Source organism: Methylomarinum vadi (genome assembly GCF_000733935.1).
GTDB lineage: Bacteria > Pseudomonadota > Gammaproteobacteria > Methylococcales > Methylomonadaceae > Methylomarinum > Methylomarinum vadi.
In genome coordinates this window covers 1-57235 of sequence record NZ_JPON01000001.1, presented here as the reverse complement: position 1 = coordinate 57235, position 57235 = coordinate 1, and the positions used below count along the sequence as shown (strand labels likewise).

Below are 57235 nucleotides of genomic sequence, written 5' to 3'. Positions count from 1 at the left end.
CTTAACAACTCGTTTCGTGGTGGCGCTATGAACCACCGTACTGGAAAGTTTGACGACGGAAGCGATCCCGCAGGTTGGTACGAGCGCGATTAGCGGCGAGTTCCTTTCGACAGCAGTGTTTTGCCGATTGAGCCCCCTTGGCGACCCGCATCCTGGGCAGGACTGCGAAGTGGGCTGGTAGCCGCTTCAATCGATCGTCCTACATGTACGCCTGCCCATGCCATCATCCCACTCCATACCAGCGGAAGCCCCAGATAAAGGCTTGTCGTGATCATATTGAGCAGCATGCGTTTGATATCGTGCTCGCCGGGGTTTGCGAACATCTGCAGGAAGACATTCACATCCGGGTACATGGACAGAATGAGGTTCTGATCCACCCACAGCGCCAGGTACCAGAGCACGCTCCAGAACTTGACGGTGAAGATTGCCATGGCGCCGATGACCATCATGGAGATGGAATATCGCGACAGTACCACGATCATGGGCAGTAAGGCATAGATGCCAAGCAGGAGCACGGCCTGCACCATCGGGAGCGCCTGAAGGACTGCGGTCATGGTGACCGAGAACAACGCCGATGCAGCCACCACGCCACCCGATGCCAGGCCACCCTTGGCGACATTCTCTACCGTACTAAGTAACCCGGTACTACCGGAATTGTGGGCCACGAGGTCGTTGTTCGACCACGTTGGTGGCGCATTCGCCAGAACGGTCTTGGCCACGGCATCATTCTGCTGTTCGCTGGCCAGGGCCGGTGCGATGGCAACCACGAGGCCTGAAAGACCGGCCGATGTGGCATCGGCCTCGTTAATCAACTTATCACGCAGGCCATTTGATGCGTCCTCCCACCACTGCTTGCAGTAAGGCCTGCCCCAGGTTGGCGGAGCGGCGGGATCATATTCGGTATCGCGTGTAGCATTGTAGGCCCAGCCGCTGACCTGCGTGGTGGCACGCAGGGTGTCATAGTAGCCCGGCGTATTACGATAGACTTGCGATCCCATCCAGTCCGGATCTTCGGGGCCATACGTTGTCAGCAGGGCATTCACCGCGGCGGTGGCCGGTCGTTCTGACTGGTACATCGATCGGGCCGGAATGTAGCACTGGCTGAAGAAATCGCTCACTTCCTGGCGGAGGCGCGGGTCGGCAATAGTCGCGAGCCGCGCTTGTTGTTCGTAGGTACGCATATCTGCAGCACTTGGAAGGCCTTCGACCACCGCGTGATTGAATCCCGAGGCCATCGAGAGTACAGCATACCACCACACCGGAATATTCACCGTGGCCGGCGATCCGGTGAAGCCGGTAGAACCGTAGGTGCTCTGGGGTGCGACTACAGTCGCCGTGGGCGGTGTGGGATCGATCAGCGTTGGTGGTGGCGTGTAGTTGAGTGAAGCGGCGTTCAGTGGCGTCAAGGTGGCCGGTTGGCCTGATAAAACAACCACCAATAGCGCGATAAAGAGCTCCAACTCCATGCGCCGCAGCGACAATCCGGTAACAGTACCAAACTCACCACCTTGCGCCGGTTCCCGCCAGTTGTCGATCAGGATGCCAAGGAACGGCAGGAACACGATACCGGTGCCGACCAGCACATCCCACAAAATGCCGTAGAAGGTCCAGCCGAACAGTGTCGTAAAGAGTTCGAGATAGCTGTCGACGGTCATGCCCTGCTCCCCTGCAATACGGCCAGCACCTGACCGAGCAGGTTCTGCCCCAACACCAGTTCGATCACGACGAGCCAGGTCACGATACGCCAGCGTACTGCGAGCATGTTCGTGGCCTGTGTCTCATCCAGACGTCCCCAACGTTCAAGGGTGTTCACGATCCATGGCCAGCCCATCGCCAACAGGGCAATCAGCGCGACCCGGATGCCAGTCAGGAGCGGCTTCAAGGCATCGATCCGTATCTGCACTGTAACTACGGAGGTTGTCTGGACTGAATGCCAGAGGATGCCACCTGCCCCCAGCGCCAGACCGAACGCCAGCAGGGTCAACAAAAAGAACCAGCGGCGGCGCATGGCAATTCCGTTATTGGACACGGCCATTGCTCAGCGGACGTGGGTCGATGGTCGGTACTTCTGGCGTTTTCAGGGACGACTGCCGACGGGCCGCGGCGCGTTGCAGCAAGGTCGCAATCGTGTCGGAAACCACCTCCTTGCGCACCCGGGTCTCGAACAAGAGGTTCTCGATCTCCTTGTCCAGCTCGGTGATGGATTTGTCCGCGTGCTCGCGGGCCACCTCGGTGGCATAGACCTCGGGCACCTGGCGGCCGGAAAGCAGCAAACGGCGGGCGTACAGCGCCTTCTCCACCGTGCGGGCCGTGCTGATCTCTGATACCAGCCGGCCCATGATGAGGCTCTGCTCGGAGGCCGGCATCTCCCGAATCGCCTCGATGACCTGCCGTGTAATGGCCACACCCGGGGCAGTAATATTGTCCAGGTTGGCCAGAGTCGGGGGCGTTGCGCCACTGACCAGGTTCTGGATTTCCGTCGTTACGGTAGTCGCCTCCTGATTGAGCTTTGGCAGCAGCCCGGTACCGGGAATACTGTCTTTACGGCAGGTATCACAGGTCGTGACGATGTTTTCGCCGACCACATCGACGACCCAGTTCCGCGCCTCGGTTGGTGTAGTCCAGATCTCCGTCAGGCGGGTGGCCGATGCAGGAGGCACCGGGCCTGCCGTCGTGATCGGACGATTCATATTGATGTTGTACCCGGCCTTGACGATGTCGCCGGTAAATTCCAGCACCGGCTGTCCGGAGCCTCCGGCCTGCCCACCGATCCAGGGCACGCCATTGTCTCCGTTAGAGGTCTCGACTGCATCCTTGGCGGTTACCGCATCATTACCGCCTACGCCCATCTGGAGCTTCCAGTCATTGCCTTTGGACAGCGTGATGAGATCGGCATAGGGGTTCTTGCCCTGGGCGATCTCGGCCTCCATCTGCTCGCAGGACTTGGTCGCCAGTTGCATGGTTTCCTCTGCCTGCAGCAGGGCGTTCTGGAACATGTCGTAGAGGCCTGGATTGGCGCGCTGCAGAATCAGCGCGGGGAGTGCGGCAATCGCGGCACTGGCCGCGGCCGTCATCGCGTTCATCATGTTGTCGATGCCGGCGCCGATGTCGTTCAGCGTATTAGTCACCGCGGCCACGGGGTCGAATTTGCCGCAGCTGTAGCCGAGTCCCAATTGCGCCGAGCCGCCCAGGGTAACGGATACGACAGAAGGGTTGGCAGGCGCCGATACCGGCTCTGCCCCACCGATTTCGTAATACCAGAAGCTGTCTTCCGTCGGCCCCTTGGTAATGGCATGCGCGCTATTCAAACTGAGGAGTCCAATCAGCAGCCAGCTGATCGCGTGTCGATGAGGGAATGGGTGTTTAGCGTTCGTTTTCATCAGGGGTAAGCAATCCAGTCAATATCAAACAGAAACCATTGGCCCCGGCGCTCACAGCACTTGTAGGGCCGCCATAGATTCCAGACATAGTCGCCCTCGCTATCGACGCGGCCACCACCCCAGCCGGCCAGGCTGGCAAGATCATTGGTGCCAAAGACGTTGCAGCTCGACTCAGCTAGCGGCAATAACATCTGCCAGGTGCCGGTGCTGCGGTCCTTCTCCATCAACGGACCCGGCGACCAAACCTTCATGGAACCCGATGAGCTGGTCACCGGCACATAGACGTGCGGTTGCCACGTACGCGTGACGATGTCACCGGCTCGCTGGGCATTGAGAGCAGCGGCCTTGGGTTCTTCGGCCTGTGTCGTCCAGCCGGTACGCGGATAGACACCACCCCAGGTCTGGAGGGGCCAGGTACCCACCTCGCGCAGACCGGGAATCAGGCTGGCGGGATAGAAAATCTCCGGGATCTCTTGCCGCCACGACAAGGCATCGAGGCCGGACTGGAAATAGGGAAAGAAAGAAGTGGTCTCCGACGGACACAACAAACCGGTACCAGCAACGATACCCGTCAGCGAACTCAGCGGATGGCCAATGGCGTCAGTTTCCCGGTAGACCAGATTCTTGTGGTCACGCTCCGAGGTTCCTTCTGTTCGGTTGCCAGCGCTGTCGATCGGCACCGGCAGCAAGGCGCCCAACAGACCCGTAGCCGCCGTCTTCTGTGCCAAACCCAGGGTCGCGCGGATCTCGGTCCACGGATTCCCGCCCAGCTCGTTGTAGGTACTGACCACCAGGTCCGGGTTGTAATGCCCCACCTTGATCGAGGTGCGTACGCTGCAGCCGGTCCAGGAACAGCGCAACCAGAAACACATCCCAATAGGCATCCAGCGCATGCAGGAAAATGCCGCCGTTGTCGTCTGGGCCACGATCTGTGGTGTGGTCGTCGTACCGGAGAACCCGGTGACCGGCATCCATAGCGCAATAACAAGGCAGAACGATAGAAAGCTCTGGCGGATCATCGCTTACCTTCCCGCCGCCATACGCGGTAATGCGCAAGTGCGCTCTGCACATCGGTTACGCCGTATACGACTGCCTGGCCATCGAACACAATAGCTGGATAGCGATCCACGCCATACTGCATCGCCTTCGCCAACCCTTGCGCCGCCATTTGCATTTTTGTTTTTGACTGATCATCCATGTGCTGGATGCGATCCAGCGCGATCCGCTTCGACTGCGCAGGATCGGCTGGCATGTCAATAGAGAGGTCTAGCCCGGATATTTCATCAGTCCCTTGAAACCCTATCGAAACCCTCGTTTGTTTTAAAACATGCGATCGTAAGGAGAAATTGAGCGGTCAAAAAGGGAATTAAGCATTGATTTCCGTTTTTCAGGCGCAACTTCCCCTTACCCCATTGTTTATCAGCGTGCCGGGCACAGCACTTTGTTTGTACTAATCAGGGCACAGGCGCTGACAAACGGATTTAAACAAGGATTGAAACGGATACTGACTGCTGAACAGCAGTCGAATACGACGGGTGTTACGAATGATGACGGCACCGATTTTAAACAATTTCAGGCGAATGGTGGCGCAAGTGGCTGTTGCTAGTTCGGTGTTGTTGAGGGCGATTCGGCGAATCGCCTGGATCAGGGTATAGGCCAAGGTGGATAACAGCAAACGAAACTGATTCGGCCACCACAGGCTGCAACTGGTGCGGTCGGCAAACAGATCCAATTGTTGCTCTTTAATCCGGTTTTCCATGTCGCCTCGCGCACAGTAAACGGTTTCATAGAGTGTTTGTACATCGCCGCCCAGATTGGTTACGACATAGCGGGGATTACTCCCTTGGCTCATGTGTTCGGCCTTAAGAATGACACGGCGTCGGCGTTTCCAGGTGCCGGCTTTATAGTGGAAATCGGTAAAGAGACGCTGTTTCTGCTGTTCGCTTTGGAACTGTTGCCGGGCTTGTTCAATCCAGGGTTGGCTTAAGCGCGTTAAGCGTTTATTTTTGGCCAACCCGACAATATAGTGAACGCGATGCCGCTCGCACCAACTCAGCATCTTATGGCGACAAAAACCGCCATCGCCGCGAAACGTGATGTCAACGTCCGGCCAAGCCTGACGCAAGCGCCGAACCAGCAAAGCCAGAATCGCCCAGCTGTGCTTGGCGCCATCAATATTGCTGGGACGTAGATAACTGACCAAGCAGTGATGGCCGCAAAAGACATACAACGGCAGGAAACAATAGTGCCGATAGTAGCCATGAAAAAAACGTCCGTCCTGTTCGCCATGAACCGGATCGTCGGTGGCGTCGAAATCCAGGATCAACGATTTCGGCGGTGTCTCATACGAAGCGATAAACTGTGCCAGCAACTCCTCATGAACTCGCCACATCAAGGCGCGATCCGCCTGCTGCTCAAACCGGCACAAGGTGGATCGGCTGCCCAATGTCTGATCCTTTTCCACCGCCGTCTGAAAGGCGATATCATTTCTGAGCGTGTCATGATCATTCAAATCCTCATACCCACACGCCAAGCCATAAACCCGTTGACGGAGCAGGTTGATCACAGAGTGTTGCACGCGGTCAGGGGCTCTGGCGTCAGGAATCTGCGCCGCTATCCGTTCGGTTAACCCTAACTGCTGGTCAACCGCTCGTAACAACAGCACACCGCCATCACTGGTGATCGCTCCACCACTGAATTGGGCGTCTATTTTACGGCGTTTTAAGGGAGGAAATTCTATTTGAGCTGGAGTACAATTTGTCATGGGCAAGTTGTTGGTTAAATTCAATCTAAGTAACTGAATTTTATCAAATATCAACAAACTTGCCCGCCTCTATCATGAAATATTCGGGATAGGCAATCCACAGGAAGCCCAGCACAGCGATCGCTAGACCCAGGACCAGACCACCATCCTTGATGTAACCCGAAATGAGCCCAATCCAGTCACCGGCTGCGGGTGCGGTACTGGGTGCCACCGGGGTCGGCAACGCTGCCAATACTGGCTGGCCTGCCGTAACTGCGAGCAACCCAGCTGCGGTTACCACCTTTTTTACTGCTTTCTTCATCATTACTTTCTCTCCGAGGTAACGGGGTTGCCCCCTGTTAAAAATACGGGGAACTCCCCGAACCCCTGCGGCAATGGCCAATGGCCGCTACCGCAGATAAAAACCCAACACCATGAGCACGATGCTGGCGCGCAGTGCCGACCAGACCACATCGAACAAAACGACCTGCCCGTTCTGCCAGGCACGGAAGGTGCCCAGCGAGACCCAAATAACCCAGACGAAGGCCAGCACCAGCACGACCGATGCAATGCCGGTCAGCAACGTGGCCGGTGTAAAACCGGAGCCTGCTTGAAATGCCGTGTTCTGTGCTGCCGTCATGACCCGATATCATCGACGGTAATCGCCACGCAGCGGCGGGAAAGTCCGGGGTTCCGAACGTGGTGCATCGATGTGTTCCTGGATCCCGAGTCGAATCCGATCAAGATCCTGGCGCAGCCACTCATACTGAAAACGAACGCGGGCATCAGGATTGGCTTGAGAAGCCGCTTCCGTGATCAGCGGGTCGATGGCCTGAAGTTCGTGGATGATCCGGGCAAGTGCTGCCCGTTCGCCATCTGCGTCAGCAATGGCGAACTGAACCGGCAATACAGCCGCCAACAGTCCTGAGACCAGCAGTTTGGTAATTTGCATGGATGTCCTCCCCGTGTTGCGCATGACGCGCATGGTGGGGGATCCGGGGAGGACTAGATATAGAAAATCAATTCCGTAGGCGGCGGGGTTTTCTGTGTCATTACTCCTGTGTGAACCGTTGAGCCCCGGGCTTCGAATGCAAGCAAAATCAGCCCTTGACTCCGTACTTAGGTACGGTGTTTATACTTTTGGTCAAGGTTAAATAATTGAGGGGTAATCCCATGGCGGAACACACGTTGAGCAAGAACCGCTCCCTGATCCTAGCGGCGTTGGCGGCCATTGCAGCGTCTCTGTGCTGTGTCGGCCCTTTCGTCCTGCTGTTGCTCGGTATCGGCGGCGCCTGGATCGGCAACCTCAGCGCGCTGGAACCGTACCGGCCCATATTCATCGGCGTGACACTGCTTTTCCTGGGGTTGGCATTCCGAAAACTATATCTCGTGCCCGAGGCTTGCGAGGCCGGTAAGCCTTGCGCCAACCCGATCACACGTCGCAACCAGCGCATTATTTTCTGGGTGGTGACGGTGATCCTGGCCGCGCTCGTCGCCTTCCCCTGGTACGGACCGGCCTTGTTGGGCTGATTGATTTTCCACTTATTTATTAGGAGACGCATCCATGATTCGAACCCTCTTACTCACTGCGTTGCTAGGCCTTTCCGGTTTCACCCTGGCGCTGTCCACCGCCACGGCTTCAGCCGCCGAACAGGCGCAGACGAAGACCATCACCCTCGACGTGGAGAACATGACCTGCAACATGTGCCCGATCACCGTGCGTAAGGCCCTGGAGAAGGTGCCGGGCGTGGTCAAGGCCGAAGCCAAGTACGAAGGTGACGGCGTGGGTTGGGCAAAAGTCACTTTCGAGCCGGCCAAGACCGACATCGACACGCTCACTAATGCCACCTTCGAGGCGGGTTATCCCTCCTCCCTAAAGCAACAGTAACCAGGTTCCACCAACGGATCGTAGACCATGACCACCGTCACCTTGAGCATTACCGGTATGACCTGTGACCATTGTGCCCGCAGCGCACAGGATGCCCTCAACACCCTGCCCGGCGTGCGCGCAGAGGTGTCGTTCGCCGAGGGACGGGCGCGGGTCGAAATGGACGGCAAAGTGGAAACGGCACGACTGCTCGATGCGGTGGCCTCAAAGGGCTATCACGCCACCTTGCTGGAAGGCGACGAACCAGTCGCCAGCGGAAACGCCGGCGGGTTGCATGTGGCCATCATTGGCACCGGTTCGGGCGCCTTTGCCGCCGCGATCAAGGCCGCCGAACAGGGCGCGCGGGTGACGATCATCGAGGGCGCCAAGATCATCGGCGGCACCTGTGTCAACGTCGGCTGTGTGCCATCCAAGATACTGATCCGCGGCGCACACATCGCACACCTGCAAGCCCGGCATGCCTTCGATGGTATTGCGCTGAACGAACCCCGGATAGACCGCGCCGCCATGGTTCGCCAGCAGCAGGCGCGGGTCGAGGAACTGCGCCACGCCAAGTACGAAAGTATTCTGGAAACCAACCCCTCGATCAATCTGATGCGCGGCTGGGCACGGTTCGATGCCCCCCATACGCTGATCGTGACACAGGACGACGGATCCGAAAAAACCGTCACTGCCGACCGTATCCTGATCGCCAGCGGCGCCCGGCCCGCCATCCCCGACATTTCCGGTCTAAAGAACACGCCCTACTGGACTTCCACCGAGGCGTTGGTTGCAAAAGAGATCCCAGCGCACCTTGTTGTCATTGGTGGCTCAGTGGTTGCGCTGGAACTGGCTCAGGCCTTTTTAAGACTGGGCAGCCAGGTAACGGTTATGGCACGCAGTACATTACTGTCGAAGGAAGACCCCGCCATCGGCGAGGGTCTGGTCAAGGTGTTCCAGCAAGAGGGGGCACGGGTATTACTGCATACCCTACCGGACTCAGTAGCGCACGACGGGACCCAGTTTATCCTGCCGTCAAGCGCCGGTCAGATTCGTGCCGACCAGCTGCTGGTTGCCACCGGTCGCACACCCAATACCGATCAACTGGAACTTGACAAGGCCGGGATCGAAACCGGACGTAATGGTGAAATTGTAATCGACGATCACATGCGGACCTCGGTCGACCACATCTATGCGGCCGGCGACTGCACCAACCAGCCGCAATACGTTTATGTTGCAGCGGCAGCCGGCACGCGCGCGGCAATCAATATGACCGGTGGCAATGCCGCGCTGGAACTGACCGCCATGCCCGCGGTGGTGTTCACCGAACCCACAGTGGGTACGGTCGGCATGAGCGAAAAACAGGCGAATGATCGCGGTATCGATACAGATTCGCGCACACTAGATTTGGAAAATATCCCCCGCGCCCTGGCCAATTTCGACACCCACGGCTTCATCAAGCTGGTGGCCGAGAAGGAAACGGGCCGATTGCTCGGCTGCCAGCTACTGGCCTCAGAGGGTGGCGAAATCATACAGGCCGCAGCACTGGCCATCCGCAACCACATGACGGTGCATGACATTGCGGACCAGCTGTTCCCGTACCTCACCATGGTGGAGGGATTAAAGCTCTGTGCCCAGACCTTCACAAAGGATGTCAAACAGTTGTCCTGTTGTGCGGGATGATGCGTCTTCGTGGATTCACAAAATCCTCAATCCAGAATAGGATGAAGACATCACCCTGTTTTCTAAACGCGACGATCCTAATGAGAGAATGACATCTTGAGCGTAAACAGAGCAACCGCCCAGACTGACTCGGGACTGACCATCGGCCAGCTCGCGAAGGCTGCTGGCGTCAATGTCGAAACCATCCGCTACTATCAACGCATCGAACTGATCTCTGAGCCGGTGAAACCGGCACAGGGTTATCGTCGTTACCCAACCTCAACGGTAGAGCGTATTCGATTCATCAAACGCGCCCAGGAACTTGGCTTTTCCCTTGATGAGATCACCGACCTTCTATCCCTGAATGACCGGGATTGCAACGAAGCGCGTACCATCGCAGAACACAAACAGGACATTATTCAACAACGCATAGACGACCTGAGCGCCATGCAACATGAATTGAACAAGTTGATAAAAGCCTGCAAGAAAAACGTATCGGGTCAAGAGCGCTGCGCCATCATTGCCACACTGACTAGAGACCGTCGGTGATACAACGTATCCATGCTTAAGAATGATATTCGATCAAATACGACCCTCTGACAGTTCACCCTAAACACCACTCTCATCCCTCACAGATATTTCTTGAAGGTACTCGCTGTGACCGCCACCGTCAGCGCGAACAAGGTTGCAAACGGCAAGATGACGAGGGTCGGATGCAGACTGAACGGCAAGGCGAGATAGGTCACCCAGGTCAGGACAACCAAAGGTAGTGCCGCCTTCTTCGCATAGTGATAGACAAAGGAACTCTCTCGACCTCCACCCCATCGACGCAGATCACGTTGTACCAATCCATCGACGAGCGCGACCAGGCTAAACAGTAAAAATATCGGCATCGCCAGGGTCAAAATGGCAAGGCGCACTGAGAACACCTGGGTCACCTGCATCATGGCCAGGACGTACTCTACCAGGGGTTTATAAACCTTATGCAGCGTCGCCCTGACGCCCTGCTCATACTTCCGCGGAGGCAGTGACACCCATTGGATGAAATCCACAAACCGCGTCACCTCGAAAAGGTAGTGGTAGGAATTATCGGCGAACCGTTTGGCGAATCGTGCCGGATCGGAGGTCACAACGCTGCGACGAAAATCATTGTCGAGATAGCTGATCTCCGTGACCAGCATGGTACGGCTGTGATCGACCCCTTCATCCGGCCACCAAAGCACCATGCCTGCCCACTCCACGATGATCGAGAACAACAGCGAAAACAATAACCACAGGATGACCTTCGCGACTGCCGATAAGGTCTTCGAAAACAGTCCTTGCTGAACCACACGGCGACGAGGATCTGCTACGGCCTCAGCCATCGGAGGCCTCCGGTTCTACCTCGGACTCGCTGACGTCCGGCGCGGCTCCCCACCACGGTTCCTGCACGCGGTACCAGTGATCGTTGGTGATGTAGGTGCGCTCCATCTCATTGGTTATCTCGGTGAGCGTTTCAGGCATATCCGAGTCCGTTGCGGGCAACGGCATGCGAATCTTCCAGAGTTGGCCACCTTCCAGGAGGGCAAAGGCCTGTCCCTTGGGTAGGGTTATCAACTCGGCCGGCGTCAGCAACGGGACTTCTGAAACACTAATTCGATCCTCGTTGCGGGAGCTGAAATCGATCCCGGAACCCGGCTCCGAGGAATCATTGACACCCGAGACACTCATCAGGGTGAACACCTCAACCTTGGGTAGCTGGTCGGTGAGCATCTCGGCTGTAGCCAGCTCTTTCACCCTTAACATAATCATCGTGTTGAAGTTACCGGCTACCTGCCCTGCTTTTGCACGATTGCCGATGCGCGCTTCGACATCCGACCAGGTCTGGGTGTAGGCCGTGACCTGAAAGCCGGCGCCACCGGCCTTGTTCAGTAATGGGACGAACTCGTCACCGATCAGTTCGTTGAACTCATCGGCGTGCATGGAAATTGTCGGTGGCGTATCGATGGATTCTCCGTCCACGCCATGCTTGTAAATGTGTCCGGCGACCGACACCAGATCAGCGAACATGGAATTGCCCACCGCACTGGCCACTGTGGTATCAGTCAGGGCGTCCAGCCCGACATAGACGATCCCCTTGCGTCGGATGACTTCCATCCATTCGAAGATCGGACGCGTATCGTTCTTATCCAGATAATCCGGCGAGATCAGTTCGGCGATATTGCCCGTGGTCAGCTTCTCCATCAGCGGACCGACGGAGCTGACGATCTTGTCGAAGTAGGTCTTGTCGTACTTGAAGGCAGACACCAGCCCATCGAGGACTGGATCGTAGAGGTCCTGGGTCTGCAGATGTCGCATCAGCGCAATAGCTTCTTTACTGCGCCCCCTTAGAGCTGCCGGCAGGTTTCGTTCCGAGATCTTGCTCGACAGTTCCTCGACCTGTTCCTTCCAGTCTTCCGCGCCGTGTGTCTCCAGATGCGCCTCGGCATACTCCGTGAACAGAGGTTCAATATCGTTGATGTAGCGTCGGACCTGCTGATAGTCCGGACGGCGGTTTAGCGCCACCAGTGCACGGGCAATGATGTTAACGAATCGCCAGGCGAACTCCTTAAATGCCGCCGAATTTCCTTCACTGGGCAACTGGTTGGCGATGCGGGTAGCAACCTCGGTGATGCGCGAGAAGTTGCCGATGGCATTGTAGCGAGCCGAAACCTGGGGAAATCCCAGATGGAACATATAGAAATCTTTGGTCCGTCCGGCCCGTTTGGCCTCGGCATACACACGCCGCAACAAACCCGCATCCCCCTTGGGATCGAAGACGATCACCACGTCACCGCGGCGGATGTCCTGGGTGATAAGGATCTCGGCGAGCCGGGTCTTACCGACGCGAGTGGTCCCCAACACCAGGGTATGCCCCACCCGCTCGCCGATGTCCATCCACACATCCTGCTCGTCAGGCTCGACAGCGTGTAGGGCCGGTTTGCCACCGACGGCCGGCAGCGGCGACAGCGGGTTCCACCAGGCCCGGACCCGAAACAGCCGCGCCAACAAACTTAAGATAGGGACCGATTCCCAGGCTACCTCCTTGCGGCGCGCCCATTGATACAGTCTACCCGGCTGGACGTAACGCTGGACCTCTGGCCGGATGGTATCGCGCAATCGCTGAGTGTGTTTCTGGGTCCAGCGAAAGCCCCGTCCTAAAAAGAGCTTGCGGCGGCTGAGGGGGATCTTGCGGGATCGCACCTTATAGATGGGCAGCCGGCGCATGTTGCGCTGGTAACGCAGCACCCGCCAGGCTTGTCGACCCCGGATCAAACCGATCAGTCCGAGTACGGCGCCGGCGCCATAGGCAACACCCGGCGGCATCATCAGCGCCCAGGGAGCCAGAATGGCTATCCCTGCCGTCGCAAAGGCCACCAATGTCGACCACAGCTCGACCGGGGGCCGCAGCAGGGCCTCGATGGGATGCGCGCTCACTGCTCGATGCCGTACGCCGAGATCAGTACCGGATAATGCGAAACGCTCAGTGCCTTCGCGATGTCGCTGCCCGAGGCTGGTAGGATCGATAGGCCGTCAGCCAATCTGGCAATCGTTCGCAAATCATCCATCGTCTCGGCCTGCACCAGCATCCCAACCGCACCGATCTCCTTGAGCCGATCGCGGTGTGTCTGCAGCCACTGTCGGGAGTGGCTGTCTGACCCGATCAAGAAAAATGGCCGCGTGAACGGCCGGTCATGCGCACGGGCCTGCACCGGCCCCGGTGTCAGGCCGGGTGATTGAATCGGCAACCAGGCTTTAGGGTCAGCAGCGCCGAGCTGGGGTCTTGTTGGAACCTGACTTTGCTGTGGTAAACCATCTTGAGTTTGAAAAACCTCCAGAAAAGGCGCGATGGGTTGTGTATTGCCAGTGTCGTGGATCACGGTCAGATCAGCCTGAGCCATGGCGGGTACGAGCAAGCAACTCATGACCAAGACCTTGCGGCAATAAAGATTGAATCGACCCATTGATTTATCCTTCCTGTACGATGCGCTGCCAGTGGGAGACAACACGGCGACGGTACCGATCTGCACGATGGGAATCCTTCGGCGAGTGATAACAGCCAACGCTACCCCACCAGTCCTGCCGCGTGGCGTAACAATCCTGCAGAATCCCGGCGCCCACGCGTATGTTGTGATACGGATCGAGTGCCTGCCACGGGGTCCCGAGCCGATCCTGGTGATAACGCCAGTTGACCTGCATCAGGCCAATATCGATGGAACGCTTCCCCTCCTCCAGATACGCCATCAATGCCTGCCAGGCCGCTTGTCGGGAATCGAAGAAGTAACCCCGTCCGGCCACGTTCAATGTCCATGGCCAGGGCCGGAGGGTACCCGTCTGTCCCGTCTGCTTACCGCTTTCAGTGAGTGCCACAGCAAACAAAACGCTCTGGGGTATTCCATGCTCTGCCGCAATCATGCGATAACCCGTTGGCACGGATTCATTCGCCCTCCCCATGGAAGGAAGCGTCAGGACGGCAAATACCATCGGCCAGCCAAAAACTCGCATCAACGCCACCATGGGCTAGAGCTCCGAAACCGGTAGTCTTGAAACGTCCTCGCCTCGACGGCGCAAAATGGACGGCACTTCACCTTGCCCTTGGGTCAGTTTGTCGAGGGCACCGCCATCATGATTGAGGGTAATCCGCCGGCTGCGTACCCAGTCGGGATCGATCTGGTGATTGGATGCCCACTCCCTGACGGTGCGATCATCTCCCTTGTCCACATGGGTGAGATAGATATCGACACCGTTGACTTCGTCGATCCGCTTTAACGAATAAGGTTAGATTGTAATCGCGGAGCGAGCCACAATCTGAACCGTTTGTTGGACAAGCCCGGTATTCGGAGGGAGCGTTATATAAGAAAATAGCTTTTCGAAGGATTGGGGGATGTGTTGGCCCATTTCAAGCGTTGACGTCGATAAACGGGCTGAAATGGGCGTGATGCTGATCATCACACCCGGAATTTCGGATTTTAGCGGCATTTTGCCCTGAATTCAGACCGAACGAAAGCCTCGGTGCTAAAATGCCCGATGATCGGTTTGGGTCAGTGAGAAATGCCGCTTACATAACCGGTTTTGCCTCTACGCTTTGGTCGAATTCAATGCCATGACAGCCGAAGAACCGAGAATGCGCGTTTTGATAATCTGCAGGGTTCCACCACAACATGGGCATTGGAGTTTCGGGCGGGGCCTGAGCCAAGCGATAGCACGATTGGGATTGACGCCGAGCAAGACTTGCAGCAGACGAATCAGCCGTTTGCTGTTGGGGTGCAAAAAGCCGAAGTTGCGAGTCCGCCTAAAGCCTTTGGGCAGAACATGGCGGAGCATCAGCCACAGAAACTTCACGCCGGGTAGTGTTCGAGTCTGCCACTTTTTGGTTTTGCTGTCCTGGTAACGGAAGGTTACTTGGCCATCTCGGCAGGCAATAATGTCCTTTTCCTGGATAACGCCCTTATAGAGATAACGTCCCAGATAAACCAAGGCTTTATCGCCGCGTCCGACCGACTTGACGTCAACGACCCATTGTTGCGGATAGTAGTCAGGCAATGTCAAACCGGCCTGCGAGATCGCTTCAAGCAATTTGGCCCGAAACACTTTGGCCACTGCCTTGTGATTGAACAAATAGCCTTTCCGGCCCTTTTTACCCTGTTTGGTGCGCCACAGTCGTTTATCAGGATCGATGGCGGCCGCCGGCATCACCAAGTGTACATGCGGATGGTAATCCAATCGGCGGGAATGGGTATGCAACACAGCAATAGCACCGGCATTGCCCTGAAGCTGTTGATCGTTGCGGGTGAAGGTGTTGACGGTATCCCAACTACAGCGGATCAGCAGATCATACAACGTACGTTGCTGTTGCCAGGCCAACGGCCTGAGTTCTTTGGGCAAAGTAAACGTCAGCAAAAAATATTCGGCCGGCACCTGCTTCTGCAACTGCCTTTCCAGCCATTGTTGCGATTCGTGCGACTGGCAATGCGGGCAGCTGCGATGGCCGCAGGAATGCGGCACCAAGCGTTGCCGATCGCAATCATCGCATTGCGCCAACATCACAGGGCCTTGCGACGTGCGGCAGTGTTTCATCGCGGCCAGCGCCTGACGCTGACTGGGTGACAAGCGACCCTGGTAAGCGACCAGAAACTCGGCTTCGAAGGTTTGGATGATGGCGGAAAGCAAGATCATTTGACCGCCCCCCAGTCGATGTCGAAGCCATTCATTAAGGCATTAATCAACTGGCCGGTATTTTGATTCGTGCCGTCGGTCAGGTGAGTATAGCGGGCAGTGGTGAGGATACTGTGGTGACCGAGGATTTTCTGCACTTCCAGTAGATCGACGCCCGCTTCAATCAAATGTGTGGCATAGCTATGCCGCAGACAGTGCGGGGTAATCTTTTTTTTAAACCGCAGTCTTGCGCGACTTGGCGCAGAGCCTTTTGCACGCCACCGCGATCCAAAGGGCTCTGCGCGCGCTGCGCGCCCTTCAAACCGCCATGGCGATTGGGAAACAACATGACCGGATGCCGGTGAACTTGCCAGAAGCGGCGTAGCAAATCCAGGGTGGCAGCCGGCAACGGCACCAGTCTATCCTTATTGCCCTTGGCATCTCGGATATGCACGCGTTGGCGACCGGCATCGATATCCCCAACCTCAAGACGCAATCCCTCGCCGAGGCGCAAACCTAGACTGTAGAGCGTGAAAAAGAACACCCGGTAACTGAGAATACGCGTGGACTGGAAGATACACCGCGCCTCGTCGACAGTGACGATATCCGGCAAACGTTGCGCCTTCGGCGGCTTGACCAACTGCGGCGCGACCCAAGGCTTGCGCAGTACATGGGTGTAATAAAACTTGAGACCGTACAGGTCCAACTTGACCGCACTCCAAGAATGCGACTCCAGCAAATCGGTGAAATAATCGGTCAGTTGCTGTTCGGTCAACGCATTGATGTCTTCGTTGAAATACTGGCCGATACGTCGAATCGCACGGGCATAGGCCTCGATCGTCTTGGGCTGCAACCCTTTAAGTTTGAGGTGTTTCAGATGGCTTTGATAGTTTTGCTTGAAATGGGATTCGAATGATGTTGTCATTGTCGCGTAACCTCATGATTCGTCATGGAATAATCCCTCTTAAAAGAGGGCGTGAGATTACATTTTATAAATTACCGGCTACTGCCGCTTTTCTCCGCGTTAGCGGCTTCGTCCAACAGCTTATTCAGCACCAGATCGCAGGCCGGACAATCCGGGCGAGTAAAGAACAACAGGCGGTCTGTGGACTGAAAGGGATTTTTCACCTCGGTCTTACCCGGCAACCGGCTGATGTCAATCAGCGACATATTTGGATACAGGCGCTTGGTTGCTGCATCGTAGGCGCGCTGGAACGCAAGGATACGGCCTGCGTCTTCATACATGGCGTGCGCCCACACCTCGGCATATCGCTGCCGCTCCGCATCATCACGCGCATGAATACCGAGTACTTCGATGGGCGATATCGTCGCCGGGCTGATGCTCCCGCGAATGCCCTGCATCAACTGTTTGTAACGGCGCCACTCCGTCTCCGACAAACCCCACAGACGGGCATGCGCAAAATCCGTGGCTGATAAGACATTCGTGCCTTTTTGCGAACTATCCTGCCGGGTATCTTCTATCTGGGTATGTGATAATTCGACAGCCATCGCGGTAGTCGACGCGATAAGAGCGCCCAGAAAAACCATAGATCTCCATCGTCTACTCATCGGTACATTCCCCTTCACACGTGTCGGCCTTTGGTGCTGCCTGGTCTCTCTGGACGATATAGGGCACCGTCAGATCCCGGTACATTCCGGACTTGTCAGACAAACACCCGCGCATCTCCTGTGTAGCGGGAACTGAATCTGCCGTAGTTTGGATACGAGATGCACTATTGCTGGATGGTTCAGCACCATCATTTTTCTCTGCTGTCGCTGATCCCAGCGCAAAACTGCCGAAGAGCAATAACACGGCTAATACGATTTCCATCGGCTCTACCTCTGCAATGAAATGGAATGGTTCTGGCCATGCGGCCCCTTGAATTCGACCCTGCCCTTGAGGCGGTCGATGCCAGCCACCGTCCAGCCTGATTGCTGCTCTCCGGACTTCAAGAATGCAACGCGGCCTGCCTGGGAGATGGCCACGTAGGTCATGTCATCCCAAACGTCGATGGCATCGACGTGAAACGGTGGAGTTTTGGCGGGTGAAGGTTTCGGTCTGGCCGCCGGTTTTTGCTGGGCGACCTTGCGCTTCTGAGTCTCCTTGATAAGGGTATTCAGCCGTGCAATGGAATCGTCAATACGTTGGCGAAGGGCATGGTTACTTTCCGCAAGATCGGCAACGGCCACTTTGATCGCGCGAACACCTTCAGCCACTGAAGCCAGGCTTTTCTTCACATCCGCACTCAGGGCCACTTGCACTTCGAAACCGCGGTCGATCCGACCAGACAATGATGTCAGCCTCTGTTCGATCTGCTCGACTTTGTCCTCGTCCGCACCTACCTCCAGTTCCGGTGTTTTGATCACCGCCCGGGTTGGGGTACTGGAGTCCTGTATCTGGAGTTCATCCAACGGTCTGTCTTGCCGCTGGATCTTGGAAAGCGACAGCGCACTGATGACAACGATCCCGACCACAACGGCTGTCAGTACGGACTTGTAAGCCAGCCGCCGGGCTCTTGGCTGCCTCTCTGCCTTATCCTGCTTGCTCTCCTTTTCTGACGGATTGATCTGCTCCGCTTGCTGCTCAGTCGTCATCCTGCGCTACCTCCACATTAGCCATGTTCATGGTCCCGTGGGCAGCAACCTGCTTCACTGCACACTGCTCGAATGTGATCAGTCGGTGAACAGGATCCTGGACTAAATGGAAGGCCGGACCCGCGAGCGTCTCCAGCGCCTCGCGCAATGTAATCGGCCCAAGATGGCGATGGACAGCCGGCAACGGTAACGCAAACAACGCAAGCGTTTCTGGTGCGGTGAATTCAGTAGCAGCCAGCCGGTAACCACTGCGCTGCAGAAGATATCGCACCGTCTCTCCGATGGTCTGGATCCGATCCGGCAACTGAACGGTAACGGTCGCTTCCAACAGTTCCGACTGCGCCTGGGTCGGAGCCGCGGAAACCATTGAATACCGGCCTGTCTGGATATCGCTTGCATGAAGGTTCGCACTGGTGACAGTACACAGACCGGCGATGCATATCGCCGTCACTGCACCAGGGTTCGCAGGATTAAAGAGTGATCGTTTCATAATGGATTCAGCCTCAGTGGTTTGATACAACCTGGCCGGCATCATGAAGGTGCGCTCGGGTACTGAAAATGGATAATCCATTCTCACCGGCGCAGTGTTTTCGTGGCTGTATTCACGTCCCGCAATACACAGCCACAATCTGTGGTCTCTCGTGCCCAAGCTCGAGACTGATCGTCAGGCGGGCTTGCTGGTCAATCCGTTTTTGTTCCGGCGTGAGCGTTTTGACTGCAGGACCGCCCGCCGCGGGTGAACACCATCCGGTCAGTTCCTCATAACGGTTCTGGGCATAGGCATGGCGAAGACCATGCATCCTGGATAAGCCTGCCCTGGCGGTCTCGGCTTCGTACAATCGCAATTGCTGTCGATAGTTCTTTGCGCTGGGAATCAAAGAACCTTTACCGGCCAGCTGTCGCGCACGATCGAGAACGGTACGTTGGGCCTCAGTCCGTATCGGGATGGTTCGCGCCTTGCCGCCCTTGGTCCAGCTTTCCTTGAGGACGATATGGTCGCGGCGATCTGCGTAGTCCGGTATGAACTTGATCGCTTCTTCTCGGCGCAAGCCAAAGGCCTGCTGTAGTTCCAGGCTCATCCGAACTCGGGCATCTCGAATCTTGCCAAGTTCTTCCGCCCCCACACTACGGGCCTTGGATTCGTTGGTCACAAACTGCCGGTTAGGAACACCATAGTGGTCGTTCGATCGTGCAACGACGTTCTGACGATTGACCTTCTGGGCCCACCAGCGAATGACTGCCAGCCGGTTCTTCATCGCCCCGGCCGACAGCTCTTTTTCTTGCCAGTTTTTGACCAAAGCCTCGATGTGCTTGGGCTTGAGCGACTGTGCGCTCATATGACGGTAACCCAGATCATGGAGCTGGTCGGCGATCTGCGTCAGCAGCCGCTCCCGGTCTCGCTGGGTTGTAAAACTGCCGTCCCGGTTTCGACGGCAAATCTGCTTGAGTTGGTAGTTCAGATCTCTCAAAAGTGTTCTCGCATATCGGTAAGTGTTTCTGACCCAACCGGTGGCCATAGCCATTCGGTCCCGCGCACGCGGTACGGTCATGGGACACTACGCCCATTGCGACCTAAAGCTGCCTGGTCTAGGCAACGCCGGTTCTCCCCGGAGGGAATGGTCTGGCGTGGACCAACGTGCGCCGTCATAGGCGCGATTTAAGTGTGGTTACACATCACCTCCTTTCAGATAGGCGGAACACTTCCGCAGTTAATGAAGAATGAGCATCGACGGCACCACCAGGGGTGGGCGTCTCGGCTCGACGAGTCAGGCTGGTGCCTGCGAGAAAGAACCGATCCCGTGGTCGGCTCGGATTGGAGAATGAACCCACGGCTTTCGCCGCAGCGCATCAAAGGGTTCGGGCGCGCTCTGTTGCTACTGTATCCGCAGTAGCCACGGTTAAAATCGATCGAGGGCGGCAGTATCGGCCTTCATCACTGGCCCTGCACTGAATAATCCTGCCGAAAACCCGCGCCGTTTCCGGGAATGCCGCCCTCGTCACTACCCCGCTTCGCTTGCCAGTGACGAGGGCGCCTTCGGTTCAGGCACGCCGTGTGCCAGGCATCCACCTGTCACGCGGCCTGCTACTAATAGGCTGGTGCAATCCTTCGGAGCATTTCTACCTGCCCACTGGGGCCCACAGGCGCCGCTGAGTGCGGCCCCGCCCTTGGCACGCGAGTTAGAGGCTCGCGTTGCCGTGGCGGGCAAGGCATGTGGACTCAGTGGACAGCCATAAAGCGTTGGTACTGGACGTAGTCTGCCAGTAGCTGACTCACTCGTACGTCCGTCGGGTCGGTCTACGTGATGGAATGGAGCGGAGAAAGGAGCCCCGCATAAAGCGGGGCGTTGGTGGGGATGGGGGTGACTATTCGGATTCCTGGAATACTTCATCCAGATTGATACCAGCCGGCTCGACAAAATGCTCAATGACAAGCGCAAGCGACTGGCTACCATCCGATTGCGTAATAGGACGCAGCTCGTTGGGCTCATAGCCGTCTGTATCGTAATCGACGACGGCAATATCCGGTGCTGTATCTGGCTGATTGGCAATCACTGCCTGCACGATGCCGCCTTCCATAACGACAACCAGCCTTTCGCAGGCCGGACTGGGGTTGATTCCATCCGAACTCGACCCGGTTCCCCGAAGCGCCGCCTGATAAGCATCATCAAGATCACTCCAGTCGATGCTGCCGCCTCGGGCCTCACCACGCCGGTAGGCCTCGACCAGCAACCTCGCCGCCTGGAAGGCCGCATCCCTGCGACGAAGCGTTACCACACTTGCGTCCGGTGTTGGCCACGGTTCATCATCGCGCAACGTCTGTTCGACCGTGAACAGCAACGAGCTATCGCCCTTCTCTTCATAGTCATCGAGCAATAACGGCACCTTTTCGGTGTCCTGCCAGATGTCGCCTTGGTCGAACAGAGTCTCGGCCTTCCTGACCGCTTCGTTCGAATTGTCGGCCTCGATGCCGACCATGACACGGTGCTCATAGGGCAAGGTGTATTGAATAACATATTTCATAATGATCTCCTTCTGATTGGTTACAGGGGGAGACCATCACCCACCGGGGAGATGACCTCCCCGATGGGTATGGCGAAGAACTCAAGTCGTTGACTTGATCGGTTGATCGAACAGCATGGGTACTACGCTTCAGTCCTCATGCGGCTGCAGGATAGTGATAACCGGTTCACCGGCATCACCTGGTCCGACAATGAGCTTCAGTGTGACCAGCACCGCTTCGGTCGAGTGACCGTCACGGGCTACCCGATACAGCTGGAACAGCAGCCGGTCACCCGAATCTTTGGCGGTGCGTATGGCGTGGGACGCCATATACAGGACGTCCCAAAGCCTACCCGACTGATCCTGGTGCACCTGCTGTTCACTGTCATCCTCGGTCCAGGCCACACAATCGGCCCAGACTGCAGATGTCAGCGCAACAGGCCATTTGAAACCAGCCTCACTGGCCATGGAACCCGCATCGATCAGTACACCGTCATCGATGGCCTGCGCACGGGTATAGGTTGAAATTACTTCACCGAAAAATGCTTCGGCGGACTGTTCATTGGAAATGTTACTCATGGGTATTCTCCTGTGATGGATAGACACCAGGTCACACCTCCTCCCCTGCCGGAGAAGATGATGCTTCCCCGGCAGGGTTTGTAGAAAAGTGTTGGGCTTCAGAGCAGTCCTCGTTCTGCAAAAGAGACGCTTTCGCCAGCCGAGACCACAAAGTGGTCAAGCACCCGCACATCAACCAGTGCAAGTGCGTCTTTCAGACGGCGGGTAATCGCCTCATCCGCATGACTGGGCTCAGCAACGCCCGACGGATGATTGTGGAAAAAGACCATAGCGGCGGCATTCACCTCCATGGCCTGCTGCACCACGACCCGCGGATAAACCGAGGCGCCATCGATGGTGCCCTGGAACAGCTCACGTACAGCGATGATCCGGTGACGGTTATCAAGAAACAGACATCCGAAGACTTCATTACGGTAGTCTGCCAGGCGCAGACGCAGGAAATCCCGCGTCTCGTCCGGTTTACTCAAAACCCTGCCGGCTCGATGTTTGATAGACAACACCTTCATCGCCAGTGTGATCACTGATTGCTTTTCCACATCGTTCAAGTCTGCTGGTTTCAGACCGGACAAACGGTCTTCTACCAGCGCCTCTACGGACGCATCCGTTTTCTTCATGACTGATCTCCTCAGGAAAAAGGGAGACCAGTCCCTCGGAGGAATGATCCCCCGATGGGTGGAAAATGGCCGGGTAACATGGTGTTACCCGGCCAAACGTTGAGTTACGCCGCGTCTTCTTGTGCGGTGTAGAACGGTTGCCCGTCGACCTTGGCCCACGCAATACGCAGTAGCCGTGCCTTCAGACTGATACCGGTCTCGCCGGCCTTGTCCCCGTTCTTGAAGGTGAAGGACTCGGCAAAGAGATCACTGAGTGTGAAGCCGATCAGTACCTTCAGATTGCCCTCGACGGCCGGCTTGAGCTGGCGCACGATTTCCTGCGCCTGCTTGCCGGACACGCGACACTCGAAATGCGTGTACTGGGCGTTGTCGACACTGCCACGAAGGGCAGCGATGGTGATACTCAGGAAGGGCTCTCCTTCCTTGGGTGTCACCTCCCGGACGCGATTGAGATAACCGATGCCGGTGGTGTGAAGATCGAAATACTGCTTGGTTTCGTTGGTTGACATAGCACTTGCTCCTTAGAGGTTAAAAACTCCCGGAACAAGCGCACCCCTGACGGGGATGCTTGCCCGGCAGGGTGAATGAAATGGAATCAGGTTCCACTCCCTTGAGAAAGGACCGACGACAGCAAACTGTCGCTGTGCACCGATTGCACGGCCCGACGGTGCCTCGACTGTCACTGAACCGCAGTGACGACGGATAAAACCAGTAAAACGAATACAATCAGGCCGCATCAGAGGCCTCACAGACATAGCGCAGGTACTTGAGCATGCCACGGGCGTTGGCAAACGCCGGATGCTCGGCAATCGCCTGATGCGGGAACCAGTTGGCAATGTGGTCTGCCAACGCCACGGTTCCGCCGCCGACGAACAGCACACGATCCAGCTCAATGCCCAAGCCCAATTGGCGGCGGGTCTCATCATGGATTTGCTCGACGACCTCGCGCTTGGCGGCCTCGACCAGCGCAGCAACATCATGATTCTTGCCTTGCAAGCGAACGGCCTTGTTCTCGATCGCATGGGAAACGAGCTGTTCGCTCAGTGTCTCCAGATCGAATCGTTCCTGGATACCATCGGTCACGCACTGTTTCACGTTCAACATTCCGCACTGCAGCGAGCCGGACGAGGCATGCAATATGCCCTGGTCCTTTACCACGACGTAGTCTGTCGTGCGCCCACCGATGTCGACGATGGCAACCGGAACGGAGACACGATCCGCATCGAGTGTGACGCCGTCCTCCAGTTCGACAATCACATAGTCGTACCAGGCGGCCAACGCCTCAGGTATAACCTCATGAAACGCTATGCCTGCTGGCAGCGCACCAGAAAGTGGGTGAACTGTCTGCTTGAGGCTATCGCGCTTCCTGGCGATGGTTTCCTGCCGATGCTCACCGCTCTTGCGGTAGAAGGAACTGACAGGCAAACCGGACACTGCATGCACACTCTTTCCAGCAAGTCCGGCCTGCTGCAGGGCGTGCTGAACAACTGCTCGGTTCAGACCAGACCATGGGTAGCCCTCAAAATGCGTGGGCGCACCGTCCAGGGCTCCAACCGAATACACGGTATCCTCTGTCTCGTACTCAGAGATTCGTTGTTCGGCCTCATGGATCCAGGTCACACCGGACTGGCCCACGCGAGCACGTGAAGGAATCGCGAGTAACCGGCCGTCCGGAAGTGCGATCTTGGTGAATGCATAGCCATCGTCGAGGCCAACCGGGATGGGATTTATTGAGCTTGCGTCAGCCATATATTTTTAATCCTCTGATTCGTTATCGAGTATGTTTGTTGGTTGCCTGCCCTAGCCCATCACCTTGCCTAGCGCCGCAAAGGGTTTAGCACCCTCCGTGGCCGACATTGGCTCAGCGTTCACAACCGCAGGCACCGATTCAGGAAGTCCGGCAGTCCTTCGCGGCGACCGGGGCATCGACTTCGTAAATGCCGTGGTCGAATCGCGTTTCTTATCGTCAGATGTACTGCGTAGCGATTCGATCTCGGATCTAAATCCCTGAACCAGCAACCCACGCAACCATTCCTGCCGGCGGTTAGCCGGCACTTGTCTGTGTCGATTCAGCAGGACGGATTCCAGCGCCACACGAGGATCAAGCTGTATGGTGACTCGGGTTCCAGGTTGTGCTTTTGCCATAACAAGACGGCCCCACTGACTTCAAACAAGCTCAGGATTATGGAGACACGTACCTGGCACACCAGAGGAAACCCGACACATCACGTGTCGTCGTTTTCGTCAGAGGAAGGAGCTGTGGTCGGTGTGGAGGGTGCGGAATGCAGTCCGAGATTCCTGGAGAATCCTGATGACAAATGACGTTGAATCGGCGCCATCGGTGCACGACGTTTGCCACTCAATACATCATCGGGAACCACTCCCATGAACTGTACAGCCTGTGTATTTTTGTCGTTGTCTTTCTGGATATCGGATCGCTCGATGCGCAGAAAGCGATAACCTTGGGGAATCATGAACAGACCGCGGATCTTGCGTGCGCCCAACTCTATGACGTGGTCGCGTGATGCACGGTCCAGCACACCGATGTGGCCGGCGGTTAGCGCGGCACAAACCAGGGTATCGTATGTCGATAGAAGGCGTGCAGCCTGATAAGCATAGGGGTTCGCGAACTGTAGTGGCATCCGGTAGGGTCGTTCAGACTCGGCGACCGCGACCTCTATCGAACCCATCTGTGTCAACCGCTCATCCAGATCCCGCTGGAGACGCAGGAATAGCGCCTCCCGCTCCTCAATGGCTTCATGTACTTTGATTAGCCACCAGTCTGCGTATGGATCACCGTTGCGCGACGCCTGCCAGATCAGTCGCAGCCGCTCAGCGAAGAGCCCCAGGCCAATGATCGGCGATTGTTCTTTCGTGCCGTTTCGACCACGAATGAGCCGACGCGCCTGGTTCGTCTGCAGCGTCAGCCAGACCTGGCCACGCAGTGGACCCAGTTTGTCGGCATCGGCCGGTTTGGGGATCGGGTTTTCCGTGGTCATGGGTTGTCGGGTTCCCCCCTCTGTCGATAGAGTTGCATGAGTTTGCGCGTATAAACGCATGCGCACTCGTTATGAACAAGGGAAAACCCCGTCGACAAATGGGAGGGTTCTGTAATGAGTTGGAATTTCGGCAGGTGATTCCACTGGAATCACCTAGGGGAGACTTTATGTCTCGTTAGGTTTGGACGATGGCCCCTTATCTATTGGCATTCCCAACGCCTTCCGCATTTCATCCATCCGTACTTTTGCCAGCGCCATGCGCTTCTGGCGTTGTTCCTCAGTCTCCTTCGGTTCCGTGGCTGTGTCTTGGCGTGCTACCTGTTGACGCTGAATCTCCCGCGCGTGCCGGGCATCCCGTACCTTGATGCCGAGATTGGGCACAAACTCGCCGGATTTCATCCGTTCACAGAGACGGAACAGGAAGCTGATCTCGTCATAGACCGGTTTCATACCCTTTTGCTCGGCCTGGAACCGTCCCTCCAGCTCATCAAGAATCGGCTGGCGATCCGCTGGGGCGAGTTTGGAAAGATAGCGGTTTACGATGTCTCGCTGGTTTTCGCCCAGACGCCGCGGATATACCAGCGGCTCACCATGCTCACCGGCATGCATAAATTTCGACGCACCTTCACCAGAAGTAGTAGTTGTTGTTTTTTTATTATTACTACTACTACAACCTGAGTTCGATTTATGTGCATTCGATTTTTGAACTCGGGTCTCAACCGAGTTCGAATTTTGGTCACGGTGATCCCGCGCCTGCATGTTGCCCATAGAATCTTGACGAATCTGCTGGATAGCATCGCGGGTAAACGAGAAGAACCGGCGTAGTCCTTCGTTACCTGTGCTCACCGCTGACTGCAACCGCCGTTCAATTGGATGCTCCAGGGCGCATACGTCACGCCCGCCCCTGACATCCTCATCAATGGATGCCAACACGCCCTTGGCCACGGTACGCACCCGGGCATGACCATGGCTCACGGCCTTGTTCAGAAAGGCCATGTAGTTGCCATCCAGGTGAATCACATCGGCCAGTGGCAGGGGCTCATCATGCAGTGCATAGACGTTACCGCGAAACCGTCCGCTCGCTTTACGCATACGCCCACAGAGGGTCAACCAGCGCGAGGCACGCAGGATGGCAATCGCACGGGCTATCGTAGAACGCGATGAAACATTGGCCAGGCGGGAAATGGTTTCATAACTCGGAAAAGCGGCATTAGCCCCTGTCTCCTGAACCGCCAACATGATGACCATCCACACCAGTTTGTCGACTGGCTCGAGTACCGGATCGCGGATTACCGCAGTGGGAAAAGACTGGTGCCGGTTTCCGAGGAAAAGGACCGTGTCGGCAGCACCGCCATCGCGTGATGCCTCCACACGAGCGATGGTGGCCTTGATCAGTTTGTCTAGGGCGAGTGTTTCCGGACGAATGACGCCTGTCTGCTCATCCATCATCACCTACCTGAGCGGCACCATCGTCATTCTGGCCGGTCAGGTTTCCGTACTGGGCCCATCGCTGGGTCAGGTTCCAGATGGCGCGCATCGGCACCCCGGTCTCCCGGTGGAGTTCCAGGTAATCCTTGGGCGCGAGTAATCCAGTTGTCTCCCCATCGACCCGGCTCGACCAGGCCTGCCAGAGTCGGTGGGAGCTTTCCTCATCGGCTTCGGGGGGACGCCCGACCGAAGGGCTCACAGACAGAGTACGCCTTAGCCGACCGTAATCACGGGCATTCAATCCGAACAGGATCAACAGCATCTCATGCGGCGCATCGGCTGCGATCAGCGACTGCAGGGTTTCTTCCGATTCGCGCTGCACCTGCAGGTGATCAATCATCGGCCAGTAGACCTGCCGATTCAGGGCGATATCCAGACAGTGGGCACGAAGCGATTCAACACGGTACAGGTCCGAGACGTTCATCTCCCGCAGAGCCTCGATCTCCCGTGGACCGAATTTCATGTTTTGCAGGGCCACGTGGTCCCCTTCTGCCAGGCAGCGAATGGCATACATCAGTACAGCGGTGACCAGATCGGATTCCTTCGTGCTTTCCATCGCCTCTACTCCCAGACCGATACACCGGTCTCCGCGGCGATACGGCGGATGCGTCGATAGGTATCCATCAAGCCCAGCAAATCACGCCAATCCCGATCATCGAGCGGCCGCCAGAGCCGATATCCGGTGTGACCTGGATCCAGTGTCCAGATACTGCTGAATAACAGATCGGCATCTTCGGTCTCGAGTGCACGGCGAAGGATGGACTCGTCTGGCAGGAGCGGCAGCATGGCCTCGAGCGGTGCAAAGGTCATCTCCGCACAAGCCGCCAACTGCCACCACAGCATGGTGAGCTGACTCAAACTATCCTCGTCGAGCTGATCCGCCAGGGTTGGATCTGGAACATCGCGTAGTACGAATCCCAAGCCTTTGCCGGACACCGCTTCAACGAGGTCCGCCATACCGTTACGCTGGGCCAGTCGTGTCGCAAGCGTCCAGGCTCGGCCACGCAAAGACTTCAGATCGTTCGGACTGGTATCGTTGGTTAGATACGGTAGCTCGGTGTCAGGCTCAGAAGTCTCTTTGACATCGTCATCCAGAAGACCAGTATCCGGCGCACTACCGGGATTCGCCTGATCCGGTAGTTCCGGTGGTAACTCATCAGTGGATGTTCGATCCGAACTGGATACACGCGAAACTCCATCATCCTGGTCAGGATCGAACGATTCGTCTGTAGGGCGCTCAAGTTCTGACGATTCCTCATTCGGATCCGGTTCCACTTCGGCCTCTGGAATCACCAGTTCCCTGCCGGCCATCTCGGCATCGAGCATCACGCGTACGGTATGAATGCTGACATCCAATGCAGCGGCAATTTCAGATTCCAATGCGCTGCGGAGTACATCTGTGTCCCAGTCGGGGCTATCGTACCGTTTGCATAGTGTCGTGAAGACCTCTTCGAAATCCTCTGCCGACTCGGAACACCGATCCTGCCAAATCTTGTGAGCGGCACGCTCCAATCTGCGAATGCGTTCGACATGCGGCCTGCCGAGCCCGCCTTCGAGTGCAATGGGGATGACGGGCAATAGACGATGGACGGTGTACACCATCTGGGAAATACGCGCCTGGGTGATGCGATATCCGGCATGGCGGAGTTCTGTTTCCAGACGCCTTTGAGAGATCACATCGAGACCGAGTTCTTCGGCAAGCAATTTTTGCGCTTCGCAAACAGCGCGCGCCTTATCGATAAAGGTAAGGCCTCCCCGCAGGTCGTTTTCCCGAAGATGCGCCAGCAGGACATCAGATTCGCAGCACCAGGCTTTGAGTAGGCAAGGTACTGCGGCAAAACGTGGATCACCGGTCTCAGCGAATAACTCCTTCAGGATGATCAGCCGTGTATTACCACCGGCATGGACGATAAAGTCAGTCGCATCCGGGCGCTGCGTGACCACCAAAGGTTGGTCCAGACCGGTATTGCGAATCGAGTCTCTAATCCGGTCATATTCGGGATTGCGGCCGTGACGCGGATTGTGCTCGTATGGCTGAATTCGGGAGATGTCGATCATCTGTGGCGCCGGGCTAGTGGTTGCTTCTGCCGGTTGTGAGATCGACAAATTCTCAGACGGTGTTGTGGGTTTGCCAGCCATTGGTCATTCCCATCCCTGCAGGCCGACGAATATCTCCGGGTAACGGACCAGGCTTTCCCGCGGCACCGGCTCAAGCCGCCCTCCTGATCGGTCCGCCACCCGCTGGCTGATCTGCTCAATTCGCGTCGCCATCTGCGGGCTCGCATGCCGGTGCTTACCAGCCAACTGATACAAATAAGCAACTGAATCGTTGCAAACGGTAGCCAACTCTGCGCGTTCCCGCTTGGTGGCATATTTCAAAAATGTCCTTAGCTTCATGATGCCGGACATTAGCACCATGCATATCTATCAGCAAGCTAACTCGCCAACTAAATGTTTATCTTTGTGCTAAATTTCTGCTATATTGCCTGCATGATGCGCATACCAGAAAAAATTCGGTTGAAGAATCTCGAGCTTCTGATTGCCGAAGCCGGCTCTGCTGCGAAACTGGCCGAACGCGTCGGCACCAACAGTTCCTATATCAGCCAGGTCCGGCGTCAGATGCGCACGAAGAAAGGTACTCCGCGGGGCATCGGTGACGATCTGGCGGAAAAGCTGGAACGCGGAATGGACAAGCAGGAGGGCTGGATGGACGCACCACACAGGGATGAATGGGAGCAATCGGACATTGCCGGCACGGAGATCAATGCCCACCTCGGCCCGGACATACGCAGCCTATGTCCAGTGATCTCCTGGGTGCAGGCCGGAGAATGGATGGAAATCGCCGAGGGTTACCAGCCGCAATACGGTCAGGAGTTGCTACCGTGTCCGGTTAGTTGCAGCAACGATTCCTATGTCCTGCGCGTACGTGGCGTCAGCATGGAACCCAAGTTTCATGATGGCGATTTGATCTTCGTGGATCCTCATGCCGACGCGATCCATGGAAAATATGTGGTCGTGATGATTGAAGACACCGCTGAGGCCACCTTCAAACAACTTATCGTCGAGGAAGGCCGTCAGTACCTTAAGGCGCTGAATCCGGAGTGGCCAAACCGGATCATCGAGGTCAACCAGCATGCCCGGATCTGTGGGGTTGTGGTGTTTAAGGGAGAGATGGTTTAAGAACAATCTCCTGAAAAAAACTGCAAGGAAAATTTGTTTTCCTGATTAATCATCGCTGCCTGGAAACAACAGTGTACCCCGGATAGAACCCCTCCTCAGCTCGTCTCGGTTAGCTTATTTATCCGCCTGCTAAACATTTTCTCTTTGCCCATTAAATTGGCACCGTGCTAAAGTTTTGGCATGGACATTATCATCACCCGAAATAGCACGTGGCTGCCCGCTTCTCCGCGTTTTCTCGCACGATCCGCCGTTAGTATGAACTCCGTATCAAAGCACGGTGGAACATGTGAACTCATGAGGCAAGCAACAATCGCACAGTACCCCCCACTTTGGGTATTCATCGCGCATGCCTGAGGCTCACCCAATCCGAATCGAAAGAAAGCCAGCGGTGTTAAATCGAACCGGGATGAGTCACGCGACCCTATATCGTCGAATCAGTGAAGGCTTGTTCCCTCCCGGGGTTTCCCTTGGTAATCGTTCTGTCGGATGGCTGGCCCATGAAGTGGACACGATGTTAAATGCATTTGCCTCGGGAAAAACGACAGAGGAACTTCAAGCCGTAGTAAAACTTCTCGTAGAAAAGAGGCAGACTCTGGCCAATTGATTGAGTGACAGTCAGTCACGAATAAGCGCGTCCAGATGATCCGCCCATTTCTGTAGCCACTGCCTACACTCCGCCTCGTACCGGTGCAAATCGTAGGTTCCTTCAATCCCCTTACGTGAATGCCCCAATACCGCTTCGGCCACTTCGTTGGTGCATTGCAGGCGTGACAAGCCGGTCCTGACGCTTCTGCGCAGATCATGAGGTGTCCAGGCAGGAAGATCTACCATCTTGTTGTTTACTCTCATTCGCCAGGCCTGCTCGGTTAGCTGCTTTTGCTGGATAGGCAGCCGCGTTTTCTGGGATGGGAACGGGTAGTCTCCAGTGGTCAGGCGAAGTGTTTTCAAGAACTCCACCGCTTGGCGGGGCAATTGCACATAGCGCTCGACCTCCGTCTTGCTCTCCCTTATGTGGAATGTCCGTTTCTTCAAATCGATGTCCTTCCAGGCCGCATTGCAGACCTCCCCAGTACGACACCCTGTCCAGAGGGTAAACCGAAGAACATTCTTCTGTGTTGCGGTGTAATCGGAGCCAGGCAACCATTTCAGCAATGTCGCCAACTCGGCATCAGAGAGGACTCTTTTTCCTCGTTGATGGGTGAGCTTCACCTTGGCCTGTCTGAGGCTTGCTTTGGCGAGAATTGCCGGGTTTGCAAACTCGTCTGAAAAATAGCCCAGACCAATCGCAAACTCGTAGGCGGCGGAAAGCTCTCTCAGTACATTTCCTGCTTGAACATTTGCCCCACGTTGCACGATAGCCATGATCATATCCACCACGGCCTTCCGCGTGACAGAATTTGCTGGCATCTCCCCTAACTTGGGAATCACATCGCCATAGAGGGTTCTGCGCGTCTCTGACTGACCCTTCGGCTTCCGCGCACCGGCAATGATCTTTCCGCTTGGGGATTTCCGGTCTTCTATATATTGGGTCAGATAGAGTTCGACCATGTCCTTTACGGTAAACAACTTCTCAACCGGCTCCACCCTCGCCCTTTCCTGTTCCTTTTCCTGTTTTTGCTGCTCCTTTGCCTCGGTTCTCGGGCAACGCCCCTGGCGGCGGATTTGCTTTAGTTCCTGAAGTTTCAGCCTCGCTTCGGCCAGGGATGTTTCCGGGAAGCTCCCGATTTTCACCTGAACGAGCTTTGAGGTGACTGGACTGGTATAGCGATAGAAAAACGTTTTCACCCCAGTGGCCCCACACCTCACACGCAACCCGATGTTCTCTCCCGTATCGGCCTTAATTTTATCTCCCGGTTTCATCACTTCCACTGTCCTGGAAGATAGAGGTTTGGTAATCTGTACGGTTGTCATGGGCATCCTATTGAATTGGTTTCAGTTTGATTTACTCAACTGATAAAAGTGTAACTTTTGGATTTCAAGAAAAAGTTACACCAACACAAGTTACACTTCAAGTTACACTTTCTCCTGAGATTGGATGATATTTCTTGAGACTCGATGAGACCACAAGAGACGACGTAAAAAATATAATTATATGGGAATCAATAAGTAAAGCAGCGTAACGGCATGAGCTCACTAGAAAAAAAAGAACAACATACACCAATGATGCAGCAATATCTGCGCATCAAGTCCCAACACCCCGATACGCTTCTGTTTTACCGCATGGGGGATTTTTACGAGCTGTTTTTCGACGACGCCAAGAAGGCCGCGCAGATTCTCGATATCACATTGACCAGCCGTGGCCAGTCTGCCGGCCAGCCGATCCCGATGGCCGGCATTCCCTATCATGCCGCCGAAGGCTACCTGGCCCGCTTGCTTAAAAACGGCATCTCGGTCGCGATCTGCGAACAAATTGGCGATCCGGCCAAGAGCAAGGGTCCGGTGGAACGCAAGGTGGTGCGCATCGTTACGCCGGGCACGGTCACCGACGAAGCCTTGCTGGAAGACCGCAAGGACAATCTGCTGGTGGCGATCAGCCAGTTAGACAAACATTTCGGCATCGCCTGCCTGGATTTGACCAGCGGTAAATTCGTGTTGCAACAAGTCGCTAGCGAGGAACAACTGGTCAGCGAAATCGAGCGCCTCAATCCCGCCGAATTGCTGTACAGCGAAGAGACTAAACTGCCGGCGCGCCTGAACGAACGTCGCGGTTTGTGCCAGAGACCGCCGTGGCATTTCGATCTAGCCAGCGCCACCGATCTGGTATTGAAGCAATTCAACATTCACGATTTAAAGGGCTTCGGCTGCGAGCATCTGCCTGCCGCCATCAGCACGGCCGGCTGCCTGCTGCAATATGTCAAGGATACCCAGCAAGGCGCCCTCCCTCATGTCCAAGGCATTGCCATCGAAAACGACGACGATAGCATCGCCCTGGACGCCTCCAGCCGCAAGAACCTGGAGCTTGACAGCCATCCCAGCGGCGACGTGCGCTACACGCTGTTCGGCGTGTTGGACAAGACCGCGACGGCGATGGGCAGTCGCTGTCTGCGCCGCTGGATCAACCGGCCGTTGCGCAACCAGCAAATACTGAACGGCCGCTACGCCTGCATCGACACGTTGTTGCAACAGCAACGCTATGAAGAAATTCAAAATTGCCTGCGTCAGGTCGGCGACATCGAACGCATCAGCTCGCGCATCGCATTGAAATCGGCACGACCTCGTGACCTCGTAGTGTTGCGCACTACCCTGGCGGCCTTGCCGGAACTACAACAACAATTGGCCGACAGCGACAATGCGCATATCGAGGAGCTGCGCCGCCAAATCGGCGAATTCCCCGAATTACTAACCTTGTTGCAACAGGCCATCGTCGACAATCCGCCGGTATTGATCCGCGACGGCGGCGTGCTGGCCGAGGGCTACCATCAGGAGCTCGACGAGCTGCGCAACCTGAGCCAGAACGCCGACCAATTCCTGTTGGACATGGAAGCCCGGGAACGGGAAGCGACCGGCATCAACAACCTGAAAGTCAATTACAACCGGGTGCACGGATATTACATCGAGGTTTCCCGCCTGCAGGCGGACAAGGTGCCGGAGCACTATTCCCGCAAGCAGACGCTGAAAAGCGCCGAGCGTTATATCACGGCGGAATTGAAGGCCTTCGAGGACAAGGTGCTAAGCGCCCGGGAAAAATCGTTGGCGTTCGAAAAGTCCTTGTACGACGATTTGCTTGACAAGATCGCCCAATCCCTGAGCGCGCTGCAACAATGCGCGACGGCGCTGGCCGAGCTCGACGTGCTGGTCAATTTCGCCGAACGGGCCGATACGTTGAACCTGACCAGACCGTCTTTGACGGAAAAACCCGGCATCGACATCGAAGGCGGCCGCCATCTGGTGGTCGAACAAGTTTCCGACATCCCGTTCATCGCCAACGACTTGTCATTTTCCAATCAGCGCCGCATGCTGATCATCACCGGCCCCAACATGGGCGGTAAATCGACCTATATGCGGCAATCGGCTCTGATTGTATTGATGATGCATATCGGTTGTTACGTACCGGCCAAATCGGCCAGTTGCGGCCCGATCGACAAGATCTTTACCCGTATCGGCGCCTCGGACGACCTCGCCGGCGGCCGTTCCACCTTCATGGTGGAGATGTCGGAAACCGCCAATATCCTGCACAACGCCACCGCCAATAGCCTGATCCTGATGGACGAGATCGGCCGCGGCACCAGCACCTTCGACGGCCTGTCGTTGGCCTGGGCCTGCGCCGACTATCTGGCCAAGCAGACCAAGGCCTTCACGCTGTTCGCGACCCATTATTTCGAACTGACCACCCTGGCCGACGAACAAAAAAACATCCACAACATTCATCTCGATGCGATGGAGCACGGCGACAAGATCATTTTTCTGCATGCAGTCAAGGACGGTCCGGCCAATCAGAGTTACGGCCTGCAAGTCGCCTCGCTGGCCGGCGTGCCGAAATCGGTCATCGCCAATGCCAAAAGCAAACTGCAGCAATTGGAAGACAACGCTTATTTGCAACAGCAAGCGGAAACCGGCAACAATCAACTGGACCTGTTTTCCTCCAAGGAGTGCCACCCCCTGGTCTGCCTGGTCGAGGAAATCAGCCCCGACAACCTAAGCCCACGCCAGGCGCTGGATTTGTTGTACCGGATGAAGGAGATGGTGGAAAAATGAGCCAAGCAAATTCTTTATACATTGAGTAATGTTGGCGGATCGCCTGGCGGCATCCGCCCTACATGCCGTAAGGCGGAACGCAAAGCGGTTCCGCCGTTTCGCGCATCAAATCCTTCTTCTATCCCATTTGGGGGGGGCGCCTGGATAGGTACCGGTACAACGCCCATTTTGCCCCCGGTGCGAAGGGTTGGCGGATCGCCTGGCGGCATCCGCCCTACATCTTTTAATGAGTTAACGAACCAATTGGCGAACGAAACTGAATTCGCCTATCATGGTCTAATAATTAATCAGTGATTTTGACGGGGGGCGGCCATGAAAGTGATTGTCATCGGTTCCGGCATAGCCGGCGTAACCTTCGCCGAGCATTATCGCAAACAGTCCAGCGACGCCAAAATCACCCTGTTGACGCGGGAAGGCGACGGTTACTATTCCAGGCCGCTGCTTTCGAGAGGCTTCAGCGAACAGGACATCGAACAAATCATCATTCTGAAAACCTTCGATGCGTTGCGCCAGAAAAATATTTGCGTGATCAGCAACGTCGAGGTAACCGCGGTCAATCCGCGCGAGCAATTCGTCGGCGTCAAAGGCATCGATGAAATCGAACGGCTGGACTACGATAAGCTGGTCATCGCCACCGGTTCGGCCGCCTTTATTCCTTCCCCATTCCTGCCTTACCGCAAAAATTTCTTTCTGTTGAACAGCCTGCAAGACCTCATCGCGTTGCGGCGTTTCCGTCAAGCCATTCTCGAAAAACAAGGCCGACCTTCCTGGGGCATTATCGGCGGCGGTCTGATCGGCTGCGAAGTGGCGTCGGACCTAGCCGTTTGCGGGGATCGTGTCACGCTATTCCACGCCATGGACAGACTGATGGAACGGCAATTGCTGGCGGAGGATTCGGAAACCCTTTTCACGGTGCTTCAAGAATTGGGCATCGAAATCAAATTGAACCAGGCCATCCACAGCATCGAAAAGCAAGCCGGCGCGACTTTGATCTGCAGCAACGAACATTACCAGAAATTCGATGCGGCCATCGTCTCCTGCGGCTTCAAACCCAGAGTCGACCTGGCCGAAAAAGCCGGCTTGAAAACCGGACGCGGCATTCTGGTCGATCAGTACTTACAGACCAGTCACGATAACATACATGCCGTCGGCGATGTCGCCCAGCTGCCCAACGGCAAACTCTACGCCTACATCATTCCGATCAGGCACCAAGCCAGATGGTTGGCGGAATATCTAAGCGGGCAACAGGCTCAGGCGTGGGAGCCGCCGGCCTTCAGTCCGGAAGCGAAAGTACATGGCTTCGAGGCGTCCTATCCCTATCAATTCTGAATCATGCTCTTCACTTATTCATGTCCAACTTTGCATTACCATGAAAGTCGCGAAGCGTGCCCTAATCTCCCTCGCCCTCTGGAGGGCGTCGTAAAACCCCAATTTCTTTGATTTACCACTGGAAACCGGCCGTATTTTCCACGGTCGGCGAAGTTGGCAAGTCAGTAGTGTAACTCAGCCAAATGTCGACCATTCGGTCAAACGAGCTCATAAACCGGCTAAGCCAATGATATAAAGCACGAAAAAGAGCTGCCACTAAGGCGCGGCTCAGATTGTAAGCCATGGCGTGCAAGGCGAACTCTACTTTGACACCCGCCAAACCTTTACGGCGAAAGCGATTCAAACCTTGGCGACCGCGTAGCTGACTGAAGACGGGCTCCACCATGGCCTGCCGCTGTCGATAGCGTTGCCGAGGTTCGGGCTGGTCCATTTTCAGGCGCAGGGCTTCTTTTTGGGTATCGCTGTCATAGCGTTTGAGGGTGCGACCACTCTCGCTACGCGTGCATTGGGATTTCAGCGGGCAGTCTGAACAGACATCGCAGGCGTAGACGGTATAAGCGCGGCCACTTTTACCGCCTTTGCAGGTGTGACGGCGAGTCAAGCGTTGTTGCCCCGGACAGCGATAGGTGTCGTCGTCGGCCTGATAAATAAAGCGGCTTTTGGGGATTTGTTTGTTGGATTGTTTGTTCCAATCGTCTCCTTCACTTTGGCCTTCCGGACAAAGCAATTCGATGTTGTGTTGCTCAGCAGTATCCAAGACGCCATTGCTGAAATAGCCAGCATCGAACAGAGCTGTTTCGACGCCTCCCATGGCTTGGGCGCGATCCAGTAAGCCCGGCACCACCTCGGTTTCGCTGGAAGGATGAACGTCGCAAGCCACGATCACTCGATTGTCGTTCGCCAATACCGACGGTTTATAACTGCCGCGAAAGTCTTTGGAGTTCTTTTGCGGCTGTAATACCGCCTCCGGCTCGTTGCTTTGTACTTGGGTCTTGGCCGGATCTTTGCCTTTGGCGGCTTGTTTTTGCTGGCGAGACTTTAGCTCGGCTTGGGCTTGTTCCAATAGGTTCAACCGCTTGCTTGCCGCTGCATCGTCGGGTTTGGCTTGCGCGGCTTCCTGCGCTTGCGCCAAGGCTTGCTTGAGCGCTTCTTCCTTCATCAATTGAAACCGGGAGGACATGGCTTCGATCACGGTACCGTCGCCCGCCAACGTCGTCGTGCCTGAGCCTGTGACTTTCAAAGTACGACGCGCCAGTTGATCGAAAAATTCGGTCGTCAATGATTCGGCATGCTGATGGACGAAACGGCCAATGACTGAGTGATCCGGCATGATACCGCCACTTAGCCACCAACACCCCACATCGGCTCGAGCTAAACGCTCCAAGTCGCGCAGGCTGCTGATGCCTTGTAACAGGCCGTAGAGAATAATCCCCACCATCGCACGTGGCGCATACGGCGGACGCCCGCCGGGCCGATAACGGGCTTCGAACTCGGCGAAGGATAGCGATTGCAGGAAGGGGCGCAATTTCAACGGGATGGTTAAGCCGGCGTGCTCCAGATGTTCGCCGAGCGGTTTACCGTTGATCGATAAGCCGCGCGGGTCGGGCGCTTCAAAACGGGCCATCGGTTCGCTCGAGATCGATTGAGCGATCAACTCAGGTAACGGTTCAACCTCGCATTCATCGAATAGCGAATATTGCTTGGCGCTATACAATGTCCTGACGGGTCTAATGTTCACTTCGGCTGCCATTGATCTATTTCTAATAGGTTTGGATAGGGTTATTTTACCGTATGTAGCTGGTTGGGGGGCTTTTACGACAGCCTCCTCTGGGAGAGGGTCGGGGAGAGGGAACGATCAGGCGCTTGACACTTTCATTGGCTGGGATGGCGAACGCGGCCAAGCAACTCGATCGTATTAAACGAACGCTTTGCGGGTTATGGCTGGGCATTTTATTCAGCCTTTCCGGCTGTTCCACGTATGGCGACCGCGTCGCACCGGTGCCGCTGCCAACCGCGTTTTCGCAACATGTCAACGTGGCTGGGGCACTGATTGCGGCGACGCCTTATGTCGACGCCGACAAAGCGGAGGCCGTCTTCGGTTTCGATATCAGATCGGCCGGATTGTTGCCCGTTCGCTTGGTCATCGATAATCAAAGCGATACGGCGGTAGTCATTCAAGCCCAACAAACTTTTCTAATCGACAAACAAGAACAAGCTTGGCCGCTGTTGACCCAGCGACAGGCTTACCGCCGGGTCGAGGAAAAAGTGGAAATCGGCGAAACGCTGCTGGGCGCGGCGAAACCCTCCCTGATGCTGGGCGCGGCGGGCGCCGTCGCCGGCTTCGCCATCGGCGTTTTGACGGGCGAAAATCTGGGGGAAACGATCGCCAAGGGCGCGGCCGTCGGAGCCGGGGCCGGCGCATTGTATGGCGGCGCGGCCAGGCATCAGGAATACGACGACGAAATCCGCCAGGACCTTCTCCACAATTCCCTGCGTAACGAACGGGTCAAACCCGGCGAGTTGGCTTATGGCTACCTATTCTTCCCCGGCAAGGACGAAGCGGAATCGGCAACCGCCCTGCGCCTGGGCTTAGCGGTGGGCGACAGACAGCATATCGTGACAATACCGTTGTTCGAGCGTTAAACCGGCCTTATGCAAGCAATGCCTCGAACTGTTTAATCGGTAGGGGTTTAGCGAACAAATAACCTTGGAATCGCCGACAGTCATGCCTGACTAAAAAGGCTTTTTGTTGTTCCGTCTCGACACCCTCGGCAATCACTTCCATGTCCAAATGCTTGGCCATGGCAATGATGGTCTGGACGATCGTGGCGTCATCGGAATCCGTTGTGATATTGCGAACAAAACTTTGGTCGATCTTAAGCTGATCGAGCGGCAGCCTTTTCAAACTGGACAGTGACGAATAGCCGGTGCCGAAATCATCCATGGAAAATTGCACGCCGCTTTGTTTAAGCAATTTCATCTTAGCGATAGTTTCTTCGATATTTTCTTGCACCAGGCTTTCGGTCAGTTCCAACTTGAGCCGAGAATTCTCTACGCCGGTTTTCCCGAGTAAATCGATAAGCTGTTGTGTAAAATCCGCTTGCCGGAATTGACGGGCGCTGACATTAACCGCTAATTGCAGCGTTTTTTTATTCGGATCCAGAGACCATGTTTTCAATTGCTGGCAAGCGTGCTCTAATACCCACAAACCGATCGGCACGATCAACCCCGTGTCTTCCGCCAACGGAATAAATTCCGCCGGAGAGATCACACCCTGTTCGGGATGCGTCCATCGTAGCAATATCTCGGCCCCGACTACCCTGCCCGCATCGTCTACCTGTGCTTGATAGTAAAGCTTCAGTTGATTTTCGGGCAACGCTTTCCGCAAGCCATTCTCGAGCCGCATACGCGCTTCCACCGCCGCCTGCATATCGGGGTCAAAAAAGCGGAAGGTATTACACCCGGCCTGCTTCGCCTGATACATGGCGATGTCGGCCCGTTTCATCATATCCTCGACGGACTGTTGATTATTGGCAAAAAGAGCGATGCCTATGCTCGCCGTGTTTAAGTATTCGATACCGGCAAGTCGATAGGGCTGGTTAAGCGCCGCAAGAATTTTTTGGCAGGCCATTTCCGCCTGAAATGGCGCATCCTTTGGATTTTCGCTCAAGTCTTTCAGTAGAACGACAAATTCATCGCCGCCCAGCCGGGCAACCGTGTCTACTTTTCTGACGCAATTCTGCAAGCGTTGCGCCACCTGCTGGAGCAATTGGTCGCCTTTATCGTGGCCCAGCGTGTCGTTGAGCGTTTTGAAGTTATCAAGATCGAAAAACAGGATGGCGCCATGAAGATGAGTTCTATGGCTATCATTCATCGCTTGCTGCAACCGTTCGCTCAACAAGCGACGATTAGGCAGCTGAGTAAGAGGGTCGTAATAGGCCAGATTCTGTATTCTCGCCTCGTTTCTCTTCCTTTCCGTCAGATCGATATCCATGCAAAACATTTCCGGCTCGCGCCCGGGCACGTGAACGTAGGCGTGCGAGGAAAAAACGTCGACCCGCCCGCCGCCTTTGCGCATCAGCGTCAATTCCGACGCCGGAATCGGCCGACCGGTCGCGAACATTTTCCGAATAGCTTGTTCGACCTCACCACGCATCTCGGGCGGAACAATCAAATCAGTCAGTTTTTTACCCAAGGCTTCCTCCGCCGTATAGCCATAAAGATATTCGGAAGCCTGGTTCCAATAATTGGTCGTGCCGTCGGCGGAATAGCCTTGCACCGAAATCAGTGGAATTTTTTCTAGCAAATTGCGAAAGCGGATCTCGCTATCGTACATCGCCGTTTCCGCCTTCTTGCGTTCGGTAATATCGAAAAGCGATCCGATATAACCGACAAATACGCCTTGACCGTCGTAACGTGGCACGCCATGATCCATGACCCAACGATAAACGCCATCGTAGCGGCGCAGGCGGTATTCCAAGTTGAATTCCCGGCGGGCGAAAAATGCCGCCATATAGCTGTCCAGGCAATGCTGCAAATCCTCCTGATGAACTCCTTTCGTCCACCCATTACCTAACTCTTGCTCTAACCTGCGTCCAGTAAAATCCAGCCAAACCTTGTTGAAATAGGTACATAACCCGTCCGTCCCGGACATCCATACCAGGACTGACGCGTTATTAGCCAACGTGCGAAACTGATTTTCGCTTTCCCGTAAGGCTAATACGGCAAGGTTTTTTTCACTGATATGCGTCGCCAATAGCATGCCCACCACGGACATGATCAACATAAACCAGGAAAAATTGATCAAATGGGTAGCGGCGAGGTCGGCGCCGAAATAACCAATCTGCCGGCTTGCGCCCCATAATGCCTGTACCGAAGTCATCAACAGCACGATCAACACGCCATGGCGGCCCAAACGTATCGCCGCGATTGCCAACAACAAAAACAGCAAAAAGGCCTTGGGATAATCGCCGGTGATATCGCGATACCAATCAAGGAAGATGATTTGGCCGGCAAAAAATGTCAGACCGAAAATGAGCATGCTTTCTAGCAAACCCTTGCGATTAAGCCATTGTTGCGGTGGTTTGATCCATACCAGAACGAATGTCGTCACCAGCACAAGGCCGAGCAAGTCGGCCATCCACCAATGCATGGTGACGTGCATCCAGGAATGCCGATCAATACTGCCAGCCAACCTTAAGCTTGTAGATGCCGTAATGGCCCCGATTGCGGCCATCCAGGGAGCGGCGAGCAATAGCGACAAGAAATCACGTAAGCGAATCATCGCGACATCGAACTGCATTTTCTGACTCAGCAGCCACCAACCAACGACTATTTCCAGGGTCTGACCCAACCCTATGGAAAGTGCAATCAATGGCGAACCAAACACGTCGACACTCGAGGCAAATGCGCCGACAAAAATGCCGGGAACGACGCATAACCCCTTAAGCAAAAGAACCGCCAAGGCATAGCCATCCGCAGGCCACCACAGCACAACCGGACCATGATGAGCCGCAAAAAACAGATCGGATTTAGCGAGCAGCCAGTAAATACCCGCGACCGCTAAATTACCTAAAAGAGAACGCAAGCGAAACGATGCCAATAATATTCGGTCCGGGTGAGAGTGACTAATTGGTTTAAATTTATAACACGCGCCCCTCTCCCACGCCTGGAAAATTTTCCACGATTTCGAAAAAAAATTTCAAGCCACTAATTTATGAGGGGAAAATGCATGCTCGTAGTTTTCTGAACTATAGATTCATAGCCAAGAATTTAACGGCAACCGATGTAAAATGATATTAAATAGTCTGAAATAATTTATTTCGGGCCGTTTCGATTCGGCAAATCATCAACCGGTAGATCCCTAGCTTTTGCTGGCAAACACATTTAACTGCCAGTGAGGGGAAAAGAGGAAGGGCGAGCTTTGAGGGATAATCCGGCGGCATCCCACCGCCGGAATTGTCGCGAGAAGCGGCCAAGAGTGAATTAGCGATAGCTGTTTAGCTCTTGGCCACTCGCGAGTTCGGTATAAAAACTTCGTTATTCAACCGCGCCGAGTCCGGTTTGGTAAGCAAAATAAGCGGAAATGTCATGCAAGTCTTCCTCGGACAGACCGTTCAACATCGATTGCATAACCGGATTATTGCGTTTACCTGTCTGGTAATCCTTCATGACCTTGACTAAATAATTGCCGTATTGGCCGGCCAGGATAGGAATATTACCGCCATCTTTCAGCTTATTGGTATGACAGCTGGTGCAGCTTGCCGCCAATTTCTTGCCCTTGGCAGGATCACCGTCGGCAACCGCTTTCGTTTGTTTACCGACAGATTTTTCAGTATAAGCGGCGATATTTTCAATCGTTTTATCGCTCAAATCATAGGAATTGGCCTTCATCGTGCCATGCGGACGAGCTTGTTCCCGGTACGCCTTTAACGCCGCCACCACATACTCGGCACGTTGACCGCCGATTTTTGGCACATAATAGGTCGGATAAACATTGCTATAGCCTGGAATGCTGTGGCAACCACGGCAGGTTTCGAACGCCGCTTTTCCTGCTTCGATATCGGCAGCCAGTACATTGTGAGCGCCAGACCATGCCAGCAAGCCGCAAACGAATGCGATAATTGATTTTTTCATTAGTTCTAAAATCCGGTTGAGAGAAAATTTAAGGTTTTAAAGTTGTACAACCCGGAGCCGGGCTAGTCGAGCGCCTATATTACTAAATGCTAAAAGGCCATGCAAAAACGGAATTGGATATCGCCCTGAAAATCGGAAAATATGAGATTGAGCAACCGGTCAGAACAATAAGACTTACTTAAGCCGTAAAAGTCAATCGCTTGCATCATGCTCCATCTTCACTGCGGGAATTACGGATTCAACCGGCATTGTCTTTGCGACTCTCCTTACCGTCCGGCGTCTCATCCTGTCCCTGCCGCTCGTCGACCAGCGTTTCCCAACCACCGCCGAGCGCCTTATACAAGGCGACTAACGAGGTCGCCACGGCGGTTTCGCTTTGCGCCAGACGTTCTTGGTCCTGCAGTAAACGCGCTTCGGCATCCAGAACCGTCAGAAAATCGCTGACGCCCTCATCGTAGCGCAGATGTGCCAGTTTCCTGGCCTGGAGACTGGCGGCCTCTGCCGCCGCCAAAGCATTTCGTCTAAGCCGTTCCCGATTGTAATTGACCAGTGCGTTTTCGGTTTCCTCCAGCGCGTTCAGCACCGTTTGCCGATAAGCGGCAAGGTCGGCTTCGGCATGAGCGTCGGCGGCCTTGATACGGGCGTAGACGCGGCCCAAATCCAAAGCCGCCCAACTGATCCTTGGACCGGCCGAATAGGTATCGGAACCGGCCGCCCCCAAACCGGAAAAGGTCGAGGCTTCCAAGGCGATGCTGCCGACAAAGGTGACTCGGGGAAATAAATCGGCGGTCGCGACGCCGATTTGCGCCGTGGAAGCCGCCAAGGTGCGCTCGGCGATACGGATATCGGGACGCCGGCGCAACAAATCTCCGGGACGGCCGATATGAATCGTGGCCGGCAATCTTGGTAACGGGGCCGACGCGGAAAGCTCCTTGTTGAGAGCGCCCGGCACCTGCCCGGTCAATACGCTCAACCTATGGATGGCCCGTTGTATCGCTCCCTGCAGCGGCGGAATGCCAGCCCTGGTGGCTTCGAGCTGGGCTAAGGCACGGGAAGTATCGAGATCGGTGCCGCGGCCGCTCTCGACTCTGGCCCGGGTTATCTCTAAAGTTTCGCTCTGTATCGCGACGTTTTGCTCGGCCACGGCCAACTGTTCCTGCAAGCCGCGCAATTCAAAATAATTGCGCGCCACCTCGGCGATCAGGCTGATAACCAAATCGCGCAACGAGGCTTCCTGCGCGTCAACGCCATCGTTGCTGGCTTCGACGTTGCGCCGCACCCGGCCGAACAAATCGATTTCCCAAAACGCGTCGAACCCGACATTGTAAAGTTTCAATTCGCGCGGCACGAAGGAACGGTTGTTCAAGGAACCCTTACTGCGTTTTTGCTCGTTATAACTCCCCTTGGCCGTTATTATCGGCGCCAATTCCAATCCGGCTTCCAAATAAAGCGCGCGGGCTTCCCTTAAATTCGCCTCTGCCCTCTGCAGGTCATAGTTGTGGTGCGCGGCGCGATCGACCAGGCCCATCAACGTCTCGTCATCGAACAATTTCCACCAGTCGTGTTCAATGCTTCGTTCGGAAAATTCGCCGGCGGAGGACTGGGCAAAGCTAGCCGGTAATTCCGTTTCCGGTTTCTTGTAATCGGGGCCGACGGCGCAAGCGTTCAGTAAGGCAAGAGAACAGAACGCCATCGACGTCAACCCGCCCCGCTCCCAGACAAAGTTAAACCGTAATCTTATAATGTTAAATGCACTCATGACTCGGTATCGCTTGCTGAAGGTTGTGAAGATCGGCCTGCAATATCGCCTTCCGGGGCGAACCAGCGCTGCACCAGTCCTTGCACTGCAACGTAAAACACCGGTGTCAATAACAGGCCGAACAGCGTGACGCCCAACATGCCGCTAAACACCGCGGTACCCAACACATGACGAGCCTCGGCGCCGGCGCCTTGCGCCAACACTAACGGCAATACCCCCATAATGAAGGAAAACGACGTCATCAGGATCGGACGCAGGCGGATGCGCGAAGCCTCCCGAACGGCGGCGTAACGATCGAGGCCTTTTTCCTGGCGCTGCTTGGCGAACTCGACGATCAAGATCGCATTCTTGCTGGCAAGCGCCACCAGAACGATGAAACCGATCTGAGTAAAGATATCGTTGTCCAGGCCGCTGAGCCAAATGCCGACCATCGACGACAGAATGCACATCGGCACGATCAGAATCACGGCCAAAGGCAACGACCAGCTTTCATACTGGGCCGCGAGCACCAGGAATACGAAAATGACGCTCAACGGAAATACCAACATGGCGACGTTGCCGGCCAATACTTGTTGCAGACTCAGTTCGGTCCACTCGTAACCGAAACCGGGCGGTAATTCCTCGTCCAACAGTCGCCCCATGATTTCGATGGCGTCCCCCGAACTGGTGCCGGGCAATGTGGCGCCGTTGATTTCCGCCGCCGGGTACATGTTATAGCGGGTTATTTTGTCCGGCCCCTTGATTTCCCTGGCTTCCAATAATGAGCCTAGCGGCACCATTGCGCCGGCACCATTGCGGGTCTTCAATTCGGCGATGTCCTCGGGATACATGCGAAACTCGGCATCGGCTTGCGCAACCACCTGGTAGGTGCGGCCGAAACGGTTAAAGTCGTTGACATACAGCGAGCCCAGATAGATTTGCAACGTATCGAAGACGTCGCTCAGGGAAACGCCCATCGATTTGACCATATCCCGATCGACATCCAGATAAAGCTGCGGCACATCGTTGCGAAACGTCGTGAACAAGTGGGTCAGCCCGGGTTGTTGGTTACCCTTGGCGATCATGTCAGCATTGACGCGCTGCAATTCCTGTAAACCGACGTTGGCGCGGTCTTGAATCTGCAGCTTGAAACCGCCGACCGAACTCATGCCGCGCACCGGCGGAGGCGCGAACACGGCGATATAGGCATCCGGGATTTGCGCCAGCCGTTGTTGCAACTGCTGGATCACCTGATCGGCCTGCATTTCGGGATGGCCGGCGCGGTTGGCGAAACTGTCCAGGCGGGCGAACATCGTCGCCACATTCGATTGATTGGAACCGCTCAACAGCGACCAGCCGGCATAGGCGACGACATTGGCGACGCCCGGTGTGTTTTTGATTATGCTCGAGGCTTGCTGCACCACTTCCTTGCTGCGGCTCAACGAAGCGGCATCGGGCAATTGCGCATACAAAATCAAGTAGCCTTGATCCTGTTGCGGAATGAAGCCGGTCGGCACTTTACTGAAAGCTAGCAAGTTAAAACCATTCAGGGCTACGTAAAGCACCAGCACGATGGCCGTCATCCGAATCAGGCGGCCGACCAATTTGGAATAGCCTTTGCTGAAGCGGGCAAAAAAGCGGTTAAAGGCGTCGAAAAACCAGCCGAACATTCTTTCCAATAAACGGGAGAAAATATCCTTGTTACCATGGGCCCGATCCAGCAATAACGCGCATAAGGCCGGGCTCAAGGTCAAGGAATTGAAACTCGAGATCAGCGTCGAGACGGAGATGGTCAAGGCGAATTGTTTGTAGAAAGCACCGGAAACGCCGGTAATGAACACGGTAGGCACGAACACCGCGACCAACACCAATGTCGTCGCGATGATCGGTCCGACCACTTCGGACATCGCCAGACGGGTGGCCTCGCGCGCCTTCATACCTTCGCCGATATGGCGCTCGACGTTTTCGACCACAACGATGGCGTCGTCGACGACGATACCGATCGCCAGCACCAACCCGAACAACGACAGAGTGTTCAACGAAACACCCAAGGCTTGCATCACCGCGAAGGTGCCGATCAGCGACACCGGCACCGCCAACAACGGAATGACCGCCGCGCGCCAATTCTGCAAGAAGATGACCACGACCAGCACTACCAACAGTAACGCCTCGAACAAAGTCTTGACGACGGCTTCGATAGACTGGTCGACGAAGACGACGGTATCGTAAACCAACAAGTAATCGAGGCCTTCGGGGAAATGGGTCTTCAGTTTGTCCATCGCCGCCAACACCGCCTCCTTCGTTTCCAGGGCATTCGAGCCGGGCAATTGGAAGATGGCCAAACCAATCATCGATTCGCCGTTCAGAAACAATTCGGAGTTGTAATCCTTGGCCCCCAGTTCGATGCGGGCCACATCCTTGAGCCGGGTAATTTCTCCGCCCGCACCCTCCTTGATGACGATATCGGCGAATTGCTCGGCCTCCATCAGCCGTCCCAACGTACTGACCGTATATTGGAAATCGGCCGGATGCGGTGCCGGCTCCTGTCCGATCACGCCGGCCGCGACCTGAATGTTTTGCTCGCGGATAGCCTCGACGACATCGCCGGCGGTCATATTACGCGCCGCCAGTTTATCCGGATTGAGCCACAGGCGCATGCTGTAATCGCGCGCACCGAACACGACGATTTCGCCGACGCCGGGCAGGCGCGCCAGCGTATCCTTGATCTGCAACAACGCGTAATTGCTCAGATAAACGCTGTCGTAGCGTTTGTCGGGCGATACCAGACCGACCACCAGACTGAGGTCGGGGCTTCTTTTCTTGACGCTGATACCCTGTCGGGTGACTTCTTCGGGCAATTTGGGCTCGGCCAATGCCACGCGGTTCTGCACCAATACCTGGGCCTTGTCCAGGTCGGTGCCCGGCTTGAAGGTGATGGTCAAAGCCATGTTGCCGCTGTTGGTCGATTGCGACGACATATACAACATGTCCTCGACGCCGTTCACCTCCTGCTCGATCGGCGTCGCCACGGTTTCGGCGACGACCTTGGCATTGGCGCCGGGATAGGTTGTGTTGACAACGACGGTGGGCGGAGCGATTTCAGGATATTGGGCAACCGGCAGCGCGAACAACGCCAAAGCGCCGACCAGGACGATGATAATGGACAGAACCGAAGCGAAGATCGGACGGTCGATGAAAAAATGCGTGAATCGGTCCATGGCTTATTGTTCTCCGCCCACGGTGATTTGTTCGGGACTCACCTTGACGCCGGGCCTGATCTTTTGCAGCCCCTCGATTACGACCCGGTCCTGACCGGTCAATCCTTCCTTGATGACGCGCAAGTTACCGACATGGGCGCCGGGAGTAATCCTGCGGTATTCGGCCTTGTCCTCCTGGTTCAGCACCCAAACGAAGCGTTGCGCCTGATCGGTGGCGAGCGCGCGGTCCGGCAGCAACAAGGCGTTATAAGGCTCACTGGCGCGGATGCGCATACGGGCGAAAAAACCAGGACTCAGTAATTCGTCGGCATTGGCGAACACTCCACGCAGCTTGACGGTCCCCGTTTCGGGATCGGCGCTGGGAGCGATATAATCGATTCTGCCATGATGAGGGAACCCTTCCTCGTCGGCCACCTCCAATTGCGCCTCGACACCTTCCAGGGACGGTCCATGCTGGCGTTTGTAACGCAAGATCGAACGTTCATCGGCATCGACGTAAACATAGAGCGGATCGGTGGAAACGATCGTGGTCAACAGGGTGGCCTCGCCGCCGCCATTGACCAGGTTGCCTTGGGTGATCAGTTCTCGCCCGACCCGGCCGTCTATTGGCGCCAGTATTTCACAGTATTGCAGATTTAAACGCGCCGCATAAACGCTGGCCTCGGCTGCGCGCACCGCGGCGACCGCCTCGCGATAGCCTTTATTGCGGCTGTCGTATTCCTCGCCGGAAATCGCCTTCGCCTTCAACAAGCCTTCGGCCCGGGCCAGGTCGTTTTTCGCCAATTCTCGTTTCGTTTGGGTTCGTTCCAATTCGGCTTGCGTCAGATTCAATTGCGCCTGGAATGGCTTTGGGTCGATCAAAAACAACAGGTCGCCTTTTTTCACTTTCTGACCGGCAACGAAATTGATTTTCTCCAGGTATCCGCTGACCCTCGCCCTGACTTCGACCGAATCGACCGCCTCGATGCGGCCGGTGAATTCATCCCATTCGCTGACCTCGCGGCGCAACGGATAAGCGACTTTTACCTTGGGGGGCGGACCTTGCTGCGCCTCCGGTTTCTGATCGTTGCCGCCACAACCGGTCAATAGCACGAGCGGGAACAATGCCCAAAAAATAAAAGGAACCACCATTCGGTCCCCGTTAATACCTTGAAAATAAGGGAGAATGATGGAACCTTTCAGTTTTTTGGTCCTTAATGGATAGATATGTTGTTTCATCCCATGAACGCCTCGGTCGCGGCAAGTTTTTAAATGGTAATTTATATTACCGTTTAATTTAGGTATCATTCTTCTCTATGTCAATCAATTTCAATAATGTTCAGCATGATTAAATGCGGACGCCCTCCAAAAGGGCAGGAATCTCAGAGCCGCGAACGGGTGCTAGACAGCGCCTTGCAGTTATTTTTGGAGCACGGCTACGGTAATCTCAGTATGGAAACGGTTGCCCGCGAAGCCCATGTTTCCATGCGCACGATTTATTCTCATTTCGGCAACAAGGCGGGCTTGATCGGTGCCGTGATCAGACGGTGTAGCGATCAATTTGTCGACAGCCTACCCGAAATTGGCGAACCACGAGAAGCCTTACTGGCGTTTGCGCGGCAATTTATCAGCCGCATTACGCAACCGGATGCGGTGCGCATCCGTACGATACTGACTGGCGAATCGTTGCGCTTCCCGGAGTTAGCGTCTCAATTTTATGAACAGGGACCACAAAGAACACTGGATAGACTAACGGCGTTTTTTAGCAAACATCAACGAACGGGCTATTTTGTCGAGCTTAATCCACAACGCCTGGCCGACCATTTCCTCAGTTGTCTACGTAATGAACGCTTCCATAAACTTCAGCTCGGTCTAGCTCCAATACCCAATGAAGACGAGATCGAGGACTGGGTACAGCAGGCGGTGGAATTGTTTCTCAACGGTAGCGTGGCGCCGAACCGCAAACAGCAAACCATAACTAACAATTAAACTTAGCTGCGTGTTTGTGGTAGCGTTATAAAGTTGCCACCTAGCTAGGAGGAATTTCTAGGAGTTGACCGGCAATCGCGGACAAATTTTCTTTACCGCTTACGTGTAGAAAACTTTATTTTTCCATTGGCAGACCGGCCTCGCGCCAGGCCGACATATGTCCGGCCAGATAAACGACATGTTGATATCCGGCCAAGCTGAAAGCCAGTTTGGCCACCCCCGCCCTGGGCCCGTGTTCGCAATACAGCACCAATAGCCGTTCCTTATTCACTTTAACCAATCGTTGCGTGGTAAAGGCCGTCCAAAAAGGGACATGAAGCGCGCCCGGCACATGTCCGGCTTGATATTCCCTTTGCGAGCGCACATCGACGACCACGGGCGACGCCGATCGATTAATCATTTGTAGCAATTTCTGTTGCGACAGGTAACCTTGCCCGGACGCTTCACACCCCGCCAAAAACATCACCGCCAGCAAAATACGTCGGAATTTCTTCATCTACCGACTTCCCTTATTTCAAGTTCAGAGGCCTCGACAGGCCGGCCGAAGAAATAGCCTTGAAAATGAACGCAACCCTTGGCTAGCAGATAATCCATCTGCGCTTGGTTTTCCACCCCTTCGGCAATGACATTCAATTCCAGGTTATGCGCCATGTTAATGATGGTTTCGACGATCACGGCATCGTTCGGATCACTGACGATGTCTCTGACGAAATTCTGGTCGATTTTTAGCTGGCTTATCGGCAATTGCTTCAAATAAGACAAGGAGGAATAACCCGTGCCAAAGTCGTCGATCGAGATACCGACTCCCATTCTTTTCAGAGCCTGCATTTTATCGACCGTATCTTCAATATTGTCGATAACGACGCCCTCGGTCAGTTCGATCATCAATCGACTGGCCTCTATTCCAGTTTCCACCAGGATATTTTCGACTTGTTCGACAAAATCGGGCTGACGAAACTGGCGCGAGCTCACGTTGACGGCGACATGGCCGATATAGCGGTTTTCATTGTCCCAAAAGTTAATTTGCCGGCAGGCCTCATTGAGCACCCATGACCCGATCGGCAAAATCAACTGGGTTTCTTCCGCGACTGGAATGAAATCGGCGGGCGATATCATGCCTTTTTCGGGATTTCGCCAGCGAATTAAGGCTTCCACACTGACGATCCGGCCGTCGCGGTCGACCTGGGGTTGATAAAACAATGCGAAATGGCCGTCGAGCAACGCCTCGCGCATTTCTTTTTCCAGAATCAAACGCTGGTCGGCAAGTTTTTGCATACTGGGGCGAAAGAAACTAATGCTGTTACGGCCCATTTCCTTGGCCCGGTACATGGCGGTATCGGCCTGCTGAATGACGGCTTCGGGCTGTTCGGTGATATCGGGATAAATGGAAACACCGATGCTGGTGGTGAAATGGTGGGAACTGCCGCGTAGCATAAAAGGTTGATTGATAACATCGCGAATTTTTTCCGCCAGTATCGCGGCATGGTCGGTCGCTTGTTCCAAGCTTTTCCCCTGACCTGCCACCAGCACGATAAATTCATCCCCGCCCAAGCGACAGGCGGTATCTTCCTCCCGCAGCAGCGTGCTAATACGTTGAGCGACTTGAATCAAAAGCTCATCGCCGACCTGATGCCCCAGGGAATCGTTGAGTCGCTTGAAATGATCGAGATCCAGAAAAAAACAAGGCGCCGAAATGGCGATGCCTCTTGGCGGCTACGATTTCATGTTGCAGCCTATCTAGCAACAAGCGGCGATTGGGCAAACCGGTCAAGGGGTCATAAAATGCCAGGTCGTGAATTTCCTTTTCCGCCGCTTTTTTTTCGGTAATATCGGAAAAAATAGCGACATAGTGGCTGACGACGTCACGATCATTCTCGACCGCCGTCACCATCAACCATTCGGGATAAATTTCGCCATTCTTGCGCCGATTCCAGATTTCCCCTTGCCACCGTCCTTCCTTACGCAACGTCTTGAACATCTGCCGATAAAAGCCTACGGAATATTGATTGGAGGACAACATTCTGGGATTTTGCCCGACCGCTTCCGTTTCACTGTAACCGGTAATCTTAGTGAAAGCGTCGTTGACCCTCAGAATAGTACCTTTATGGTCGGTGACCATGATCGCCTCTTGCGACTGAAACGTCGTCGCGGCAATACGCAATTCACTTTCGTTATTTTTCTGTTCGATGGCAATAGCCGATAATTGCGCCATTCGTTTAATGAATTTGATGTCCTCTCGCGTCGGGCTATGGGGTTTATGGTAATAAATCGCGAAAGTGCCCAACACGGTATTTTTCGAGGAAATGATGGGTTCGGACCAGCAGGCTCGCAATTCCGTCTGCAACATCAAACTACGAAAGCCTTGCCAAAAAGGTGGCTCAATATATCTTCGACGATGACCGTCTCTTTTCTAAACGCCGCGGTACCGCAGGAGCCAATCCCTTCGCCGATGCCAATACCCTCGATGGCCTTCGTATAAAAAGCGGGTAAATTTGGCGAGGCGCCATTACACAAACGATGTTTATCGGCATCGAGCAACAAAATCGAGCACAACATGCCTTCTTGCTGCTTTTCCGCGTCCAAGGCAATCCGTTGCAAAATATTTTCCAAACTGTCTCCTTGGGCCAATTGCTCCAACACCCTATTGCGGCTACTCTGCTCGATCTGCAGCTTTTGCCGTTTGACTATTTCCTGGTTCAGATGGCGGTTGACGTTTTCCAGGTCATGGGTCTTGATTCTGACTAATTCCTCGACTCTCGCGGCCCTGCCCGTCAACAGCATCAGTCCCCATGCCAATCAGACTGGGTCAAGACCAAACCCTGCCAACAACAACCACCACCGTCGCCAAGTCTGTTGGCTGGCATAAGAAACTGGTTGCGATGGGCGATAGCTTACTTGCCACCGTCTTCCCGCCAGCCTTATCGACCAACGATTGTTCATGTTCGGAAAAAGACAAACCGGTCATCGTCATCGGCTTCAGGGGATTTATACAAAAGCAAGCATCATCGCTGATGATCAAGTTCAAATGGACATCGGCGGCATATTTTGGACCGCTTCCTTGACCAATTCCATCGACGCTGAAAACACTCGCCACCATCCCCTGAAATGCCTGTCTTCGCTGCTCTACCGTATCCAGCGGAACATTCTTTTCATAGACCGGCGAATACAAAATGACGCCGAATTGTTCGGCCGGCAGCTGCAACAGATGAATGCCTTGGGTTGCCAGCGTTTTACCGGAATCGATGATCCGGTAAAGCAACGCATGGGACTCCAGTCTCGAGGCAACATCGAACCCCTACGACTTTTCCGTTTTGTCGATGGGGTTCGGCATAGACAATCGGGAAATATATTTGGCGCCGCGCAGCCTTGACTGAGACGTTATTTTCCATCGACTTCGGTGATGATAATGTTTTTGTTTTCGTTCCGACGCGCACGGTCGTCCCACCCTTGATTTTCGGCTATCCATTCCAAGGCCAAAATACTCGACAAGCGATTGACCAGCGGCAAGCTAAATCGATGAAATACTTCGTGAATCGACTTTTTCCGAACTATCGAACAAGGCTTTCAAAGTTCGATTGACCGTGAGATGATCCCTGATTTCATTTTCGATCGTGCTGTTTTAACCGGAAACCTGCGCTGAAACTCGGCCGTAACTCTATCCTTCTCCAGCTGTTGGCTGTATCTGAAAACAGCGACTACCATGGATTAATAAAACCAACAACGGATAAGGATGAAAGCACTGGCGAAGGCTTCCAAAAACTGTCGGTTTTACCGGCGAATCAACAAAATAAAAGGCGTGAAAAATCAATACGCCGATCGTATCGCCGACCCACCCAAGTCCCCCAACTTACCCCAGAAATCATCGGCCGCGATGACCTTTCTGGAATACAGAAGAGTGATACGACAGAAGCCGATAACATGCAGCTAACCGGTCCGCCCAGTAGTAAAAAAGTGAGAATATTCTTGTCTTCGATCAAAGGGTCATGCTCGCCGACAAAACGTTTGATCAATGCGTTAGCCGATAAATCCCTGCATACAAGATGCCAGAGCGATCACCACACGCAACGCTCAGAGAGACGATTACGCGTAACGGCACTTGACCGAATCCATAACGAATAGAGTTGAGCCAGCCAAGGCACCTAAAAAATGCGCGGAAAAACCTGCCCCCCCGTGTAATAAAAACCGGCCAGGCAACGCAGCGGCGGCAAACCGGACTGGCATTGCTCGGAGGCGTTGCCAACAACATACCGAGGTAACCGCCGATGAAATAGCGGCACGCATAAATCGAAATTAAAATGATAGGGGTTCGCTTAAACGGAGCTGCATGCCTTTTTTTGAAGAATGATGGCTGTACTGAATGTTTAATCGTCGCCAGGCAAATTTGATCAAGGTAACAAATCAACGTTACGGTAACAATATAAAATTCCGGGTTTTGCTAGCCGATATTAATTATCTAGGCACTTTAAGCCTCGAAGCCCGTATGAAGCATCGCGGAATGCGGGACTTCGAAACCAGGCCATCCCGGATTCCGCTCCGCAGCACCCAGGCTTCTCACTTGCATGATTGATGGCTATAAGTATCGATGCATAAATGACAGGAGCAAATCTACAAGATCCTCGCTACGCCGTATATCCGCCCTCGTGCCCAAAGAAAATCCCGGCAGGAAATATAAGATAACGGCCTAGCCTATGCCTCATTAATCTTCCGCAATATTAAAACTGCCCGATTATGGTTCATCACTTCCCCGAGGTGGTTTAGCCATCGCGGGCTGTCACAATCAACGATCCGGTTGCTGTATCGATCGCATAAGCCTGACCAAAAACCGGCTATGTATCGACCGCTGGCCGCCTGCAATTGCAGCAAATGAAAATCCGGTAACGACCGCAATAAGGTCACCGTTTCTCCGAATTTATGCTGCATCGCCAGTAACTGGCGCTCATAAAGGGTATCCGAGCGCCCGATTTCCCGCACACGGCAGTCTAAAAACCACTCGTTCCCGGGCGAATACGTTACGACACTCCGCCTCCGGCTGAATAAACATAACCGCGTGCCTGCAAAGTACTCAGCATATTCGCGGTATGGCGGGCCAAGTCGCTGACATACAGATAAAAACGCGAGTCCATCCCTGACATAAGGGGCGTAACCGATATCCGCTCCTCCCCTTCCGACGAGGTAAGTGGACAACAAGCAAGGTGCGGCTGGATTCAATGAGAGCAAGGCAGTTGTTGCTCAATACTTTTGTGTCTGGCCTGGGAGGTTGGCATGTTTACTGACCAAGCGGGCCAATGGAATACTAAACAACCACCCGCTCAAGCGGGTGGGTTCCAATAACGGACTGAAAGTCCGGATACGCGTCGACTAAACGACGCGTCTTGTCGGGCTCCATCTTGGAAATTATCGTTTGGATTAGGTTTCAAAGTGATGCTCCAAATATTGCTTTATCATCTCATCAGTCATTTGCCCCAACTGTGGCGGCAAAAATAACCGCGGGCCCAAAAATGTCGACCCAATATCGCTTTTTCAAGTGCGGGAACTTCTTCGAACAGATAGCTTCTCGAAGTTCGTCCCTTTGATTCGCCTCATGATTTCCGCTTGGGGCCATAGTCGGCGGCGCACTCACCAAAATGTGCACATGATCTTTGCTCACGACACCTTTGGATAATCCGTATCTCAAAGGCTTCGCATGTCCTGCCGCACCAAGTCTCTCACTCGTTTCGGCTATTTCATCCTTCAGCACTTTATAACGATACTTCGTAACCCAAACAAAATGATACTCAATTTGGTAAACCGTATGGCTGCCGTATCTATAGTCCATCGCCACCTCCTTGGGCAAATTATCGACAGCTAAAGCTGACCGGCTAAAAGCCGGTGGTTTAAACCTTATGATGGATAATTAAACATATACCAGTTCCAACTCTTTAGCCATAACCGAGGCAATCTAAGTCCACCAGACTCATTGCCTGATGACAATGAGTGGCATAGCGGTTGGCGTCGATAGGAAAAATATTGAACATCAGGATTTTTCCGGGGCTAATTGATCGTGGCGATAGCAGGAAAGGACATGGTCGTTGACCATGCCGACGGCCTGCATGAAAGCATAACAAATCGTCGGACCGACAAATTTGAAACCCAAGCCCTTCAACGCACGGCTCATATCTTTCGATTCGGGCGTCGTCGCAGGCACCTCTTCCATGCGTTGCCACCGGTTTTGCACAGGATTGCCATCGACGAATTGCCAGATAAATTGATCGAAACTGCCGAACCGTTGCTGTACCCTTAGAAACGCTTGCGCATTGCCGATGGCGGCCTGCAGCTTCAAACGGTTTCTGATCAGATTGGGATTTTGCAATAATCGTTGCAGACGTTCTTCATCATACGCGGCGACGGTTGCGACATCGAAACCGTCGAAGGCGTCGCGGTAGGCTTCTCGCTTGGCCAGCACGGTACGCCAGCTTAGCCCGGCCTGGGCCCCTTCCAAAATCAAGAATTCGAACAACAAGCGGTCATCATGCACCGGCACGCCCCATTCATGGTCGTGATAGTGTTCTTCCAATTTTGAGGCAAGTGCCCAGGGGCATTTTGCCATCACGAGCTATTGCTTCATCATGTTTTTCAGGTCGGCAAACGGATTGAACGTTCCGCTCGACGACTTATTGTCGCTCGAAGAGCCGCCATAGCGCACGAATTCCTCGAAGCGTTGGTGCTCGTTGTCATGGCAGTACAAACACAACAGCTCCCAGTTGCTGCCGTCCTGCGGGTTATTGTCATGATTATGGTCGCGATGATGCACCGTCAACTCGCTCAGATTTTTTATGGGTGAACTCGCGCGCGCAACGGCCGCAAACCCAGGGGTAAAGCTTCAAGGCTTGTTCGCGGTAACCTTTCTCCCTCTCCTCTTTATAGCGCCGCGCCTCGGCAATCAATTGGTCGGTTTTATTATGACTCATCATTCCTCCTGCTGAAAAAACAGAGAAAAACACTCGGACCGGCGCCAGACTAACCGCCTGTGGCGTTCATGTGGCGCATGATAACAGGCTGTTCGTTAATATTGAATTCATGTCGTTCCGGCTTAATCGTCATTGCCTCGATTATGGCGTGTTTCAGTACCGCCATATCGCCCGGATTGGCCCTGACCACCCGCTTCAAGTCGAGCGAATGTTCGTTGCCAAGACACAGCAACAACCGCCCTTCGGCGGTCAAACGCACGCGGTTGCAACTCGCGCAAAAATTGGCGCTATGGGGCGAAATAAATCCCACGCGCGTCTCGCAGCCCTGTACCCGGAAATAAACGGAAGGCCCCCCGGTGGTGTCGAGTAACGGCAACAAGGTAAAGTGGGCGGACAAATCGTGTTTGATCGAGTCACTGGAAT

General features: G+C 54.9%; 56 protein-coding genes and 3 pseudogenes (1 of these 59 cut by a window edge). 11 read left to right on the top strand and 48 right to left on the bottom strand.

The features are described 5' to 3' along the window. Positions 1 to 93, top strand: the 3' end of a protein-coding gene (locus EP25_RS0100330; protein WP_152555555.1) for a hypothetical protein. The gene continues 126 nt to the left of window position 1, outside the view; only the last 93 of its 219 coding nucleotides appear in the window; its start codon lies beyond the left edge, outside the window; its stop codon occupies positions 91 to 93. Here the strand turns inward: EP25_RS0100330 and EP25_RS0100325 are convergent. From EP25_RS0100325 to EP25_RS0100285, 9 genes are all read right to left on the bottom strand, one after another. Then, the gene (locus EP25_RS0100325; RefSeq protein WP_031432081.1) at positions 90 to 1655 is read right to left on the bottom strand and encodes a conjugal transfer protein TraG N-terminal domain-containing protein; all 1566 of its coding nucleotides are present in this window, start codon (positions 1653 to 1655) and stop codon (positions 90 to 92) included. The genes EP25_RS0100330 and EP25_RS0100325 overlap by 4 nt on opposite strands. Next, positions 1652 to 2035, bottom strand: a complete 384-nt coding sequence (locus EP25_RS0100320; protein WP_051906299.1) for a hypothetical protein — start codon at positions 2033 to 2035, stop codon at positions 1652 to 1654. Before EP25_RS0100320 ends, EP25_RS0100325 begins: the two co-directional genes overlap by 4 nt. Then, a complete protein-coding gene (locus EP25_RS0100315) occupies positions 2019 to 3380 on the bottom strand; it encodes an integrating conjugative element protein (RefSeq protein ID WP_051906298.1) in 1362 nt (453 codons plus the stop codon). Before EP25_RS0100315 ends, EP25_RS0100320 begins: the two co-directional genes overlap by 17 nt. Next, positions 3380 to 4399, bottom strand: a complete 1020-nt coding sequence (locus EP25_RS0100310; protein WP_051906297.1) for a TIGR03756 family integrating conjugative element protein — start codon at positions 4397 to 4399, stop codon at positions 3380 to 3382. The genes EP25_RS0100315 and EP25_RS0100310 overlap by 1 nt, the downstream gene beginning before the upstream one ends. Further along, the gene (locus tag EP25_RS0100305; RefSeq protein WP_268745429.1) at positions 4396 to 4638 is read right to left on the bottom strand and encodes a TIGR03757 family integrating conjugative element protein; all 243 of its coding nucleotides are present in this window, start codon (positions 4636 to 4638) and stop codon (positions 4396 to 4398) included. The genes EP25_RS0100310 and EP25_RS0100305 overlap by 4 nt, the downstream gene beginning before the upstream one ends. 192 nt (positions 4639 to 4830) lie before the next feature. Then, positions 4831 to 6144, bottom strand: a complete 1314-nt coding sequence (locus tag EP25_RS0100300) for an IS1380 family transposase (protein ID WP_031432077.1) — start codon at positions 6142 to 6144, stop codon at positions 4831 to 4833. 43 nt (positions 6145 to 6187) lie between these two features. Next, the gene (locus EP25_RS0100295) at positions 6188 to 6448 is read right to left on the bottom strand and encodes a DUF2976 domain-containing protein (RefSeq protein ID WP_152555553.1); all 261 of its coding nucleotides are present in this window, start codon (positions 6446 to 6448) and stop codon (positions 6188 to 6190) included. An 84-nt stretch (positions 6449 to 6532) separates the two neighbouring features. Next, positions 6533 to 6763, bottom strand: a complete 231-nt coding sequence (locus EP25_RS0100290) for a TIGR03758 family integrating conjugative element protein (RefSeq protein ID WP_031432075.1) — start codon at positions 6761 to 6763, stop codon at positions 6533 to 6535. Between the two features lie 9 nt (positions 6764 to 6772). After that, entirely contained in the window at positions 6773 to 7075 is a 303-nt protein-coding gene (locus EP25_RS0100285) for an integrative conjugative element protein, RAQPRD family (protein WP_036300880.1), read from the bottom strand. 206 nt (positions 7076 to 7281) lie between these two features. Between EP25_RS0100285 and EP25_RS0100280 the strand changes: the two genes are divergently transcribed. The 4 genes from EP25_RS0100280 to merR all read left to right on the top strand — a co-directional run bounded on the left by EP25_RS0100280 (position 7282) and on the right by merR (position 10201). After that, complete coding sequence (locus EP25_RS0100280; protein ID WP_407661355.1) at positions 7282 to 7653, top strand: mercuric transporter MerT family protein; 372 nt, start codon at positions 7282 to 7284, stop codon at positions 7651 to 7653. Between the two features lie 34 nt (positions 7654 to 7687). Further along, positions 7688 to 8011 (top strand): mercury resistance system periplasmic binding protein MerP, encoded by a 324-nt coding sequence (merP, locus tag EP25_RS0100275; protein ID WP_031432072.1) that lies wholly within the window; start codon positions 7688 to 7690, stop codon positions 8009 to 8011. A gap of 27 nt (positions 8012 to 8038) precedes the next feature. Then, positions 8039 to 9673: a mercury(II) reductase gene (merA, locus tag EP25_RS0100270; RefSeq protein WP_031432071.1), complete on the top strand. Its 1635-nt coding sequence runs from the start codon at positions 8039 to 8041 to the stop codon at positions 9671 to 9673. Positions 9674 to 9769: 96 nt separating this feature from the next. Continuing rightward, positions 9770 to 10201, top strand: a complete 432-nt coding sequence (gene merR, locus EP25_RS0100265) for an Hg(II)-responsive transcriptional regulator (RefSeq protein WP_200874994.1) — start codon at positions 9770 to 9772, stop codon at positions 10199 to 10201. 80 nt (positions 10202 to 10281) lie between these two features. Here the strand turns inward: merR and EP25_RS0100260 are convergent, their stop codons facing one another. From EP25_RS0100260 to EP25_RS0100140, 22 genes and pseudogenes are all read right to left on the bottom strand, one after another. Further along, positions 10282 to 11016, bottom strand: coding sequence for a TIGR03747 family integrating conjugative element membrane protein (locus tag EP25_RS0100260; protein ID WP_031432069.1), 735 nt, complete (start codon positions 11014 to 11016; stop codon positions 10282 to 10284). Beyond that, positions 11009 to 13108, bottom strand: a complete 2100-nt coding sequence (traD, locus tag EP25_RS0100255; protein ID WP_200874993.1) for a type IV conjugative transfer system coupling protein TraD — start codon at positions 13106 to 13108, stop codon at positions 11009 to 11011. Before traD ends, EP25_RS0100260 begins: the two co-directional genes overlap by 8 nt. Continuing rightward, on the bottom strand, positions 13105 to 13635 hold the full coding sequence (locus EP25_RS0100250) for an integrating conjugative element protein (protein WP_200874992.1): 531 nt from the start codon (positions 13633 to 13635) through the stop codon (positions 13105 to 13107). The genes traD and EP25_RS0100250 overlap by 4 nt, the downstream gene beginning before the upstream one ends. 4 nt (positions 13636 to 13639) lie before the next feature. Beyond that, on the bottom strand, positions 13640 to 14188 hold the full coding sequence (locus EP25_RS0100245) for a lytic transglycosylase domain-containing protein (protein ID WP_200874991.1): 549 nt from the start codon (positions 14186 to 14188) through the stop codon (positions 13640 to 13642). A 3-nt stretch (positions 14189 to 14191) separates the two neighbouring features. Next, positions 14192 to 14392: a hypothetical protein gene (locus EP25_RS23155; RefSeq protein ID WP_152555552.1), complete on the bottom strand. Its 201-nt coding sequence runs from the start codon at positions 14390 to 14392 to the stop codon at positions 14192 to 14194. A gap of 357 nt (positions 14393 to 14749) precedes the next feature. Beyond that, positions 14750 to 15847, bottom strand: coding sequence for an IS91 family transposase (locus tag EP25_RS0100230; protein WP_036300033.1), 1098 nt, complete (start codon positions 15845 to 15847; stop codon positions 14750 to 14752). Next, positions 15844 to 16751 (bottom strand): annotated as a pseudogene (locus EP25_RS0100220) (tyrosine-type recombinase/integrase). The gene EP25_RS0100230 and the pseudogene EP25_RS0100220 overlap by 4 nt, the downstream one beginning before the upstream one ends. Positions 16752 to 16822: 71 nt before the next feature. After that, the gene (locus EP25_RS21550) at positions 16823 to 17395 is read right to left on the bottom strand and encodes a TIGR03759 family integrating conjugative element protein (RefSeq protein WP_084190902.1); all 573 of its coding nucleotides are present in this window, start codon (positions 17393 to 17395) and stop codon (positions 16823 to 16825) included. After that, positions 17388 to 17657, bottom strand: a complete 270-nt coding sequence (locus EP25_RS0100210) for a hypothetical protein (protein ID WP_031432062.1) — start codon at positions 17655 to 17657, stop codon at positions 17388 to 17390. Before EP25_RS0100210 ends, EP25_RS21550 begins: the two co-directional genes overlap by 8 nt. Before the next feature lie 5 nt (positions 17658 to 17662). Further along, positions 17663 to 18421, bottom strand: a complete 759-nt coding sequence (locus tag EP25_RS0100205; RefSeq protein ID WP_031432061.1) for a hypothetical protein — start codon at positions 18419 to 18421, stop codon at positions 17663 to 17665. Further along, a complete protein-coding gene (gene pilL2 / locus EP25_RS22305) occupies positions 18411 to 18992 on the bottom strand; it encodes a PFGI-1 class ICE element type IV pilus protein PilL2 (RefSeq protein WP_200874989.1) in 582 nt (193 codons plus the stop codon). The genes EP25_RS0100205 and pilL2 overlap by 11 nt, the downstream gene beginning before the upstream one ends. Before the next feature lie 31 nt (positions 18993 to 19023). Beyond that, positions 19024 to 19890: a phage integrase N-terminal domain-containing protein gene (locus EP25_RS0100195; protein ID WP_031432059.1), complete on the bottom strand. Its 867-nt coding sequence runs from the start codon at positions 19888 to 19890 to the stop codon at positions 19024 to 19026. A gap of 895 nt (positions 19891 to 20785) precedes the next feature. Next, positions 20786 to 21442 carry a hypothetical protein gene (locus tag EP25_RS21545; RefSeq protein WP_036300031.1) on the bottom strand — a complete coding sequence of 219 codons (657 nt, stop codon included), beginning with the start codon at positions 21440 to 21442 and terminating at the stop codon, positions 20786 to 20788. Positions 21443 to 21571: 129 nt separating this feature from the next. Beyond that, on the bottom strand, positions 21572 to 22000 hold the full coding sequence (locus EP25_RS0100185; RefSeq protein WP_031432057.1) for a DUF6573 family protein: 429 nt from the start codon (positions 21998 to 22000) through the stop codon (positions 21572 to 21574). 98 nt (positions 22001 to 22098) lie between these two features. After that, complete coding sequence (radC, locus tag EP25_RS0100180) at positions 22099 to 22614, bottom strand: RadC family protein (RefSeq protein WP_031432056.1); 516 nt, start codon at positions 22612 to 22614, stop codon at positions 22099 to 22101. Positions 22615 to 22718: 104 nt separating this feature from the next. Further along, positions 22719 to 23123: an STY4534 family ICE replication protein gene (locus EP25_RS0100175; protein ID WP_029133474.1), complete on the bottom strand. Its 405-nt coding sequence runs from the start codon at positions 23121 to 23123 to the stop codon at positions 22719 to 22721. 217 nt (positions 23124 to 23340) lie between these two features. Next, on the bottom strand, positions 23341 to 24363 hold the full coding sequence (parM, locus tag EP25_RS0100170) for a ParM/StbA family protein (protein ID WP_051906293.1): 1023 nt from the start codon (positions 24361 to 24363) through the stop codon (positions 23341 to 23343). A gap of 476 nt (positions 24364 to 24839) precedes the next feature. Further along, positions 24840 to 25613, bottom strand: a complete 774-nt coding sequence (locus EP25_RS0100160; RefSeq protein ID WP_160172671.1) for a PFL_4669 family integrating conjugative element protein — start codon at positions 25611 to 25613, stop codon at positions 24840 to 24842. Positions 25614 to 25778: 165 nt separating this feature from the next. Further along, positions 25779 to 27059, bottom strand: a complete 1281-nt coding sequence (locus EP25_RS0100155) for an STY4528 family pathogenicity island replication protein (RefSeq protein ID WP_200874988.1) — start codon at positions 27057 to 27059, stop codon at positions 25779 to 25781. Next, the gene (locus tag EP25_RS0100150; RefSeq protein ID WP_031432051.1) at positions 27052 to 27657 is read right to left on the bottom strand and encodes a DUF2857 domain-containing protein; all 606 of its coding nucleotides are present in this window, start codon (positions 27655 to 27657) and stop codon (positions 27052 to 27054) included. The genes EP25_RS0100155 and EP25_RS0100150 overlap by 8 nt, the downstream gene beginning before the upstream one ends. A gap of 5 nt (positions 27658 to 27662) precedes the next feature. After that, a complete protein-coding gene (locus EP25_RS0100145) occupies positions 27663 to 29240 on the bottom strand; it encodes a ParB family protein (RefSeq protein ID WP_084190901.1) in 1578 nt (525 codons plus the stop codon). A 3-nt stretch (positions 29241 to 29243) separates the two neighbouring features. Then, positions 29244 to 29510 (bottom strand): hypothetical protein, encoded by a 267-nt coding sequence (locus EP25_RS0100140; RefSeq protein WP_031432049.1) that lies wholly within the window; start codon positions 29508 to 29510, stop codon positions 29244 to 29246. 42 nt (positions 29511 to 29552) lie between these two features. Here EP25_RS0100140 and EP25_RS0100135 point away from each other — a divergent pair, with 42 nt between their 5' ends. Together EP25_RS0100135 and EP25_RS0100130 are read left to right on the top strand one after the other, a co-directional pair. Next, the gene (locus EP25_RS0100135) at positions 29553 to 30281 is read left to right on the top strand and encodes a LexA family protein (protein WP_235185793.1); all 729 of its coding nucleotides are present in this window, start codon (positions 29553 to 29555) and stop codon (positions 30279 to 30281) included. 346 nt (positions 30282 to 30627) lie between these two features. Then, entirely contained in the window at positions 30628 to 30885 is a 258-nt protein-coding gene (locus tag EP25_RS0100130) for a helix-turn-helix transcriptional regulator (RefSeq protein ID WP_031432047.1), read from the top strand. An 11-nt stretch (positions 30886 to 30896) separates the two neighbouring features. Here the strand turns inward: EP25_RS0100130 and EP25_RS0100125 are convergent, their stop codons facing one another. Then, positions 30897 to 32192, bottom strand: coding sequence for a tyrosine-type recombinase/integrase (locus tag EP25_RS0100125; RefSeq protein WP_031432046.1), 1296 nt, complete (start codon positions 32190 to 32192; stop codon positions 30897 to 30899). A 213-nt stretch (positions 32193 to 32405) separates the two neighbouring features. Between EP25_RS0100125 and mutS the strand changes: the two genes are divergently transcribed. Together mutS and EP25_RS0100115 are read left to right on the top strand one after the other, a co-directional pair. Continuing rightward, positions 32406 to 34976 (top strand): DNA mismatch repair protein MutS, encoded by a 2571-nt coding sequence (mutS, locus tag EP25_RS0100120; protein ID WP_031432045.1) that lies wholly within the window; start codon positions 32406 to 32408, stop codon positions 34974 to 34976. A 312-nt stretch (positions 34977 to 35288) separates the two neighbouring features. After that, entirely contained in the window at positions 35289 to 36305 is a 1017-nt protein-coding gene (locus EP25_RS0100115; RefSeq protein WP_031432044.1) for an NAD(P)/FAD-dependent oxidoreductase, read from the top strand. A gap of 112 nt (positions 36306 to 36417) precedes the next feature. Here EP25_RS0100115 and EP25_RS0100110 read toward each other — a convergent pair whose 3' ends face one another. After that, positions 36418 to 38055, bottom strand: coding sequence for an IS1182 family transposase (locus tag EP25_RS0100110; RefSeq protein WP_051906290.1), 1638 nt, complete (start codon positions 38053 to 38055; stop codon positions 36418 to 36420). 134 nt (positions 38056 to 38189) lie between these two features. Here EP25_RS0100110 and EP25_RS0100105 point away from each other — a divergent pair, with 134 nt between their 5' ends. Beyond that, a complete protein-coding gene (locus EP25_RS0100105) occupies positions 38190 to 38948 on the top strand; it encodes a hypothetical protein (RefSeq protein WP_051906289.1) in 759 nt (252 codons plus the stop codon). 7 nt (positions 38949 to 38955) lie between these two features. Here the strand turns inward: EP25_RS0100105 and EP25_RS22300 are convergent, their stop codons facing one another. The 5 genes from EP25_RS22300 to EP25_RS0100080 all read right to left on the bottom strand — a co-directional run bounded on the left by EP25_RS22300 (position 38956) and on the right by EP25_RS0100080 (position 49115). After that, entirely contained in the window at positions 38956 to 41892 is a 2937-nt protein-coding gene (locus EP25_RS22300) for a bifunctional diguanylate cyclase/phosphodiesterase (RefSeq protein ID WP_051906288.1), read from the bottom strand. 452 nt (positions 41893 to 42344) lie between these two features. Then, on the bottom strand, positions 42345 to 42941 hold the full coding sequence (locus tag EP25_RS23340; RefSeq protein ID WP_051906287.1) for a c-type cytochrome: 597 nt from the start codon (positions 42939 to 42941) through the stop codon (positions 42345 to 42347). Positions 42942 to 43179: 238 nt separating this feature from the next. Further along, positions 43180 to 44634, bottom strand: coding sequence for an efflux transporter outer membrane subunit (locus tag EP25_RS0100090; RefSeq protein WP_051906286.1), 1455 nt, complete (start codon positions 44632 to 44634; stop codon positions 43180 to 43182). A gap of 62 nt (positions 44635 to 44696) precedes the next feature. Beyond that, a complete protein-coding gene (locus tag EP25_RS0100085; protein ID WP_031432038.1) occupies positions 44697 to 47897 on the bottom strand; it encodes an efflux RND transporter permease subunit in 3201 nt (1066 codons plus the stop codon). A 3-nt stretch (positions 47898 to 47900) separates the two neighbouring features. Beyond that, positions 47901 to 49115: an efflux RND transporter periplasmic adaptor subunit gene (locus EP25_RS0100080; protein WP_084191133.1), complete on the bottom strand. Its 1215-nt coding sequence runs from the start codon at positions 49113 to 49115 to the stop codon at positions 47901 to 47903. 105 nt (positions 49116 to 49220) lie between these two features. Between EP25_RS0100080 and EP25_RS0100075 the strand changes: the two genes are divergently transcribed. After that, a complete protein-coding gene (locus tag EP25_RS0100075) occupies positions 49221 to 49865 on the top strand; it encodes a TetR/AcrR family transcriptional regulator (RefSeq protein ID WP_051906966.1) in 645 nt (214 codons plus the stop codon). Positions 49866 to 49980: 115 nt separating this feature from the next. Here the strand turns inward: EP25_RS0100075 and EP25_RS0100070 are convergent, their stop codons facing one another. The 10 genes and pseudogenes from EP25_RS0100070 to EP25_RS0100005 all read right to left on the bottom strand — a co-directional run. Further along, positions 49981 to 50361: a rhodanese-like domain-containing protein gene (locus EP25_RS0100070; RefSeq protein ID WP_051906285.1), complete on the bottom strand. Its 381-nt coding sequence runs from the start codon at positions 50359 to 50361 to the stop codon at positions 49981 to 49983. Continuing rightward, positions 50358 to 51503 (bottom strand): putative bifunctional diguanylate cyclase/phosphodiesterase, encoded by a 1146-nt coding sequence (locus tag EP25_RS24000; RefSeq protein ID WP_268745428.1) that lies wholly within the window; start codon positions 51501 to 51503, stop codon positions 50358 to 50360. Before EP25_RS24000 ends, EP25_RS0100070 begins: the two co-directional genes overlap by 4 nt. After that, complete coding sequence (locus EP25_RS23685; protein WP_051906283.1) at positions 51481 to 52212, bottom strand: sensor domain-containing diguanylate cyclase; 732 nt, start codon at positions 52210 to 52212, stop codon at positions 51481 to 51483. The genes EP25_RS24000 and EP25_RS23685 overlap by 23 nt, the downstream gene beginning before the upstream one ends. Continuing rightward, entirely contained in the window at positions 52212 to 52646 is a 435-nt protein-coding gene (locus EP25_RS0100060; RefSeq protein ID WP_031432034.1) for a hypothetical protein, read from the bottom strand. Before EP25_RS0100060 ends, EP25_RS23685 begins: the two co-directional genes overlap by 1 nt. A gap of 25 nt (positions 52647 to 52671) precedes the next feature. Further along, positions 52672 to 53148 (bottom strand): annotated as a pseudogene (locus EP25_RS0100055) (CHASE domain-containing protein); the annotation flags it as partial. A gap of 2166 nt (positions 53149 to 55314) precedes the next feature. Then, the gene (gene tnpA / locus EP25_RS21525) at positions 55315 to 55680 is read right to left on the bottom strand and encodes an IS200/IS605 family transposase (protein WP_036300018.1); all 366 of its coding nucleotides are present in this window, start codon (positions 55678 to 55680) and stop codon (positions 55315 to 55317) included. Between the two features lie 198 nt (positions 55681 to 55878). Then, positions 55879 to 56451, bottom strand: a complete 573-nt coding sequence (locus EP25_RS0100015; RefSeq protein ID WP_031432030.1) for a DNA-3-methyladenine glycosylase I — start codon at positions 56449 to 56451, stop codon at positions 55879 to 55881. Between the two features lie 6 nt (positions 56452 to 56457). After that, positions 56458 to 56655: a YajD family HNH nuclease gene (locus EP25_RS24295; RefSeq protein WP_456085403.1), complete on the bottom strand. Its 198-nt coding sequence runs from the start codon at positions 56653 to 56655 to the stop codon at positions 56458 to 56460. Next, entirely contained in the window at positions 56636 to 56812 is a 177-nt protein-coding gene (locus EP25_RS24290; protein ID WP_456085402.1) for a hypothetical protein, read from the bottom strand. Before EP25_RS24290 ends, EP25_RS24295 begins: the two co-directional genes overlap by 20 nt. A gap of 49 nt (positions 56813 to 56861) precedes the next feature. Continuing rightward, positions 56862 to 57235, bottom strand: a pseudogene (locus tag EP25_RS0100005) (GTP 3',8-cyclase MoaA); the annotation flags it as partial.

Excerpts from the sequence above, each read along its gene's own strand:
- EP25_RS0100105 (WP_051906289.1), top strand. The coding sequence starts at position 38,190 with ATGGCGAACGCGGCCAAGCAACTCGATCGTATTAAACGAACGCTTTGC.
- EP25_RS0100325 (WP_031432081.1), bottom strand. The coding sequence starts at position 1,655 with ATGACCGTCGACAGCTATCTCGAACTCTTTACGACACTGTTCGGCTGG.
- EP25_RS0100160 (WP_160172671.1), bottom strand. The coding sequence starts at position 25,613 with ATGACCACGGAAAACCCGATCCCCAAACCGGCCGATGCCGACAAACTG.
- EP25_RS0100075 (WP_051906966.1), top strand. The coding sequence starts at position 49,221 with ATGATTAAATGCGGACGCCCTCCAAAAGGGCAGGAATCTCAGAGCCGC.
- parM (WP_051906293.1), bottom strand. The coding sequence starts at position 24,363 with ATGGCTGACGCAAGCTCAATAAATCCCATCCCGGTTGGCCTCGACGAT.
- pilL2 (WP_200874989.1), bottom strand. The coding sequence starts at position 18,992 with ATGGATTATCCATTTTCAGTACCCGAGCGCACCTTCATGATGCCGGCC.
- EP25_RS23340 (WP_051906287.1), bottom strand. The coding sequence starts at position 42,941 with ATGAAAAAATCAATTATCGCATTCGTTTGCGGCTTGCTGGCATGGTCT.
- EP25_RS0100290 (WP_031432075.1), bottom strand. The coding sequence starts at position 6,763 with ATGACGGCAGCACAGAACACGGCATTTCAAGCAGGCTCCGGTTTTACA.
- tnpA (WP_036300018.1), bottom strand. The coding sequence starts at position 55,680 with ATGGACTATAGATACGGCAGCCATACGGTTTACCAAATTGAGTATCAT.
- merP (WP_031432072.1), top strand. The coding sequence starts at position 7,688 with ATGATTCGAACCCTCTTACTCACTGCGTTGCTAGGCCTTTCCGGTTTC.
- EP25_RS0100125 (WP_031432046.1), bottom strand. The coding sequence starts at position 32,192 with ATGACAACCGTACAGATTACCAAACCTCTATCTTCCAGGACAGTGGAA.
- EP25_RS0100315 (WP_051906298.1), bottom strand. The coding sequence starts at position 3,380 with ATGAAAACGAACGCTAAACACCCATTCCCTCATCGACACGCGATCAGC.
- radC (WP_031432056.1), bottom strand. The coding sequence starts at position 22,614 with ATGAAGAAAACGGATGCGTCCGTAGAGGCGCTGGTAGAAGACCGTTTG.
- EP25_RS0100155 (WP_200874988.1), bottom strand. The coding sequence starts at position 27,059 with ATGGATGAGCAGACAGGCGTCATTCGTCCGGAAACACTCGCCCTAGAC.
- EP25_RS0100310 (WP_051906297.1), bottom strand. The coding sequence starts at position 4,399 with ATGATCCGCCAGAGCTTTCTATCGTTCTGCCTTGTTATTGCGCTATGG.
- EP25_RS0100185 (WP_031432057.1), bottom strand. The coding sequence starts at position 22,000 with ATGAGTAACATTTCCAATGAACAGTCCGCCGAAGCATTTTTCGGTGAA.
- EP25_RS0100070 (WP_051906285.1), bottom strand. The coding sequence starts at position 50,361 with ATGAAGAAATTCCGACGTATTTTGCTGGCGGTGATGTTTTTGGCGGGG.
- EP25_RS0100145 (WP_084190901.1), bottom strand. The coding sequence starts at position 29,240 with ATGGCTGGCAAACCCACAACACCGTCTGAGAATTTGTCGATCTCACAA.
- EP25_RS0100060 (WP_031432034.1), bottom strand. The coding sequence starts at position 52,646 with ATGCTGTTGACGGGCAGGGCCGCGAGAGTCGAGGAATTAGTCAGAATC.
- EP25_RS0100115 (WP_031432044.1), top strand. The coding sequence starts at position 35,289 with ATGAAAGTGATTGTCATCGGTTCCGGCATAGCCGGCGTAACCTTCGCC.
- EP25_RS0100285 (WP_036300880.1), bottom strand. The coding sequence starts at position 7,075 with ATGCAAATTACCAAACTGCTGGTCTCAGGACTGTTGGCGGCTGTATTG.
- EP25_RS0100205 (WP_031432061.1), bottom strand. The coding sequence starts at position 18,421 with ATGACGACTGAGCAGCAAGCGGAGCAGATCAATCCGTCAGAAAAGGAG.
- EP25_RS0100110 (WP_051906290.1), bottom strand. The coding sequence starts at position 38,055 with ATGGCAGCCGAAGTGAACATTAGACCCGTCAGGACATTGTATAGCGCC.
- EP25_RS0100175 (WP_029133474.1), bottom strand. The coding sequence starts at position 23,123 with ATGTCAACCAACGAAACCAAGCAGTATTTCGATCTTCACACCACCGGC.
- EP25_RS0100090 (WP_051906286.1), bottom strand. The coding sequence starts at position 44,634 with ATGGCGTTCTGTTCTCTTGCCTTACTGAACGCTTGCGCCGTCGGCCCC.
- EP25_RS0100080 (WP_084191133.1), bottom strand. The coding sequence starts at position 49,115 with ATGAAACAACATATCTATCCATTAAGGACCAAAAAACTGAAAGGTTCC.
- EP25_RS0100260 (WP_031432069.1), bottom strand. The coding sequence starts at position 11,016 with ATGGCTGAGGCCGTAGCAGATCCTCGTCGCCGTGTGGTTCAGCAAGGA.
- EP25_RS0100085 (WP_031432038.1), bottom strand. The coding sequence starts at position 47,897 with ATGGACCGATTCACGCATTTTTTCATCGACCGTCCGATCTTCGCTTCG.
- EP25_RS0100015 (WP_031432030.1), bottom strand. The coding sequence starts at position 56,451 with ATGGCAAAATGCCCCTGGGCACTTGCCTCAAAATTGGAAGAACACTAT.
- EP25_RS23685 (WP_051906283.1), bottom strand. The coding sequence starts at position 52,212 with ATGTTGCAGACGGAATTGCGAGCCTGCTGGTCCGAACCCATCATTTCC.
- EP25_RS24290 (WP_456085402.1), bottom strand. The coding sequence starts at position 56,812 with ATGAGTCATAATAAAACCGACCAATTGATTGCCGAGGCGCGGCGCTAT.
- mutS (WP_031432045.1), top strand. The coding sequence starts at position 32,406 with ATGAGCTCACTAGAAAAAAAAGAACAACATACACCAATGATGCAGCAA.
- EP25_RS0100230 (WP_036300033.1), bottom strand. The coding sequence starts at position 15,847 with ATGATCTTGCTTTCCGCCATCATCCAAACCTTCGAAGCCGAGTTTCTG.
- EP25_RS0100245 (WP_200874991.1), bottom strand. The coding sequence starts at position 14,188 with ATGGTGGCGTTGATGCGAGTTTTTGGCTGGCCGATGGTATTTGCCGTC.
- EP25_RS0100320 (WP_051906299.1), bottom strand. The coding sequence starts at position 2,035 with ATGGCCGTGTCCAATAACGGAATTGCCATGCGCCGCCGCTGGTTCTTT.
- EP25_RS21550 (WP_084190902.1), bottom strand. The coding sequence starts at position 17,395 with ATGAGTAGACGATGGAGATCTATGGTTTTTCTGGGCGCTCTTATCGCG.
- EP25_RS0100295 (WP_152555553.1), bottom strand. The coding sequence starts at position 6,448 with ATGATGAAGAAAGCAGTAAAAAAGGTGGTAACCGCAGCTGGGTTGCTC.
- EP25_RS0100300 (WP_031432077.1), bottom strand. The coding sequence starts at position 6,144 with ATGACAAATTGTACTCCAGCTCAAATAGAATTTCCTCCCTTAAAACGC.
- EP25_RS0100135 (WP_235185793.1), top strand. The coding sequence starts at position 29,553 with ATGTTTATCTTTGTGCTAAATTTCTGCTATATTGCCTGCATGATGCGC.
- EP25_RS0100210 (WP_031432062.1), bottom strand. The coding sequence starts at position 17,657 with ATGGAAATCGTATTAGCCGTGTTATTGCTCTTCGGCAGTTTTGCGCTG.
- merA (WP_031432071.1), top strand. The coding sequence starts at position 8,039 with ATGACCACCGTCACCTTGAGCATTACCGGTATGACCTGTGACCATTGT.
- EP25_RS21545 (WP_036300031.1), bottom strand. The coding sequence starts at position 21,442 with ATGAAATATGTTATTCAATACACCTTGCCCTATGAGCACCGTGTCATG.
- EP25_RS0100250 (WP_200874992.1), bottom strand. The coding sequence starts at position 13,635 with ATGGGTCGATTCAATCTTTATTGCCGCAAGGTCTTGGTCATGAGTTGC.
- EP25_RS0100140 (WP_031432049.1), bottom strand. The coding sequence starts at position 29,510 with ATGTCCGGCATCATGAAGCTAAGGACATTTTTGAAATATGCCACCAAG.
- EP25_RS0100150 (WP_031432051.1), bottom strand. The coding sequence starts at position 27,657 with ATGGAAAGCACGAAGGAATCCGATCTGGTCACCGCTGTACTGATGTAT.
- EP25_RS0100130 (WP_031432047.1), top strand. The coding sequence starts at position 30,628 with ATGCCTGAGGCTCACCCAATCCGAATCGAAAGAAAGCCAGCGGTGTTA.